This is a genomic window from Microbacterium sp. 4NA327F11 (assembly GCF_005503465.1).
In the GTDB taxonomy this organism is placed as follows: domain Bacteria; phylum Actinomycetota; class Actinomycetes; order Actinomycetales; family Microbacteriaceae; genus Microbacterium; species Microbacterium ginsengisoli.
Window position 1 is genome coordinate 1 of record NZ_SCOB01000016.1, and the last position, 55991, is coordinate 55991.

Annotated in this window: 59 protein-coding genes (1 of these 59 running past the window's edge); 18 read left to right on the forward strand and 41 right to left on the reverse strand. The window is 69.0% G+C overall.

What is annotated here, in order from left to right; all coding sequences use genetic code 11:
- Positions 1–82: 82 nt before the first annotated feature.
- From FFS51_RS10785 to FFS51_RS10835, 11 genes are all read right to left on the reverse strand, one after another.
- Entirely contained in the window at positions 83–781 is a 699-nt protein-coding gene (locus FFS51_RS10785) for a hypothetical protein (protein ID WP_137878344.1), read from the reverse strand.
- Positions 771–1565, reverse strand: a complete 795-nt coding sequence (locus FFS51_RS10790; protein WP_056207341.1) for a TIGR03943 family putative permease subunit — start codon at positions 1563–1565, stop codon at positions 771–773. The genes FFS51_RS10785 and FFS51_RS10790 overlap by 11 nt, the downstream gene beginning before the upstream one ends.
- Before the next feature lie 25 nt (positions 1566–1590).
- Positions 1591–2610, reverse strand: a complete 1020-nt coding sequence (locus FFS51_RS10795; RefSeq protein ID WP_045247029.1) for a permease — start codon at positions 2608–2610, stop codon at positions 1591–1593.
- Between the two features lie 10 nt (positions 2611–2620).
- The gene (locus FFS51_RS10800) at positions 2621–3034 is read right to left on the reverse strand and encodes a Fur family transcriptional regulator (protein ID WP_045247030.1); all 414 of its coding nucleotides are present in this window, start codon (positions 3032–3034) and stop codon (positions 2621–2623) included.
- Between the two features lie 62 nt (positions 3035–3096).
- A complete protein-coding gene (locus FFS51_RS10805) occupies positions 3097–3957 on the reverse strand; it encodes a metal ABC transporter permease (RefSeq protein WP_045247031.1) in 861 nt (286 codons plus the stop codon).
- Complete coding sequence (locus FFS51_RS10810; protein ID WP_056207342.1) at positions 3954–4769, reverse strand: metal ABC transporter ATP-binding protein; 816 nt, start codon at positions 4767–4769, stop codon at positions 3954–3956. Before FFS51_RS10810 ends, FFS51_RS10805 begins: the two co-directional genes overlap by 4 nt.
- On the reverse strand, positions 4766–5731 hold the full coding sequence (locus FFS51_RS10815; RefSeq protein WP_056207344.1) for a metal ABC transporter solute-binding protein, Zn/Mn family: 966 nt from the start codon (positions 5729–5731) through the stop codon (positions 4766–4768). The genes FFS51_RS10810 and FFS51_RS10815 overlap by 4 nt, the downstream gene beginning before the upstream one ends.
- 87 nt (positions 5732–5818) lie before the next feature.
- Positions 5819–7126, reverse strand: a complete 1308-nt coding sequence (locus FFS51_RS10820) for a dihydrolipoamide acetyltransferase family protein (protein WP_056207347.1) — start codon at positions 7124–7126, stop codon at positions 5819–5821.
- Between the two features lie 24 nt (positions 7127–7150).
- Positions 7151–8134: an alpha-ketoacid dehydrogenase subunit beta gene (locus tag FFS51_RS10825; RefSeq protein ID WP_056518790.1), complete on the reverse strand. Its 984-nt coding sequence runs from the start codon at positions 8132–8134 to the stop codon at positions 7151–7153.
- Positions 8131–9279 (reverse strand): thiamine pyrophosphate-dependent enzyme, encoded by a 1149-nt coding sequence (locus tag FFS51_RS10830; protein WP_045247040.1) that lies wholly within the window; start codon positions 9277–9279, stop codon positions 8131–8133. Before FFS51_RS10830 ends, FFS51_RS10825 begins: the two co-directional genes overlap by 4 nt.
- Positions 9280–9284: 5 nt before the next feature.
- A complete protein-coding gene (locus tag FFS51_RS10835) occupies positions 9285–10388 on the reverse strand; it encodes a histidinol-phosphate transaminase (protein WP_056518793.1) in 1104 nt (367 codons plus the stop codon).
- Between the two features lie 84 nt (positions 10389–10472).
- Between FFS51_RS10835 and FFS51_RS10840 the strand changes: the two genes are divergently transcribed.
- Positions 10473–10862: a phage holin family protein gene (locus tag FFS51_RS10840; protein WP_045247042.1), complete on the forward strand. Its 390-nt coding sequence runs from the start codon at positions 10473–10475 to the stop codon at positions 10860–10862.
- Here FFS51_RS10840 and FFS51_RS10845 read toward each other — a convergent pair.
- Both FFS51_RS10845 and FFS51_RS10850 read right to left on the reverse strand, forming a co-directional pair.
- Complete coding sequence (locus tag FFS51_RS10845) at positions 10840–12231, reverse strand: hypothetical protein (protein WP_056518795.1); 1392 nt, start codon at positions 12229–12231, stop codon at positions 10840–10842. The genes FFS51_RS10840 and FFS51_RS10845 overlap by 23 nt on opposite strands.
- Positions 12228–12491 carry a hypothetical protein gene (locus tag FFS51_RS10850; protein ID WP_056207351.1) on the reverse strand — a complete coding sequence of 88 codons (264 nt, stop codon included), beginning with the start codon at positions 12489–12491 and terminating at the stop codon, positions 12228–12230. Before FFS51_RS10850 ends, FFS51_RS10845 begins: the two co-directional genes overlap by 4 nt.
- 114 nt (positions 12492–12605) lie before the next feature.
- On the opposite strand from FFS51_RS10850, the gene FFS51_RS10855 reads away from it, so the two are divergent.
- On the forward strand, positions 12606–13109 hold the full coding sequence (locus tag FFS51_RS10855) for a low molecular weight protein-tyrosine-phosphatase (protein WP_045247045.1): 504 nt from the start codon (positions 12606–12608) through the stop codon (positions 13107–13109).
- A complete protein-coding gene (gene purB, locus FFS51_RS10860) occupies positions 13106–14515 on the forward strand; it encodes an adenylosuccinate lyase (RefSeq protein WP_056518797.1) in 1410 nt (469 codons plus the stop codon). Before FFS51_RS10855 ends, purB begins: the two co-directional genes overlap by 4 nt.
- Positions 14516–14538: 23 nt before the next feature.
- Here purB and FFS51_RS10865 read toward each other — a convergent pair whose 3' ends face one another.
- The 3 genes from FFS51_RS10865 to FFS51_RS10875 all read right to left on the reverse strand — a co-directional run bounded on the left by FFS51_RS10865 (position 14539) and on the right by FFS51_RS10875 (position 16682).
- A complete protein-coding gene (locus FFS51_RS10865) occupies positions 14539–14868 on the reverse strand; it encodes a hypothetical protein (protein ID WP_056207353.1) in 330 nt (109 codons plus the stop codon).
- Positions 14865–15527 carry a hypothetical protein gene (locus FFS51_RS10870; RefSeq protein ID WP_056518799.1) on the reverse strand — a complete coding sequence of 221 codons (663 nt, stop codon included), beginning with the start codon at positions 15525–15527 and terminating at the stop codon, positions 14865–14867. The genes FFS51_RS10865 and FFS51_RS10870 overlap by 4 nt, the downstream gene beginning before the upstream one ends.
- A gap of 69 nt (positions 15528–15596) precedes the next feature.
- Positions 15597–16682: an alkene reductase gene (locus tag FFS51_RS10875; RefSeq protein WP_056518801.1), complete on the reverse strand. Its 1086-nt coding sequence runs from the start codon at positions 16680–16682 to the stop codon at positions 15597–15599.
- A 120-nt stretch (positions 16683–16802) separates the two neighbouring features.
- Between FFS51_RS10875 and FFS51_RS10880 the strand changes: the two genes are divergently transcribed.
- On the forward strand, positions 16803–17168 hold the full coding sequence (locus tag FFS51_RS10880) for a VOC family protein (RefSeq protein WP_056207356.1): 366 nt from the start codon (positions 16803–16805) through the stop codon (positions 17166–17168).
- A gap of 2 nt (positions 17169–17170) precedes the next feature.
- On the opposite strand, the gene FFS51_RS10885 is transcribed toward FFS51_RS10880, so the two are convergent.
- Positions 17171–17962, reverse strand: a complete 792-nt coding sequence (locus FFS51_RS10885) for a dienelactone hydrolase family protein (protein ID WP_056518839.1) — start codon at positions 17960–17962, stop codon at positions 17171–17173.
- A 1-nt stretch (position 17963) separates the two neighbouring features.
- Entirely contained in the window at positions 17964–19124 is a 1161-nt protein-coding gene (locus FFS51_RS10890) for an AI-2E family transporter (protein ID WP_162237840.1), read from the reverse strand.
- Between the two features lie 53 nt (positions 19125–19177).
- Between FFS51_RS10890 and FFS51_RS10895 the strand changes: the two genes are divergently transcribed.
- Positions 19178–20167 (forward strand): hypothetical protein, encoded by a 990-nt coding sequence (locus FFS51_RS10895; RefSeq protein WP_056207361.1) that lies wholly within the window; start codon positions 19178–19180, stop codon positions 20165–20167.
- Positions 20168–20209: 42 nt separating this feature from the next.
- Entirely contained in the window at positions 20210–20632 is a 423-nt protein-coding gene (locus FFS51_RS10900; RefSeq protein WP_056207363.1) for a VOC family protein, read from the forward strand.
- 13 nt (positions 20633–20645) lie between these two features.
- Here the strand turns inward: FFS51_RS10900 and FFS51_RS10905 are convergent, their stop codons facing one another.
- Genes FFS51_RS10905 through FFS51_RS10915 form a run of 3 tightly spaced genes read right to left on the reverse strand, consistent with a single transcriptional unit; the run spans position 20646 to position 23884 of the window.
- Positions 20646–21791 carry a glycerate kinase gene (locus FFS51_RS10905; RefSeq protein WP_056207365.1) on the reverse strand — a complete coding sequence of 382 codons (1146 nt, stop codon included), beginning with the start codon at positions 21789–21791 and terminating at the stop codon, positions 20646–20648.
- Positions 21792–21820: 29 nt separating this feature from the next.
- Positions 21821–22165 (reverse strand): nuclear transport factor 2 family protein, encoded by a 345-nt coding sequence (locus tag FFS51_RS10910; protein WP_056207367.1) that lies wholly within the window; start codon positions 22163–22165, stop codon positions 21821–21823.
- A 39-nt stretch (positions 22166–22204) separates the two neighbouring features.
- Positions 22205–23884 carry an FAD-dependent oxidoreductase gene (locus FFS51_RS10915; RefSeq protein WP_137878345.1) on the reverse strand — a complete coding sequence of 560 codons (1680 nt, stop codon included), beginning with the start codon at positions 23882–23884 and terminating at the stop codon, positions 22205–22207.
- Between the two features lie 67 nt (positions 23885–23951).
- Between FFS51_RS10915 and FFS51_RS10920 the strand changes: the two genes are divergently transcribed.
- Positions 23952–24512, forward strand: coding sequence for a helix-turn-helix domain-containing protein (locus tag FFS51_RS10920; RefSeq protein ID WP_045247057.1), 561 nt, complete (start codon positions 23952–23954; stop codon positions 24510–24512).
- A gap of 5 nt (positions 24513–24517) precedes the next feature.
- On the opposite strand, the gene FFS51_RS10925 is transcribed toward FFS51_RS10920, so the two are convergent.
- The 3 genes from FFS51_RS10925 to FFS51_RS10935 are packed head-to-tail and all read right to left on the reverse strand — an operon-like array spanning position 24518 to position 27105.
- Positions 24518–25237 carry an FAD-binding oxidoreductase gene (locus FFS51_RS10925; RefSeq protein ID WP_048809201.1) on the reverse strand — a complete coding sequence of 240 codons (720 nt, stop codon included), beginning with the start codon at positions 25235–25237 and terminating at the stop codon, positions 24518–24520.
- On the reverse strand, positions 25234–25827 hold the full coding sequence (locus FFS51_RS10930; RefSeq protein WP_137878346.1) for a sulfite oxidase-like oxidoreductase: 594 nt from the start codon (positions 25825–25827) through the stop codon (positions 25234–25236). Before FFS51_RS10930 ends, FFS51_RS10925 begins: the two co-directional genes overlap by 4 nt.
- A gap of 36 nt (positions 25828–25863) precedes the next feature.
- A complete protein-coding gene (locus tag FFS51_RS10935; RefSeq protein ID WP_045247058.1) occupies positions 25864–27105 on the reverse strand; it encodes an MFS transporter in 1242 nt (413 codons plus the stop codon).
- A gap of 81 nt (positions 27106–27186) precedes the next feature.
- On the opposite strand from FFS51_RS10935, the gene FFS51_RS10940 reads away from it, so the two are divergent.
- Both FFS51_RS10940 and FFS51_RS10945 read left to right on the forward strand, forming a co-directional pair.
- Complete coding sequence (locus FFS51_RS10940; RefSeq protein ID WP_045247059.1) at positions 27187–27525, forward strand: ArsR/SmtB family transcription factor; 339 nt, start codon at positions 27187–27189, stop codon at positions 27523–27525.
- A 52-nt stretch (positions 27526–27577) separates the two neighbouring features.
- Positions 27578–28480: a patatin-like phospholipase family protein gene (locus FFS51_RS10945; RefSeq protein WP_045247060.1), complete on the forward strand. Its 903-nt coding sequence runs from the start codon at positions 27578–27580 to the stop codon at positions 28478–28480.
- 412 nt (positions 28481–28892) lie between these two features.
- Here the strand turns inward: FFS51_RS10945 and FFS51_RS10950 are convergent, their stop codons facing one another.
- The 13 genes from FFS51_RS10950 to phtC all read right to left on the reverse strand — a co-directional run bounded on the left by FFS51_RS10950 (position 28893) and on the right by phtC (position 43521).
- Positions 28893–29816 (reverse strand): ribokinase, encoded by a 924-nt coding sequence (locus FFS51_RS10950; RefSeq protein WP_212742812.1) that lies wholly within the window; start codon positions 29814–29816, stop codon positions 28893–28895.
- A 111-nt stretch (positions 29817–29927) separates the two neighbouring features.
- Positions 29928–30932, reverse strand: coding sequence for a nucleoside hydrolase (locus tag FFS51_RS10955; protein WP_137878347.1), 1005 nt, complete (start codon positions 30930–30932; stop codon positions 29928–29930).
- Positions 30929–31783, reverse strand: a complete 855-nt coding sequence (locus FFS51_RS10960) for a carbohydrate ABC transporter permease (protein WP_137878348.1) — start codon at positions 31781–31783, stop codon at positions 30929–30931. The genes FFS51_RS10955 and FFS51_RS10960 overlap by 4 nt, the downstream gene beginning before the upstream one ends.
- 1 nt (position 31784) lies before the next feature.
- A complete protein-coding gene (locus FFS51_RS10965; RefSeq protein WP_171006163.1) occupies positions 31785–32441 on the reverse strand; it encodes a carbohydrate ABC transporter permease in 657 nt (218 codons plus the stop codon).
- 278 nt (positions 32442–32719) lie between these two features.
- Positions 32720–34012: an ABC transporter substrate-binding protein gene (locus FFS51_RS10970; RefSeq protein ID WP_137878350.1), complete on the reverse strand. Its 1293-nt coding sequence runs from the start codon at positions 34010–34012 to the stop codon at positions 32720–32722.
- Positions 34009–35094 carry a LacI family DNA-binding transcriptional regulator gene (locus FFS51_RS10975; RefSeq protein WP_137878351.1) on the reverse strand — a complete coding sequence of 362 codons (1086 nt, stop codon included), beginning with the start codon at positions 35092–35094 and terminating at the stop codon, positions 34009–34011. The genes FFS51_RS10970 and FFS51_RS10975 overlap by 4 nt, the downstream gene beginning before the upstream one ends.
- Positions 35095–35444: 350 nt before the next feature.
- A complete protein-coding gene (locus tag FFS51_RS10980; protein ID WP_137878352.1) occupies positions 35445–36236 on the reverse strand; it encodes an SDR family NAD(P)-dependent oxidoreductase in 792 nt (263 codons plus the stop codon).
- On the reverse strand, positions 36233–36523 hold the full coding sequence (locus FFS51_RS10985; RefSeq protein ID WP_137878353.1) for a hypothetical protein: 291 nt from the start codon (positions 36521–36523) through the stop codon (positions 36233–36235). The genes FFS51_RS10980 and FFS51_RS10985 overlap by 4 nt, the downstream gene beginning before the upstream one ends.
- A complete protein-coding gene (locus tag FFS51_RS10990; RefSeq protein WP_212742813.1) occupies positions 36520–38505 on the reverse strand; it encodes a hydantoinase B/oxoprolinase family protein in 1986 nt (661 codons plus the stop codon). Before FFS51_RS10990 ends, FFS51_RS10985 begins: the two co-directional genes overlap by 4 nt.
- 11 nt (positions 38506–38516) lie before the next feature.
- On the reverse strand, positions 38517–40616 hold the full coding sequence (locus FFS51_RS10995) for a hydantoinase/oxoprolinase family protein (RefSeq protein WP_137878355.1): 2100 nt from the start codon (positions 40614–40616) through the stop codon (positions 38517–38519).
- 134 nt (positions 40617–40750) lie between these two features.
- Entirely contained in the window at positions 40751–41296 is a 546-nt protein-coding gene (locus FFS51_RS11000) for a putative antibiotic biosynthesis monooxygenase (RefSeq protein ID WP_137878356.1), read from the reverse strand.
- A 16-nt stretch (positions 41297–41312) separates the two neighbouring features.
- Complete coding sequence (locus FFS51_RS11005; RefSeq protein WP_137878357.1) at positions 41313–42779, reverse strand: aldehyde dehydrogenase family protein; 1467 nt, start codon at positions 42777–42779, stop codon at positions 41313–41315.
- Between the two features lie 13 nt (positions 42780–42792).
- The gene (phtC, locus tag FFS51_RS11010; protein ID WP_137878358.1) at positions 42793–43521 is read right to left on the reverse strand and encodes a 3,4-dihydroxyphthalate decarboxylase; all 729 of its coding nucleotides are present in this window, start codon (positions 43519–43521) and stop codon (positions 42793–42795) included.
- Between the two features lie 125 nt (positions 43522–43646).
- Here phtC and FFS51_RS11015 point away from each other — a divergent pair, with 125 nt between their 5' ends.
- The 9 genes from FFS51_RS11015 to FFS51_RS11055 all read left to right on the forward strand — a co-directional run bounded on the left by FFS51_RS11015 (position 43647) and on the right by FFS51_RS11055 (position 50848).
- Complete coding sequence (locus FFS51_RS11015; protein ID WP_137878359.1) at positions 43647–45086, forward strand: aromatic ring-hydroxylating dioxygenase subunit alpha; 1440 nt, start codon at positions 43647–43649, stop codon at positions 45084–45086.
- Positions 45083–45670 carry a 3-phenylpropionate/cinnamic acid dioxygenase subunit beta gene (locus FFS51_RS11020; protein WP_212742814.1) on the forward strand — a complete coding sequence of 196 codons (588 nt, stop codon included), beginning with the start codon at positions 45083–45085 and terminating at the stop codon, positions 45668–45670. Before FFS51_RS11015 ends, FFS51_RS11020 begins: the two co-directional genes overlap by 4 nt.
- Positions 45667–45975, forward strand: a complete 309-nt coding sequence (locus FFS51_RS11025) for a hypothetical protein (protein WP_137878360.1) — start codon at positions 45667–45669, stop codon at positions 45973–45975. Before FFS51_RS11020 ends, FFS51_RS11025 begins: the two co-directional genes overlap by 4 nt.
- Positions 45976–46002: 27 nt before the next feature.
- Positions 46003–46200: a ferredoxin gene (locus FFS51_RS11030; protein ID WP_137878361.1), complete on the forward strand. Its 198-nt coding sequence runs from the start codon at positions 46003–46005 to the stop codon at positions 46198–46200.
- Positions 46197–47432 carry an NAD(P)/FAD-dependent oxidoreductase gene (locus FFS51_RS11035; protein ID WP_137878362.1) on the forward strand — a complete coding sequence of 412 codons (1236 nt, stop codon included), beginning with the start codon at positions 46197–46199 and terminating at the stop codon, positions 47430–47432. The genes FFS51_RS11030 and FFS51_RS11035 overlap by 4 nt, the downstream gene beginning before the upstream one ends.
- Positions 47433–47479: 47 nt before the next feature.
- On the forward strand, positions 47480–48268 hold the full coding sequence (locus FFS51_RS11040) for an IclR family transcriptional regulator (protein ID WP_137878363.1): 789 nt from the start codon (positions 47480–47482) through the stop codon (positions 48266–48268).
- 43 nt (positions 48269–48311) lie between these two features.
- Positions 48312–49145: an aldo/keto reductase gene (locus FFS51_RS11045; protein ID WP_137878364.1), complete on the forward strand. Its 834-nt coding sequence runs from the start codon at positions 48312–48314 to the stop codon at positions 49143–49145.
- A 357-nt stretch (positions 49146–49502) separates the two neighbouring features.
- The gene (locus FFS51_RS11050) at positions 49503–49964 is read left to right on the forward strand and encodes a zinc ABC transporter ATPase (protein ID WP_137878365.1); all 462 of its coding nucleotides are present in this window, start codon (positions 49503–49505) and stop codon (positions 49962–49964) included.
- Between the two features lie 83 nt (positions 49965–50047).
- On the forward strand, positions 50048–50848 hold the full coding sequence (locus FFS51_RS11055) for a metallophosphoesterase (protein ID WP_171006164.1): 801 nt from the start codon (positions 50048–50050) through the stop codon (positions 50846–50848).
- 175 nt (positions 50849–51023) lie between these two features.
- Here FFS51_RS11055 and FFS51_RS11060 read toward each other — a convergent pair whose 3' ends face one another.
- The 4 genes in view from FFS51_RS11060 to FFS51_RS11075 are tightly spaced (each overlapping or abutting the next) and all read right to left on the reverse strand, a layout consistent with a single transcriptional unit that may run on beyond the window.
- Complete coding sequence (locus tag FFS51_RS11060) at positions 51024–51299, reverse strand: antitoxin Xre/MbcA/ParS toxin-binding domain-containing protein (protein WP_137878367.1); 276 nt, start codon at positions 51297–51299, stop codon at positions 51024–51026.
- Positions 51296–53716: a TniQ family protein gene (locus FFS51_RS11065; protein ID WP_137878368.1), complete on the reverse strand. Its 2421-nt coding sequence runs from the start codon at positions 53714–53716 to the stop codon at positions 51296–51298. The genes FFS51_RS11060 and FFS51_RS11065 overlap by 4 nt, the downstream gene beginning before the upstream one ends.
- The gene (locus FFS51_RS11070) at positions 53716–54900 is read right to left on the reverse strand and encodes an AAA family ATPase (RefSeq protein ID WP_137878369.1); all 1185 of its coding nucleotides are present in this window, start codon (positions 54898–54900) and stop codon (positions 53716–53718) included. Before FFS51_RS11070 ends, FFS51_RS11065 begins: the two co-directional genes overlap by 1 nt.
- Positions 54897–55991: the 3' portion of a TnsB C-terminal domain-containing protein gene (locus FFS51_RS11075; RefSeq protein ID WP_212742815.1), read on the reverse strand. It continues 840 nt past the right edge of the window; only the last 1095 of its 1935 coding nucleotides appear in the window; its start codon lies off the right edge, out of view; it ends in the stop codon at positions 54897–54899. The genes FFS51_RS11070 and FFS51_RS11075 overlap by 4 nt, the downstream gene beginning before the upstream one ends.

Here is a 55991-nt window from a genome sequence, read left to right on the forward strand (position 1 = left end):
GCGTTAGCGTGAGACACGAAGACCTCCGTGGTCAGGATGCGAGTGTGGTAACCCACATCCTGCCCGGAGGTCTTCGCCTACCTCACCCGTTCACAACCTCCCGGGGAAGTACACCTAGATCGCGGATGTCACCCGCGCCCGGCAGCGGAAGGGTGCGCGCGTTCGCGCCGTCGAGGTCGGTGACGATGAGCTCGGGCTTGTCGTCGGCGGTGCGCACCGACATCACGAGGTGCTGGCTCGTCGCCCGGAAGTCCTCGATGTGAGGGTTCTCGAAGACGGGGACCGCCTGGGCACCGTCGAGCCCGGTGCGGAAGATCGTGTCGGTGCCGCTGCCGCGCTTGAGCATGAAGACCGACAGCGCGGGCGTGTGGAAGCTCTCGCTGAGCGTCGTCACCGGACCTCCGCCGATGCCGACCACCCCGTGGACGGTGACGGTGTACTGCGTGTCGTCGTAGAGGGCGTTCGAGAAGCGCACGCCGATGTCGCGCTCCGACGTCTGCACGGTGAACGACGCGGCAGGCGTGACGGTGACCTGCGAGGTCTCCACCTTCTGCAGCGACTGCGAGGTGGTGAGGATGACGCGGGCACCGCCGGCCTCGACAGCCGCCTGCGGATCGACCGACACCGCCGTCACACGCGGACCCTGCACGCTCGACACCGCCGCGCCCGCGAGCGCGACGACGCCGAGCACCGCGATCACGGCGGCGAATCCGATGCCGAACGCACGCCGGCGACGGCGACTGCGACCCGAACGGGTGCGGAGTGCCGGGTCAGTACTCATACGGATCCTGCGGCTGGGCGATCGGTGTGACGCTCGAGGCGACGATCTCGAGCTTTCCGGTGTCGGACGCCGCGCGTACCGTGCCCTTCACATCGACCCACTGGCCGGTGTTCGGTGTCGAGTCCGCCCCCGCGATCGTCAGGCTCGCGGTCTGCGCATCGATGACGCAGTGTGTGATGACCAGCCGTGTCAGATCGAACGCCCCGCCGTTCTGCGCGGGGGTCACGAAGCCGATCAGCGACACGGTGCGACCCTCGAACACCTCGGTGCTCGTCGCGGTCGCGAACACGCTGGCCCAGTCGCCGACCCCGAAGGTTGCCGTGTCGCCCGTGCTGGCGAGGGTGATCGTGTCGGATCCCGCGAACAGGGGCGCAGCGCCCACGTTGCGCGACTGCGCGAGCTCGGCGCTGAGGGATGCCGGGGGCACGACGACGATCGCGACCGCCACCGCAGTCGCGATGGCCCCGCCGATCGCGGTCGCGCCGAGCCCCACCCACGCGCGCACCCCGCGGCGGGGCGCGTGCTCGTGGTCGTGCGGGTGGTCGTGGTCGTACGCGTGGTCGTGGTCGTGATGCGCGGCATCCGCCACCGCACCGTGGTCGTGACCGTGGTCGGCCTCGGCCCCGAGGGGCAGCGCGAAGCTGAGCACTGCGCCGATGAGCACGACGAACGCCATGGGCACCGCGAACCAGTACGACGACGGGTTGATGTAGAGGGCGAGCTGGCCGGTGAGCCAGAGCACGATCGTCGCGACCGCGAGGAGGGAGGCGATGCCCGCGCCCATCCACCGGGAGAAGAGAGCCGACGACCTACGCAACGAGGTTCACCACCAGACCCAGCACGAACGCGAACAGCACGACGACGACGACCGTGCCCGCGAGTACGCGTGCCGTGAACGTCGTGCGCATGAGGGCGATCATCTTGACGTCGACGAGCGGACCGACCAGCAGGAAGGCGACGATCGCGCCCGGGGTGAACGTCGACGCGAAGGACAGGGCGAAGAACGCGTCCACGTTCGAGCAGATCGAGACGATCATCGCGAGGATCATCATCGCCACGATCGAGAGCACCGGGTTCGAGCCGATGGCGAGAAGCGCCTCGCGCGGCACCAGAACCTGCACCGCCCCGGCGAGCGCCGAGCCGATCACCAAAGCCGGCATGACCGCGCGCAGCTCCACGAGGAACTGCGCCAGCGAGCGGCGCCAGCGCCCGCCCGACTCGGTCTCGACGATCTCGCAGGTCGCCCGGAACCGATCGGTCAGCAGCGCGTCGGGGTCGGGGTGGCGGCTGTAGAGCCAGCCGATGAGGTTCGCGACGACGAATCCGCCGAGCAGGCGAGCTACGAGGATGCCGTCGTCGAACCCGAATGCCTGGTTCGTGGTGATGATGACGATCGGGTTCACGATCGGGGCGGCGACGAGGAAGGTGAGCGTCTCCGACACCGCGAACCCGCGCATCAGCAGCCCCCGCGCGAACGGCACGTTGCCGCACTCGCACACGGGGATCAGCATGCCGAGCAGCGACAGCACCGCCCGGCGGGCCCAGGCGCGGCGCGGCATCCATCTCTCGATCGCTCCGGGCGGCACCCACACCTGCACGACGATCGACAGCAGCACACCGAGCGCCACGAAGGGCAGCGACTCGATCAGCACGCTGATCGCGAGGGTCAGGCCGTCCTGCGCGCGGGTCGGGAGGGAGATGTCGAGCGCGCCCGGAACCAGCAGGTTGACGGCGAAGACGACACCGACCACGATCGCGCCGATGAGCAGGGCGCCGGCGATGCGTCCGGGCGCGCGACGGGGCTCCGGTGCCGGGGTCGACCGGCGCACCCGGGCGCGTTCAGCCGTTGTCACGCTCGTGGGCCCGGAGGGCGGTGCAGTCGGCGCAGAGACCGAAGATGTCGACGACGTGCTCGGCCTCGGTGAAGCCGTGGGCCGCGGCGGTGCGACGGGCCCACTCCTCGACGTCGGTCGCCGCGATCTCGACGGCCTTGCCGCAGCGGCGGCAGATCAGGTGGTGGTGGTGTCCCGTCGTCGCGCACGCGCGGTAGAGGCTCTCGCCCTCGGGGCTCTGCAGCGAATCGGCCTCGCCGTGGGCGGCGAGGGTGGAGAGGGCGCGGTAGACGGTGGCGAGACCGATGCCGGTGTTCTGCTCACGCAGGCGCGCGTGCAGATCCTGTGCGCTGATGAACCCGGGAGCGTCGGACAGCTCTTCGCGCACGCGATCGCGCTGCCACGTGTTCCGCTGCACCATGGCGGCGAGTCTACCCACGAGGAACGCGGGGTCAGCCGGGGCATCCGGCTTTCCCGGCGTCCTCAGAGGGCGCGGGTCTGACGCTCCCTCGCCGCACCGACGATGCGGCAGACGAGGTAGATGAGGAACGAGATGGTCGTGATGTAGGGGCTCACCGGCAGAGTGCCCATCACGGCGAGCAGGATGCCGCCCACCGCCGAGGCCACGCCGAACGCGGCGGCGAGCACCGGCACCGCGAGCGGACCCGTGGCCACCCGCATCGCCGCCGCGGCCGGGGTGACCAGCAGCGCGAGCACGAGCAGCGCGCCGATGATGTGCACCGCGACAGCGACGACGAGGCCCAGCAGCAGCATGAAGCCGAACGACACCCACGTCGACGGCACACCGCGGGCTGCTGCCGACTGGGGGTCGAGGGAGTCGAAGCGCAGCGGCCGCCACATGAGCAGCAGCGCCACGAGCACGACGGTGCTGATGACGGCGAGGGCCGTCAGCTGCGCCGACTGCACGGAGACGATCTGTCCGGTGAGAAGGCTGAAGCGGTTGGCGCTGCGGCCGTTGTAGAGCGACAGGAACAGGATCCCGAGGCCCAGGCCGAACGGCATGAGCACCCCGATGATCGAGTTGCGGTCGCGGGCGCGCACCCCGAGCCATCCGATCAGGCCCGCGGCGATGAGCGAGCCGATGATCGATCCGGTGACGATGTCGAAGCCGAACAGCAGGGCCGCCGCCGCTCCGGCGAACGAGAGCTCCGAGATGCCGTGCACCGCGAAGGCCATGTCGCGCTGCATGACGAACACACCGATGAGGCCCCCCACGAGGCCGAGGAGCGCTCCCGCCCAGACGGAGTTCTGCACCAGGGCGAGGATCGCGCCGTACTGCGAGATGCCGCCGAAGAGGGCGTTGCCGATCGCGTCGCCGTTCATCCGTGCTCCTCGCCGTGATGGTGAGGGGATGCCTCGGCATCCGGCGCGCCCACGACGACCAGCCGGTCGCCGGCGCGCAGCACGTAGACCGGGGCGCCGTAGAGCTCCGAGAGCACCGCCGAGTCGAGGACGTCCGCGGGTCGCCCGAGCGTGAAACGGCCGCCGGCGAGGTAGAGGATGCGATCGACCGAGTCGAGCACCGGGTTGATGTCGTGGGTGACGAAGAGCACCGCGGCATCCTTCTCGCGACGATGCCGGTCGATGAGGGAGACGATCGCCTGCTGGTTGGCGAGATCGAGGCTCGTGAGGGGCTCGTCGCACAGCAGCAGCTTCGGGTCGTCGGCGAGCGCCTGGCCGACGCGCAGGCGCTGCTGCTCGCCGCCCGACAGGAGTCCCACCGGGCGGTCGGCGAAGGCGGCGGCGCCGACCTCGCCGAGAAGCGCGTCGATGCGGGCGCGGTCGCCGCGCCGCGGGATCGGCAGGCCGAAGCGGTGGCCGTCGACGCCGAGTCCGACGAGGTCGCGCGCGCGCAGCGACGTCTCACGCGGGAGCGGCCGCTGCTGGGGGATGTAGCCGACGCGCCGGTTGCCCGGGCGCGTCACGCGCCGGCCGAGCGCGGTGACCGATCCCTCGCTCAGCCGCTCGAGGCCGAGGATCGCGCGCAGCAGTGTGGTCTTCCCGGAACCGCTCGGCCCGAGCACGGCGACGAGCTCACCGGGGGCGAGCTCGAGGTCGAGGCCGCTCCACAGCTCTCGGGTGCCGCGGCGGAGCGCGGCACCCGAGATGCGAAGCGGCGAGGGGGCCGGGGTCACTTGCCCAGCGCGTCGGCCAGCTGGGTCACGTTCTGCTGCATCCACTGTGCATAAGTCTGGCCTGCCGGGAGGATCTCGGAGAACTTCAGCACGGGGACGTTCGCAGCCTTCGCCGCGTCCTCGACCTGGGTCGTCTCTGCTCCGGCGGCCTGCGCGTTGACGATGACGACCTTCGCGCTGCCGTCGGAGATGAGGGCGAGCGCCTGCAGCAGGGTCGCCGGCGGGACATCCTGGCCGCCCTCGACGGCCTCACTGAACGCGACCGGAGTGACGTTGTCCAAGCCGGCGGTGTCGGTGAGGTAGAGCGGCAGGGGCTCGGTGACGAACACTCCCACCCCCGCGTGAGCGGCGGCAATGGTGGCGATGCTCTGCTCGATCGTGTCCATCTGGGTGCCGAACGCCTGCGCGTTCGCGGTGAACGTCGCCGCCTGGGAAGGGTCGAGCGCGCCGAGCTCGGTCGCGATCTTGGCGGCCACCGTCTTCATGACGGCGGGGTCGTAGAAGACGTGCTCGTTGAAGCCCTCGAGGTGGTCGTGGGCGTGATCGGCGTCGTCCTTGTGCTCGGCGGTGTTGCCGTCGGCCGGGTACTCGGGCGAGAGGGTCGCGGCGGTGATCATCGGCGCCGTGGAGCCGGTGGCCTGCACGAGCTGGTCGAGGAAGGGGTCGTAGCCGCCGCCGTTCTCGATGAGCAGCTGCGCGTTCTTGACGGTGAGCTGGTCGGCGGCGCTCGCCTCGAAGTCGTGCGGGTCCTGCGACTCGTTGGCGATGATCGAGGTCACCTGCACGGCCGACCCGCCGACGGTCTGCGCGATGTCGCCGTAGACGTTCGTCGAGGCGACGACCTGGATGGTGCCGCCCGACGACGACGGTGAGGATGCCGCCGCCCCCGTGCAGCCCGACAGTGTCAGGGCTGCCGCGGCGGCGAGCAGGGGCAGGGCGAGGAGGGTCCGGGGGGATCGCATGCGGACAGCTTATGCTTAGTGATAATCGTTCTCAAAATCGCGCCGCGGGGGACGCTGCAGCACCGGCCCCCGGCCGTGCTGCCACGGCTACTCGACCAGCAGCGCGGGCTCCTCGAGCACGGCGGCGACGTCGGCGATGAACCGGCTCATGCCGTCCCCGTCGATTACCCGGTGGTCGAACGACCCGGCGACGGTGGTCACCCAGCGGGGGCGCACCTCGCCGTCGACGACCCACGGCTTCTGCCGGATCGTGCCGAGCGCGACGATGCCGGACTCGCCCGGATTGATGATCGGGGTGCCGGCGTCCATCCCGAACACGCCGATGTTCGTGATCGTGATGGTGCCGCCCTGCTGGTCGGCCGGTGCGGTACGACCCTCACGGGCGGTCAGCGTGAGCTTCTCGAGCGCGCGGGCGAGATCGCGCATGCTGAGGTCCTGCGCGTCCTTGATGTTCGGCACGAGGAGGCCCCGCGGAGTCGCCGCGGCGATGCCGAGGTTCACGTAGTGGCGCACCGAGATCTGGGCGCCGTCGTCGCCCTCGACCCACGCGGCGTTCACCATCGGCGTGCGGCGCACCGCCCAGATCACCGCGCGCGCCATGATCAGCAGCGGCGAGACCTTGATGTCGGCGAAGTCGGGCGAGGCCTTCAGGCGCTTGACGAGCTCCATCGTGCGGGTGGCGTCGACATCCGTCCACACCGACACGTGCGGCGCCGAGTAGGCGCTCGACGTCATCGCACTCGCGGTCGCCTTGCGCACGCCGCGCACGGGGATCGACTCGACGCGCACGTCGTCGACCTCGGATGCCGCGGCCGCGACGGCGATCGTCTCCTCGCGCACCTCCGGCCACTCCGGCGTCTCGATGTTGCGGAACACGCTCGCCTGCGAGGCATGCGCGACGACGTCCTCACGGGTGACCTCGCCCGCCGGGCCGCTCGGCACGACCGAGGCGAGGTCGACACCGAGGTCACGCGCGAGCTTGCGGATCGGGGGCTTCGCGACCACACCGACCGATGCGGCGACGGGCTTCTCGGCGGGCTTGCGCCGACGCGAGTGCACCTGCTCCGCCGAGCCGTAGCCGACGAGCACCGACCCGGAGCCCTCGCCCGGATCGGCGGCCGGCGCGGCGGGTGACGCGGGGGCCGCGGCATCCTGCCCGCCCGAGATCGTGATGATCGCCGCGCCGACGTCGACGGTCGCACCCTCGGCCACGAGCAGCTCGCCGACGGTGCCCGCGAAGGGCGACGGCAGCTCGACGAGCGACTTGGCCGTCTCGATCTCGACGAGCACGTCGTTGACGTCGACGGTGTCGCCGGGGGCCACGCGCCACGAGACGATCTCGGCCTCGGTGAGGCCTTCGCCGACGTCCGGGAGGTGGAAGGTCTGGTCGCTCATCCGGGTTCCTTTCGCGGTGCGGTCTCAGTAGGCGAGGCTGCGGTCGACGGCCTCGAGGATGCGGTCGGGGTCGGGCAGGTACACGCCCTCGAGCTTCGCGGGCGGGAAGGGGGTGTCGAAGCCCGACACCCGGATCACCGGCGCCTCCAGCGCGTAGAACGCCTTCTCCGCGACCGTGGCCGCCACCTCGCTGCCGACGCTCACGAAGCCGGGAGCCTCCTGCGCGTAGACCATGCGACCGGTGCGGCGCACGGATTCGAGCACGGGTCCGTAGTCGATCGGCGACAGCGACCGCACGTCGACGACCTCGCAGCTCGTGCCCTCGCTCTCTGCGAGCGCTGCGGCCTGCAGCAGCACCGAGACCATGGCGCCGTGACCGACAAGCGTGACGTCGGTGCCGCGGCGCACGATGCGCGACGCGTGCAGCGGCAGAGCGGATGCCTCGAGGTCGACCTCGCCCTTGTGCCAGTAGCGGCTCTTCGGCTCGAGGAAGACGACCGGGTCGTTGGAGGCGATGGCCTCCTGGATCATCCAGTACGCGTCGTTCGCGGTCGACGGGCTCACGACCCGCAGACCCGGCGTGTGCGTGAAGTAGGTCTCCGGGCTCTCCTGATGGTGCTCGACCGCGCCGATGTGGCCGCCGTAGGGGATGCGGATCACGATCGGCATCGAGAGCACGCCCTCGTGGCGGTTGGTCATCTTGGCGAGCTGCGACGTGATCTGGTCGAACGCGGGGAACACGAACCCGTCGAACTGGATCTCGCACACGGGCCGGAAGCCGGCCATGGCGAGGCCGATCGCGGTGCCGAGGATGCCAGACTCGGCCAGCGGCGTGTCGATCACCCGGCGGTCGCCGAACTCGGCCTGCAGGCCCTCGGTCACCCGGAACACTCCGCCGAGCGGTCCGATGTCCTCACCCATCAGCAGTACCCGCGGGTCATCCGCGAGAGCCTTGCGCAGGCCCGCGTTCAGCGCCTTGCCGAACGGCAGCGTGGTCGTGTCGCTCATGCGTCGCCTCCGTCGAGGGATGCCTCGTAGTCGGCGAGCCAGCGCGCCTGCTCGGCCATCAGCGGGTGATCATCGGTGTAGACGTGGGCGAACATGCTGGGCGCCTCGGGTGCGGTCAGGGTGACGGCGCGCGTGCGCACGTCATCGGCGTGCGCGGCGGCGCCCTCGTCGACCTCGTCGAAGAAGGCGGCGGATGCCCCGCGGCCCTCGAGGTAGGTGCGCAGGCGCGCGATCGGGTCGCGCAGCGCCCAGCCCTCCTCCTCCGAACCGGTGCGGTACTTCGTGGGGTCGTCGCTCGTGGTGTGCGCACCGCGACGGTAGGTCACCGCCTCGATGGCCGACGGGCCCTCGCCCGCCCGGGCGGCCTCGAGCGCGTGGCGGGTGACGGCGTAGCTGATGAGCACGTCGTTGCCGTCGATGCGGTGGCTCGGCATGCCGTAGCCGTAGCCGCGGCGCGAGAGCGCCGTGCGCGACTGCACCGCGACCGGCACCGAGATCGCCCACTGGTTGTTCTGCAGGAAGAAGACCTGCGGGGTGCGGTAGCTCGCAGCGAAGACCATCGCCTCGTGCACGTCGCCCTGGCTGGACGCGCCGTCGCCGTAGTAGACGATGACTGCCTCGTCGCGCTCGGGGTCGCCGGTGCCGGTGCGGCCGTCGAACACGAGGCCCATGCCGTAGCCGGTGGCGTGCAGGGTCTGCGAACCGAGCACGAGCGTGTAGAGGCGCGTGTTTCCGTTGGCCGGGTCGAGGGGGTTCCAGCCGCCGTGGGAGACGCCGCGCATGAGGCGGATGATGCCGACCGGGTCCACACCGCGGATCGTGGCGACGATGTGCTCGCGGTAGGAGGGGAAGATGTGGTCCTGCGGTCGTGCCGCGCGGATCGAGCCGACCTGTGCGGCCTCCTGGCCGAAGCTCGGCGGCCAGAGGGCGAGCTGGCCCTGCCGCTGCAGGTTGGTCGCCTGCCGGTCGAACGCGCGCGAGGTCACCATGTCGCGGTAGAAGGTCTCGAGGTCGGTCTCGGTGAGCGCCTCGACGAGTGGCAGGAAGGGTTCTGCCGACGGCGTCGGGGCGTACGAGCCGTCGGCGGCCAGCACGCTGATGATCTCGGGGTCGGCGGGCGGGGCCACGTCGTCGAGCGGAGTCACGGTGTCTACGCTAACGCGAGCGCCGGATGCCCCTTCGCGAGAGTATCTACAACGGATGCCGCGATCTGCAGGACCTTCTCGACAGTCTCGGCCTCGCCGATCGAGATGCGCAGGCCGTCGTCCCCGTAGGGACGCACGATGATGCCGCCCTCGTCGAAGGTCGCGGCGATGCGCTGGCTGTCGGCGCGGGTGTCGAGCCAGACGAAGTTGCCCTGCGTCTCGGGCACCCGCCAGCCCTGGGCACGCAAGCCGTCGACGAGGGCCGCGCGCCGGTCGGTGAGCTCGCGCACGCGGTCGAGCAGCTCGGCTTCGGCGTCCAGGCTGACGAGCGCCGCCGACTCGGCCGCAGCCGTCACCGACAGCGGGATGGCGGTGGAGCGGGCGAGGTCGAGCACGCGCTGGTGGCCGACGGCGTAGCCGACACGCAGACCCGCGAGGCCGTACGCCTTGGAGAAGGTGCGCAGGGCGACGACGTTGGGACGGATGACACCGAGCTCGCGCAGCCCGTCGACGGCCTCGGGGTCGGTGACGAACTCGGCGTACGCCTCGTCGAGGATGACGAGCACATCGGCGGGGATCCGCGCGAGGAACTGCTCGAACTCGGTCTGCGTGACGATCGGCCCGGTGGGGTTGTTCGGGCTGCAGACGATGATCAGTCGCGTGCGATCGGTAACCGCAGCCGCCATCGCGCCGAGGTCGTGGCGACCGTCGGCGAGCAGGGGCACCTCGACGGCGGTCGCGCCGGCGATCTTCACGTGCCCGGGATAGGCCTCGAACGAGCGCCACGCGTAGATGATCTCGTCGCCGGGACCGGATGTCGCTAGCACCAGCTGCAGCAGGATCGACACACTGCCGGCAGCGATGTGCACCTCCTCGGCGGTGACCCCGAAACGCTCGGCGAGACGTGCGCGCAGGAGGGCGGCCGAGGCATCCGGGTAGCGGTTCACTCCCGTGGCACCCTGCAGTGCGGCGACGACGCTCGGCAGCGGCTCGAACGGATTCTCGTTGCTCGAGAGCTTGAACGCATCGGCGCCGGCCTGGCGTCCCTGGCGGTACGGGGGGAGCGCCGCGATGTCGGCGCGGGCGCGGATCGGGAGCGAATCGGTCACGTGCCGAGTCTAGGAGCGGGCGCACCGCGGCATCCGCGTCCGGAGCGCTTCCGGCCCGAGGATGCCGCGTGGGAGACTGCGCGCATGGGATTCCTCATCCGCGCCGTCGTGAACGCCTTCGCCATCTGGGTCGTGACCCTGATTCCCGTGTTGGGTGTCGTCGTGATCCCGTTCGCACCCGGCGAGACGCTGCAGCTGGTGATCACACTGCTGGCGGTCGCGGCGATCTTCGCGATCGTGAACTCGATCGTCGGCACGATCGTGAAGATCCTGACCTTCCCCCTCTACGTGCTCACGCTCGGCCTCTTCTCGCTCATCGTGAACGGCTTCCTGCTGTGGCTCACCGCGTGGATCACGGGGCTGTGGAACTGGGGCCTTCGCATCGACGGCTTCTGGTGGGGAGTGGTGGCGGCGATCGTGATCTCGCTCATCAACTGGATCGCCGGCATCATCATCCGGCCCCGCCGCCGCTGACGTCCCCGCCCGTTCGGCTGCCCAGCGGCCTCTGGAGCGACGGGTCGAGACCCGGCGTGGGCGTCGGCGCGGGTGTGGGTACCGCCTCGGCCGAGTAGGCGAAGGTCTCGACGCTGACAGCCGCGTCGTAGACGGCGAGCCGCTGCTCGAGGGCGGCGAGCCGCGGATCACCCGAGGCATCCGCCCGCCGTGCCGTCTCGAGATACGCGCCGCCGTCGTGGGCCGGCATCGTGACGTCGTGCGGGCCGGTGGCGGGGTCGACGACCCGACCGATCGTGACGCCACCGTCCGCGCCGAGAGCGGCCGCGCTCGGCGGAGCGGCGAGGGCGGCGATCGGGTCGTCGTCGTGCCGCACATCGACGACGAGGGTGGCCGGATCGACGTCGACGGCGACGGGGGACCCGAACGTCGCGAGCACGGGCACGTCGTACTCCCCGGATGCCGCGAGGTGGGCGGCGACCATCGCGCCCTGCGAGTAACCCGTGACCTGCACTGTGTCGCCGCGCTGCGCACCCGCGGCTTCGAGCGCCTGTGCGACGGCGGCCGACGAGGTCGACGCGTCACCCCGATACAGCGCGAGGTTCGCGGTGTTGTCCCACGTCGATGACCCGTCGGTGCCGGCGATGTACGCGGCGTACGCCCGGCTGCCGTCGGACATCGTGTAGCGCTCGATACGCACCCGCGCCTCTCCCGTGGGCACGCGCGCGTAGAGGTCGGCCAGCCCGGCGGGGCGGCCGGTCGCAGCGCCCACGGGCTGGGGCAGGAGGGTGACAGCGGGCACGGAGCCGCCCAGACGCGCGCCGCGCGCGACGCGGCCGGGCGCATCGGCACCCCGCAGTGCGCCGCGCGCACCGAGCACGAGCGCGAGAGCGCCGATGCCGAGGGCGCCGGTGAGGCCGACGATCGGCACACCCCACGCGGAGAGCTGGCGCCACACCTCGTCGGAGTGGCCGGTCGCGGCCAGCTCGGAGGCATCGGCGATGTCTGACGCTGCCGGCCATCGCGCCCTGAGTCCGTCGATCGACACGTCGATCTCGGCCACACGACCGTGGTCGCCCGAGGTCTCGGCGAGGGCCCGCTCGGCGCGCAGCTCGACGAGCTCGTACGCGGCCGCTGTGTTCTCGAGCGCGTCGGCGAGGTAGGCGACATCGGCCACCAGCACACCGGTTCCGCTCACGAGCGTCGATGTCGCCACCTCGAATCGGCCGCCGTGAGGGAACACCGCGAAGCTCAGTTCACGCACCCGCCGAGCCGCCTCTCCCGCGGCCGACGCGAGCGGGGCGAGGGCGCGCACCCGCTCGGCCGCGGCGCGCAGGGTCGCGGTGTCGACGGCGACGGCGCCGCCGGAGCGGATGTCGACGTCGCTCACGGCGCCCCCACGCCCGCCAGCAGCGTCGCCTGCACCCAGCGCGCATCATCGGCCGCGACCCGTGCGCGGCGGCGCGTGCGGTCGGCGAGGGAGCACGTGGCATCCCATCGGGTCGCGAAGGCGAGCATCGCCTCGGACTGCCACTGCAGTTCGGGGGCGATGCGGGCGGCGGCGACCGACAGGTCGCCCACCAGTTCGGCGAGGTGGTCGAACGCGGCGATCAGGGCGGCGACCTCGACGGGGGTGGCAGCGGCTGGCATACGGCCACGCTCGCGCACGACATCCCGCACGAGGCAGGTGAGAGCACGACCGGGGGACAAACCGGGCGGTCCCGCCCCTGGGCAGGAGGCCGTGCACGGGGCCAGAATGGAGCAATGCCCTCGTCCGCACCGTTCCGCGTCGTGTTCGTGTGCACCGGCAACATCTGCCGTTCCCCGATGGCCGAGGTCGTGTTCCGCACGCTCGCCCAGCAGGCCGGCCTCGGCGACCGCGTCGCCTCGTCGAGCTCGGGCACCGGCGACTGGCACGTCGGCGAGCGCGCCGACCCCCGCACGCTCGACGCCCTCGAGCGCCGCGGGTACGACGGCAGCCGGCACCGCGCGCGCCAGTTCTCGTTCGCCGACTTCGACTCGAGCGACCTCGTCGTCGTGCTCGACCGCGCCCACGAGCGCATCCTGCGGGGCTGGTCGCGGGACGACAACGACGCAGACAAGATCGCGCTGCTGCGCTCGTTCGACGCGGAGGCGGGCGACCATCTGGACGTGCCCGACCCGTACTACGCCGGCCCCGACAAGTTCGACGGCGTGCTCACTATGATTGAGAAGGCCTGCCGGGCGCTCTTCCGGCAGCTCGAGCCCGCCCTCCGTTCCGCGGGCTGACCTTCTCCCGACAGGAGTCCTCCGTGTCGTCGTCGTTCCCCGTGCAGCCCCTCAGCCCCCTCGACGGCCGGTACCGCGCCGCGGTCGCCGAGCTCGGCGAGTACCTCTCCGAGGCGGGCCTCAACCGCGCCCGCGTCGAGGTGGAGGTCGAGTGGCTGATCGCCCTGACCAACGAGAGCGCGTTCGGCACCTCCCCGCTCGACGAGGTCGCCCAGGACCGACTGCGCCTGCTGTACCTCGACTACGGCCAGGCCGAGATCGACTGGCTCGCCGAGCGCGAGGCCGTCACCCGCCATGACGTGAAGGCCGTCGAGTACCTCGTGCGCGACCGGCTCGCGCAGCTCGGTCTCGACCGGCTCGCCGAGCTCACCCACTTCGCCTGCACGAGCGAGGACATCAACTCCACTGCGTACGCACTCACGGTCAAGCGTGCCGTGCACGACGTGTGGCTGCCGAAGCTGCGCGCGGTGATCGGCGCCCTGTCGGCCCTCGCCGAGAAGCATCGGGATGCCGCGATGCTCGCCCGCACCCATGGGCAGCCCGCGACCCCCACCACCATGGGCAAAGAGCTCGCGGTGTTCGTCTGGCGTCTCCAGCGGGTCGAACGGCAGATCGCGGCATCCGAGTTCCTCGCGAAGTTCTCGGGCGCGACCGGCACCTGGTCGGCGCACCTGGCCGCCGCCCCCGACGTCAACTGGCGTCTGGTCGCGAGCCGCTTCATCGAGCACCTCGGGCTCGGGTTCAACCCGCTCACCACCCAGATCGAGTCGCACGACTGGCAGGTCGAGCTGTACGACCGCGTGCGCCATGCCGGGGGCATCCTTCACAATCTCGCGACCGACATCTGGACCTACATCTCGCTCGGCTACTTCGCGCAGATCCCCGTCGCGGGCGCGACGGGATCGTCGACGATGCCGCACAAGATCAACCCGATCCGCTTCGAGAACGCCGAGGCCAACCTCGAGATCTCCGCGGGCATCCTGCAGACGCTCGGACAGACGCTCGTCACGAGCCGCCTGCAGCGCGACCTGACCGACTCGACCACGCAGCGCAACATCGGCGTCGCGTTCGGCCACTCGCTGCTCGCGCTCGACAACCTGCTGCGCGGTCTCGGCGAGATCTCGCTGCGCGACGACGTGCTGCTGGCCGACCTCGACGGCAACTGGGAGGTGCTCGCCGAGGCCATCCAGACCGTCGTGCGGGCGGAGGTCACCGCAGGCAATTCGACGATCACCGACCCCTACGCGCTGCTGAAGGACCTCACGCGCGGGCGGCGGGTCGGGGCATCCGATCTCGCCGACTTCGTCTCGCAGCTCGACATCTCGGATGCCGCGAAGCAGCGCCTGCTGACGCTGACGCCGGCGACGTACACGGGCATCGCGTCGGAGCTCGTCGACCTGATCTGACGGCGACGGGCGAGCAGCGGCGGCTACGGAGCGTCGGCGCCCGAGTCCGCGTCGTTCTTCTCGGCCTTCTGGGCGTCCTTGGTGAGCAGCACCGGGCCGTCGATGGCCTTCGTGACCTGCGCGGGATCGACCACGAGCACGAGCAGCGCGATGACGACGAGCGTCACGACGAACGTGATGCCTGCGGCGATGAGTCCGATCACCAGGGCGTGCTGGCCCTGACCCGAGAAGCGGTCCTGGAAGAAGCCCATCGAGATCAGCACGACGACGCCCGCGAACACGGCGGCGGCGAGGGCGAGCCCGAGCAGCTGGACGGGCTTGAACAGGTCGCGGCGGGTGGGCTTGTCGGTCATGCGCGGTCCTTCGACGGGTCTGCGGTCGCGAGCGCATCGGCGGGCGCGGTGGGGCGTCGCGGCGAGAGGCCGGCGATCGCGAGGTAGACGGCGATGATGGCGGCGTATCCGCCGAACACGCCGACGCCGATGGCGGTACCCGTGAGGGTGAACGACTGGTTCGCCTCGGCGATGTAGTACGGCAGCACGTACTGCGGGCTGATGAACAGCATCCCCACCGCCAGCAGCACCGTGATGGCCCCGACGATCAGGCCGTCACGGGCATCGGATGCCGCCGCTGTGCCTCGTGCGCTGCGGCGCACCGCGCGCCAGCCCGCGATGCCCTCGATGAGCCCGGTGACGAGCGCCCAGACGATGACGAGGACGAACAGCAGCACGGTCGAGCGGATCACGGCGACACCCGCGACCATGCCGGCGACGAGGGTGAGGACGCCGAGCACGAGGGGAAGTGTGCGCTGGCCGCGGGGGTACACGAGCCAGGCCGAGAGCAGGAACACGAGGGCGGTCGTGATCGCGAATCCGCTGAACACCGACAGTCCGACCGAGGCGGAGTGGTCGGCAGAGAACGTGATCATCGCCGCCGCGATCGCCGCGAACACGGCGCGCGCCAACTGCAGGTGGCGCACCTCGAAGGCGCGGGCGGTGGGAGCGTCGGGCACGGGGAAACCTCGGAAAGCGGCAGAGTCGATCAAGTCTACGTCTCGCCGGCTGTGAACCGAGGGGTCCGGTCAGCCCCCGACGGTCGTGAGGGCGGGGTAGTCGGTGTAGCCGCGGGCGTCCGGCCCATAGACGCTCGCCTGGTCGACCGCGTTCTCGTCGGCACCCTCCCGCCAGCGGGCAACGAGGTCGGGGTTCGCGATCAGCGCGCGTCCGACGGCGACGGCGTCCGCGACTCCGGAGGAGACGAGGGTTTCGGCCTCGTCCCGGGTCGTCGGGCTCGCGACTCCGGAGTTGGCGACCACCACGCCGCCGAACCGTCGACGCAGATCCTGCACGAGCGATCCGTCGAGGTCGGGGTGCAGCACGCTGAGGTACGCGAGACCGAGCGGGGCGACCCCGTCGACGAGGGCCTCATAGGTCGCGCGGACGTCCGCGGCATCCTTCTCCCAGACGTCCTGGATGTTGCGCTCCGGCGAGATGCGCAGGCCCACCCGAGCCGCACCGACCTCGGCGGCCACGGCGCGGGTGACCTCGATCACGAAGCGGGCGCGGGCGGCGGGGCTGCCGCCATAGCCGTCGGTGCGCACGTTGGACGCCGGCGAAAGGAACTGGTGCAGCAGGTAGCCGTTGGCGGAATGCACCTCGACCCCGTCGAGTCCGGCGGCGATCGCACGGCGGGCGGCGAGCACGAACTCGTCGCGCACGATCTCCAGCTCCGCGCCGTCGAGGGCGTGCGGCACGGGATAGGGCTTCTTGGATCCGCCGGGCACCCGCACCTCGCCCTCGATGGCGATCGCCGACGGCGCCACGATGCGCGCCGTTCCGGTGATCTCCGGGTGCGAGACGCGGCCGCCGTTCATGAGCTGGGCGAACACGTGTCCGCCGGCGGCGTGCACCGCGTCGGCGACGAGCGCCCAGCCGGCCGCCTGCTCCTCGGAGGCGATGCCGGGCTGCCCGGGGTACGCCTTCGACTCGGCACTCGGGAAGGTGCCCTCGGTGATGAGCAGACCCGCCGTCGCACGCTGGGCGTAGTACTCGGCGATGAGCGGCGTGGCGACGGCGTCCGTCCCGGCGCGCAGGCGGGTCATCGGCGCCATCACCAGCCGGTTCGGGAGTTCCAGGAGGCCGACGGTGACGGGGGTGAGCAGCTGCACGGGCGGGTCCAATCGATCGGGGATGCCGCCGGACACAACCCGTCGCGGAGGTTGCCTATTCCGTCGGGCGGCGCGGCGCGGCATCCTGGTGTGCACCGCACGTTCACGAGAGGGGTCCCGATGCTCGTGCAGGTCGCCCAGCATGCCGAAGATCTGGCGCGCGCCACCGCCTGGTACTCGACGCTGCTCGCGCGCGAGCCCGTCGCGGCGTTCGATCCGCCGGGGCTCGTGTTCTTCGACCTCGACGGGGTGCGACTGCTCGTCGACCGCGCGGCGCCGTCAGCGCTGATCTACCTGCGTGTCGACGACATCGACGAGGCCGTGGCGCGGGCGCGCGATGCCGGCACCGAGGTGGTCACGCCGCCGCATCCGATCTTCTCCCACCACGACGACAGCCTCGGTCCCGCAGGCTCCGACGAGTGGCAGGCGTTCGTGCGCGACTCGGAGGGGAACCTCGTCGGGCTCGTCGAGCAGCGACTCGGCTGAGCTCACGCGGCGAGCCGCTGCCGCAGGAAGTCGACGACCGCGGCCCGGGCCGCATGGGTCGGATGCCCCGCCTCGCCCGCGTGCGGATCGGTGAGCACCGAGTGGGCCGAGGTCGGGATGCCATCGGGGTTGCCCGCTGAGGAGTCGATCTCGAACGCGCGCCAGCCCTCGCCGAGCGCCCGCTCGAACGCGGCGAAGCGGGACGCCGGCACGCTGCGGTCGGCGGTGAAGCGCAGACCCAGGGCGCACAGTCCCTCATCGCGCACGCGGGTGGCAAGGGTCGCCTCGGCGGCCTCGGTGAGTCCGGTGGCGTGCGCGCCGGCGCCGAAGGCGGGCGGCAGGGCGGGCTGCGACAGCACCGGCGCGATGACGGCCGGCTCGACGGCGGCGGCGAGCGCGAAGCCGCCCGAGAAGCACATGCCGATCATGCCGACGCCGGCACCGCCCGACTCGGTGTGCAGGTCGCGCGCGAGCGCGCGGAGGTAGGACGTGACCGGCCGATCGGCCCGGCGGGCGAACGCCGCGAACTCGCGCGACACGCACATGCGCAGGGCGGAGGCCGCGAGGTAGCCGCCGGTCGCGGGACGACCCGGAGTGCCGATGATCGAGGGCACCGCGACGCGGAACCCCGCCTCGACGAGCAGGTCGGCGAGGCCGATCACCTCGGGGGTCGCACCGGGGATCTCGGGGACCAGAACGACGCCGGGACCGGTGCCGCGTCGGAACACCCGGTGGGTGAGGCCCGCGGCGGTGAAGTCTGCGGCATCCCATCTCTCGTCGAAGCCGTCGCTCACATCACTCCCTCGGTCGTCGCCGTCGCTCGCGCGCCGCGCCGGGATCGTGTCCCGCTCCGGTGAGCTCATCCGGGTCGGTGCGGTAGGCGGCCACGATCATGGCGTTCGCGGTCGCGATGAACGGCACCGCGAAGAAGGCGCCTGCGATGCCCGCGAGGGCGGCGCCCGTCGCGACGCCGAGCACGACGCCCAGCGGATGCACCTTGACCGCGCTTCCGGTGAGCAAGGGGTGCAGCACGTGGCTCTCGACCTGCTGCACGAGGATCACGATGCCGAGCATGATCACCGCGTGCACCCAGCCGTTGAACAGCAGTGCGATGCCGACGGCGACGATGCCGCCGACGATCGCTCCGACGACCGGCACGAACGCGCCGAGGAACACGATCACCGCGATCGGGATCGCCAGCGGCACCCCGAGGATCGCGGCTCCCACGCCGATGCCGATCGCATCGGTGCCCGCGACGACCAGCTGCACGCGGATGAAGCTCGTGAGGGTGCGCCACCCGGCGTGACCGGCGGCGGTGAGGCGGGGGCGCGCCGCACGCGGCCACACGCGGACGAACCAGCGCCACATGCGGGGTCCGTCGATCAAGGCGAACAGCGTCACGAAGATCACGATGAAGATGCCCTCGATCGCGTGCACGATGCCGAGCCCTGCGGCGGCGAAGCCGGTGCCGATGTCGCTGGCGTGGGTCTGGATGTAGGTGACGATGTCCGAGATCCACGTGTCGAGCTGCTGATCGGTGATGCCGAACGGCTGGGTGGCGAGGAAGTCCTTCGCGGAGGCCACGACGGTGGTGATCTGGTGCTCGATCTTCGGCAGCTCGTAGCGGATCTGGATGGCCACGATGAAGGAGAGCAGCCCCAGCGCGGCGAAGACCGCGATCCACGAGGTGATGATCGCGAGCCACTTGGGCCAGTGATGCCGCTGCAGGAAGCTCGAGAAGGGGACGAGCAACGCCGAGAGCACGAGACCGATGAGGAACGGGATGACCACCTCGGACAGATGCACCGCCACCAGGAGCACCACCGCGAGCGCCGCGATGATCACCAGCAGGCGCCAGGCGAACGCCGCCCCGATCTTCAGGCCTGCCGGCACCGGGTCGGGTGCGGCGGGGGCCGGGGAGGCCGGCGGGGAGGCACGCCGCGAGAAGAGCGTCATGGGGTCGAACATACGCCTGTCGGGATGTCGCGGCCTCCCGCTACCGTGACCACATGTCCCCCCGCGACGACGTGATGTCCTGGCTGCTCGATTCCGACCCGGCCTTGCGCTGGCAGGTCGAGCGCGACCTCGTCGGCGCGCCCGAGGCGGTGTGGCAGGCGACGCGCGCGCGGGTGCCCCGCGAGGGCATGGGTGCCGCGCTCCTCGCCCGGCAGGACGCCGACGGCCAGTGGGCGGGCGGTGCGTTCTTCCCCGCCGACTTCACCGAGGAGCAGCGCGCCGACGGGCAGCCCTGGACGGCGACCACCTGGAGCCTGAAGCAGCTGCGCGAGTGGGGGGTGGCGGCATCCGTCCTCGACGGCACGGCGGAGAAGCTGCGCACGCACGCGCGGTGGGAGTACGACGATCTGCCGTACTGGGACGGCGAGGTCGACTGCTGCATCAACGGCTACACCCTCGCCGCCGGGGCGTGGCTCGGGGTGGACGTCTCGGGCATCGCCCGGTGGTTCGTCGAGCACCGTCAGCCCGACGGCGGCTGGAACTGCGAGTGGGTCGAGGGATCGACGCGGTCCTCGTTCCCCTCGACCCTCAATGCACTCGAGGGTGTGCTCGCCTACGAGCGGGCCGGGCTCGGCTTCCCCGAACTGACTGCCGCCCGCCACGGTGCCGAGCAGTACCTGCTCGAGCGGCGGGCGCTCTACGGTCTGCGCAGCGGCGAGCCGGTGGTGCCGTATGTGCACCATCTGGCGTACCCGTTCCGGCATGTCTACAGCGCACTGCACGCGGCCGACTACTTCCGTGCAGCCGCCCTGTTCGACGGGGTCGCCCCCGACCCGCGGCTCGCCGACGCGATCGCGTCGATCCGGTCGAAGCGGGGCGACGACGGGCGCTGGGTGCAGGAGCATCGACACCCCGGCGCCGTCTGGTTCGACGTCGACGTGCCCGAGGGCGAGGCGTCGCCGTGGCTCACGTTCCTGTCGCTGCGGGTGCTCGAGTGGTGGGATGCCGCATCCGCCCTTGCCCCTCGAGGAGCGGGCGCCTAGCGTCGGAACCGTCCACGACCGTCACCCCGTTCGGAGGCTCACATGACCACGCGTCTCATCCCCTACATCCAGTTCGCCGGCGCCGCCCGCGAGGCGATGACCTTCTATCAGGAGGTGTTCGGCGGAGAGCTGACCATCTCGACGTTCGGCGATTTCGGCATGCCCGGAGCCGACCCTTCTCACGTGATGCACTCGGAGCTCAAGGCCGACGGCTTCGATCTGATGGGCGCCGACGGTCTCGAGCCCGACCAGGTCGTGGGTGAGACCCGCATCTCGGCCGCGTTCATGAGCGACGAGGTCGAGCGCGTGCTCGGCTGGTTCGCGCGGTTCAGCGACGGCGGCACGGTGCGCCAGCCGCTCGAGAAGCAGGTGTGGGGCGACATGTACGGCGAGGTGACCGACCGGTTCGGCGTGCGCTGGATGTTCAACGTCGCCCTCCCTGGCGACGACGCCCCGCTCGCCTGACGTCGCCCACGGCTCAGAGCACGAGAGTCGCGGCGGCGCGCCTCCCGGCCTCGCGCACCCACAACGCCGCCTCGGCGCGCGCGGCCTCTCCCGACCCGGCGAGGTCGGTGAGCGAGTAGGCGGCGCGAAAGCCCGCGGTGGTCGGGTCGGCGACGAGTCGCCCGGCGACGAGCAACGCGGAGACCCCGCGATCGGCCGCCATCCCGGCGACAATCGCGGGGGCCTTTCCCGCGGCCGTCTGTCCGTCGAACGAGCCCTCGCCCGTCACCACGACGTCGGCGCGGTCGAGGTCGGCGGGGAGTCCGATCGTGCGGGCGACCTGTCCGGCACCGGAGGCGGCCGTGGCGCCCCAGGCGCGCAGCGCGAACCCCACCCCGCCCGCGGCTCCCGCGCCCGCCGCGTCGGGGTCGCCGGGCAGCAGCCCGCCGAGCCGGGCGAGTGCGGCGTCGACACGGGCGATGGCCTCGCCGTCGAGCCCCTTCTGGGGTCCGAAGACGGATGCCGCGCCGCGCTCTCCGAGCAGCGGGTTGCTCACATCCGACAGCACGACCGCCCCGCAGGTCGGCAGCGGGCGCAGGCCCGACAGGTCGAGATGCGCCAGATCGAGCAGCCCTCGTGCGCCGTGCGCGATCGGGGAGCCCGCGGCATCCGTGAACCGGGCGCCGAGCGCGGTCAGCATGCCGGTGCCGCCGTCGGTGGATGCGCTGCCGCCCACCGCGAGCAGCAGGCGCGACACCCCCGCGTCGAGCGCGGCGGCGATCGCCTCGCCGAAGCCGACCGACTGCGCATCCCACGGGAGGCGGCGCGATCCGAGCAGTTCGAGCCCGGAGGTGGCGGCGAGCTCGACCACGGCGATGCCGTGCGGAGCGTCGGGCGTGGGCGGGAGCCGCAGCCACGCGGACTCGACCCGCGCACCGTCGGGCCCGGTCACCGCGACCGGCTCGCGCACCGATCCGGGCACGGCGCGCGCGATCGCGTCGAGGGTTCCCTCGCCGCCGTCGGCCATCGGTCGGGAGATGAGATGGTCACCGGGCCGCGCCGAGCGCCACCCGGCGATGAACGCGTCGGCGACAGCGGGGGCCGACAGGGTCTCTTTGAAGCTGTCGGGGGCGACGACCACGGTGAGCGCGGTCGCGGTCACCTCGTCGTGAACGGACATGAGAGCACCGTCGCACACCAGGTTCGGCGTCAGCCGAGAAGTGTTCCCTGGTGGAAGCGCAGCGCGGGTCTGCCCGTCGAGACGTCCCAGATCGACGACCGCCGGCTGGGGCGCTCCCCGCCGATGCGGTACGTCACGAGCACGTGGGTATCGCCGAGCGCCGCGACCTGCCACTCGTCGGTCGGCGGGATCTCCCGAGCGTCCGGTTCGGCGGCGAGCGCTGCGACGATCTCGTCGCGCGTCCACAGCGCGCCGGACGCACCGATCTCGGTGAACGACGGATGCAGCAGCGCGGCCAGGGCGATCGGGTCGCGGCGCACGAGCGGGTCGAGAAGCGACAGTTCGAGCGCCCGGAGGGTCGCGGCATCCGTCATGGGGTCAGTGTGCCACCGGCGCGTCGGGTGCGCCCGGTCTCAGTGGCGACGAGCGAGCACGATGCTGTCGTGGAAGGTGCGCAGCTCGCCGTCGCGGGCGAGCGATTCGCGCTGCCGCTCCTCCGCGATGAGCACGGTCCATTCGGCCGGGTCGAGCGCGAGGGCCGCGACATCTTCGGCCGGAGTGGGGAACCAGCGCGGCGCGGGCGCGGTGGGGTCAGAGTGGCCGCCGCCGTGGCCGTGGTCGTGCGGGGCACCGCCCTCGCGATCGTGGCCGGGTGCGGGGTGGTTGCCGTCATGGCCGTGGTCGTGACCGTGCCCGGCACCCGGGCTCCCCGGCGGCGGCGCGGCATGGGAGGTGATCAGCAGGTGTCCGCCGGGCGCGACCCGCTCAGCCGCGGCCCGCAGGATCTCCTCCCGTGGCAGGTCGACGGGCGAGTGCAGAAAGCTCGCCGTCACGAGGTCGAAGGTCTCGTCGACGTCGAGCGCCGCGAGATCGCCGGCGACGAAACGAGCGGATGCCGCATCCGCCCCCGCGTCCGCCGCGGCGGCGCGAGCGCGCTCGATCGCCGTGACCGAGATGTCGATGCCCGTGGCGCGCCACCCGTGCGCGGCGAGCCAGAGCACGTCGCCGCCCTCCCCGCAGCCGAGGTCGAGGGCGGAGCCCGCGGGGAGCGTGGCCGCGATGTCGGCCAGCACGGCGTTCACGCGGCCCGACCAGACCTGCGTGCTCGCGGCGTAGCGGGGCTCCCAGAAGTCGGCGGGGGCGATCTCGGGCCACCCGTCGCGGTCGGCGTGCACCCGCGCGACATCCTCGTCGACGAGTGCGGCGTTCACCGCGGCTCCCGCCGTCGCCCCCGCGGCCATGCTCATCGGCACGTTCGCCATGGGGGTGACGACGTTGCCGGCGGCCCAGATACGCGGATGCGCGGTGCGGCCCGTCGCATCGACCTCGATCACCGAGCCTGTGGGGCTGTCGACACGCGGCAGGTCGAGACCGGCGAGCACGTCGTCGTGGGGGGTCAGGTCGCCGCCCGTGAAGACGGCGTCGAGAGCGAGCATCGTGCCGTCGGCGAGGCGCGCACCCGTGACATCCGGCCCGTCGCCCACGATCTCGACGACGCGCTGGGGCACGAGACGGATGCCACGCGCGCGCAGTCGCAGATCGTCGTCGATCGAGAGCGGTCCGAGGTCTGCGGTGAACAGGGTGACGTCGGCGCTCCACTGCCGCACGAGCTGCGCCTGATGCAGGGAGAGCGGCGAGGTCGCGAGCACGCCGAGGCGGCGGGAGCGCACCTCCCAGCCGTGGCAGTAGGGGCAGTGCAGCACGCCGGCGCCCCACCGTTCGGCGAGCCCCGCCACGGCGGGCAGCACATCGCTCGCTCCGGTGGCGACGAGGAGTGCGCGTGCCGTGCGGCGCGCCCCGTCGTCGGTGACGACCGTGATGTCGTCGTCGGTCGCCTCGACCGCGACCGCGACCGCCCGCGCCTCGATGACGCCGACGCCGTAGCCGGATGCCTCATCCCGCCCTCTCGCGAGCAGGTCGGCCGGGGGCGTCCCGTCGTGCCCGAGCACGCCGTGCACGTGGGAGGCGGTGCGATTGCGGGGCTTGCCGGCGTCGATCACGAGCGTGCGGCGACGGGCGCGGCCGAGCAGCTGCGCGGCGCTGAGCCCGGCGATGCCGCCGCCGAGGATGATCACGTCGAGATCGGGATGCATGTCGACAAGTCGACGACACCGCGGGACAATCATGCAAGTTCGTTTGCGAGATCAGCAAGGAGCGTCGATGGATGCCGCGATCGCCCAGGTCGGCCCGAGGGTGCGCGCCGCGCGGCACGCGCGCGACTGGACACTCGATGACCTCGCCCGCCGCGCGGGGCTGTCGGTCAGCACTCTCTCGCGCCTCGAATCCGGCAAGCGCGGGGCGAGTCTCGAGCTGCTGCTGCCGGTGACGCGGGCCCTCGGCATCCGCATCGACGACCTGCTGCCGCCGCACGATCGGGATCCGCGGGTGCGGCGACCCGTGATCCGCCGCGACGGCCTGATCATCGCGCCGCTCACGCACGAGAGCGCGCCGGTGCAGACCCTGCGCATCACGTACCCGGCCGACAGGCCCCTGCCCGAACCTCGCGTGCACGACGGGTTCGAGTGGCTCTATGTGCTCTCGGGGCGGCTGCGGCTGCGGCTCGGCGACCAGGATCTCGAGCTCGCTCCGGGCGAGGCGGCCGAGTTCGACACCCGCACCCCGCACGCGATGGGTGCGGCAGGCGGCGCGCCCGCCGAGGTGCTGAGCATCTTCAACGGCGATGGCGAGCGCATGCACACCCGCGTGCGCACCTCCGGCTGAGCCGGTCAGGCGCCGCCGAAGCGCTCGGTGCGCACCCTCAGCGGCGGGTGGCCGAGATCGACGAGCATGCCGGCCACGGCCTCGACGAACGGGGTCGGACCGCACACGAACACGAGCGGCCGGACGGACGGCGAGAGGGTGGATGCGGCCAGCCCCGCGGCATCCACCCGACCGACCCGACCCGCCCAGGTCTCGGGAGCGGAGCGGGTGTAGATCCAGTCGACGTCGATGCCCCGGGCGGCGAGCGCCGCGATCTCGTCGCGGTAGAGCGCGTCGGCGGGCGACCGCACCGAGGTGAGCAGACGCATCGGCGCGGCCGACGACGACGCGGCGCGGGCGCGCGCCATCGACAGCAGGGGCACCACACCCGATCCCCCGGCGATGAGCTGCACCGGTGAGGGGTCGGTGTCGTGCCAGACGAAGTAGCCGCCGAGCGGACCCTTCACCTCGACGGTGTCACCCGGGCGGGCGTCGCGCACGAAGTAGGGCGAGACCTCTCCATCCGGGACCTCGTCGATCGCGAGCTCGATCGTGGTCGACGAGCCGCTGTCCGCGAGCGAGTACGAGCGCTCGGCCCGATAGCCGTCCTCGGCCGTAAGCCGCACGTCGAGATGCTGACCCGGCAGGCTCCCCGCCCACCCCGGCACGTCGAGGGTGAGCACCACCGCGTGCGAGGCGGTCGGCCGCACCGACGTGATCGTGGCGGGCAACCAGTCCGAGGTCACGCGTAGCGCTCTTCACGCCACGGATCGCCGTGACGGTGGTAGCCGTTCTGCTCCCAGAAGCCCGGGGCATCCTTCTTCTGCATCACAAGCCCGCGAACCCACTTGGCGCTCTTCCAGAAGTAGAGGTGCGGCACGAGCAGTCGCGCCGGGCCCCCGTGCACCGGTTCGAGGGCACGACCGTCGAACTCATGCGCGATCCAGGCCTGTCCGCCGAGAAGGTCGGCCATCGGCACGTTCGTCGTGTACCCGCCGTAGCAGTGCACCATGGCGTACGCGAAGTCGCTGTCGACGGCGGCCATGATCGTGTCGAGCGACACACCGCGCCAGCTGGTGCCGAGCTTCGACCAGCGAGTGACGCAGTGGATGTCGGTGTGCACCTCCTCCTGCGGCAGAGCGAGGAAGTCGCTCCAGGTCCAGGTGGTCGTGAAGCCCTTCTCGGTGCGCACACTGAAGCGCCACTCATCGAGGTCGACGCGGGGCGTGGGCCCGGCCGAGAGCACCGGGAAGTCGTCGGTGAGGTACTGGCCCGGCGGCACCGCCGGATCGGGGGCGCGGCGGCGGCCGGTGAAACCTCGGGTGATGTTCGCCATGACGGCCCTCCGTCGGGGTGCGGAGCTCGGTGGGCTCTATCCTCCCAGAGCGGGGGATGCCGCGGGCTCGACGCGCGCATCGGGGCGACGCAGCCGCAGCACGGCGGCGAGCGCGGCGAACACCGCGACCCCGACGCCGTAGCCGTAGGTGACGGCGCTGAGTCCGAGCACCTGCACCAGGAACCCTGCCGCGACGACGGGGAGCGCCATCGCGAGGTAGGACACCATGAAGATCACGGCGAACACGTCGGCGCGTGCGGTCGCGGGGATGTGCGGCGCGAGCGAGCGGATGACCCCGAAGAACGCGGTGCCGAAGCCCGAGCCGGCCACGGCGACCGCGACGAAGTAGCCGACCAGCGATGAGGTCGAGAGGGCCACGAGGGTGAGCAGGGTGCCGACGGCGAGCGCCGACGTGCCGTATATCGTGACGACCCGCGCGCTGCGGCGCCGGATGAGGAAGGCGGAGAGCGCGCCGGAGCCGGCCAGCAGCGAGACGGCGAATCCCTGCCACAGGTGAGCCGAGACCCCGAGCTCTGCGTGCACGATGCTGGGGCCGAGGGAGAGGAACAGGCCGCCCGTGGCCCAGCCCGCGAAGATCGCCGGAACGCTGTTGAGGAACAAAGCGCGCATCGAGCGGGGCACGCCGATGCGGATGCGGAACGACGCGAGCACTCCCGGCAGGCGCGGGGCGGTCTCGGGGGCGAGCCAGACGAGGGCGGCGAGCACGAGGTAGAGCGCCGTGAGCGGCGCGAACACCGCGGTGAAGGCGTCGGGTGTGACATCCAGAAGGATGCCGGGGATGACCGCGCCGACCGCGAGTCCCGCCATCGGCGCGACGGCGTTCCACACGGCGGCCGACCCCGGGCGCGACGCCGGTTCGAGGTCGATGACCGCGGCCGAGAGCGCGGAGAGGAGGAGTCCGCTCGCGATCCCCTGCACGATGCGCGCCGCGATGAGGAGCGCGATCGAGTGGGCGTTCCAGAAGAGGAAGACGCTGGCGGCGAGGAGCACCAGGCCCGCACTGATCGCGGGGCGGCGGCCGACGTAGTCCGAGATCGATCCGGCGAGCAGCAGGGTCGCGAGGAGTGCGAGGGCGTAGACCGCGAACACGACCGTGGTCGTGGCGGCGTCGAATCCGATGCGCACGGCGAGCACCGAGTAGAAGGGCGAGGGTGCGCTGGCGCCCGCCATCATCGCGGTCACGCTCAGGATCGCGAGCGCGAAGCCGTAGGTGAACCGGCGGCTCGCCCGAGCGATCGACGTCGGGGATATCGACATCCTTGCTCCTTCAGGGTTCGAAAGATTTCGAATAGTAGGAGGCTACTCCCGTTTTCAGGATCGTCCAACTATTGTCGAACCATGACCGGCTCCGCGGACCTCCCGCACCCTGATCGCTCCGAGATCACCCTGACCGGGGTGCTCTTCGCCCTCAGCGACCCTGACCGGCTCGACATCGCCCGCCAGCTCGTCGATGGACCGCTCGACATGGCCGCCTGCCATCTCAGCGACCCGACGATCCCGAAGTCGACGAAGTCGCACCTCATGAAGGTGCTGCGCGAGGCCGGTGTCATCCGCAACGACCCTCAGGGCCGTGGTCGCCGGCTCACCCTGCGCGACGACGACCTCAACGCGCTCTTCCCCGGTGTGCTCGACGCCGTACTCGGTGCCGCGCGGGTCGTGCCCGAGGCTCGGGTCTAGCGAACGCCCCATCGAGCTCGGATCGACCCGCCACGGAAGCGATACTGAGCGGGTGACCTCCCCCAGCCCCGGCACTCGCCCCGCCACGCGCGCAGTCGTGTTCGGTGGGGGTGGGTCGACGGGCAACGCGTGGTCGATCGGCGTCGTGCACGCGCTGGCAGCGCACCGGGTCGATGTGACGTCGGCGCACCTCACGATCGGCACCTCGGCGGGCGCCACCGTCGCGGCGCAGCTGTGCGCCGCCTCCGCCGCCGAGCTCTTCGCGCGCGCCCTCGCGCCCCTCCCGACGAATCGGGCGCCGTCGCCTCCTGCTCGACGGCCGCCCGGCGCGGTGTCAGCGCAACTGGATCGCACGGCGCGCCTGATCGCGGAGGCGGCCGATCCGACCGACCTGCGACGCCGCCTCGGAATCGCCGCGATCGAGCTCGACGTCACCGGGCCGGCCGACTGGCGCGACGCGTGGCACGCCACGGTGAGGGAGCGAGTGGGGGACGCCTCCTGGCCCGATCGCGAGCTGCGCGTGACGGCGGTCGACGCTGACAGCGGCGAACCCGTGGTCTTCGACCCGCACAGTGGAATCTCCCTCGTCGACGCCGTCGCCGCCAGCTGCGCCAGTGGACGCGCGTACCGCATCGGCGACCGTCGCTACATCGACGGCGGATACCGGCGCAGCTCGGAGAACGCCGACCTCGCCGCCGGGTATGACCGCGTGCTCGTGCTCTCGCCCTTCGGCGGTCGGGTGCGCACACCGGCCGCGTGGCGACAGGGCCTCGCCCACCAGGTCGACGAACTGCGGGAGTCCGGCAGCATCGTCGAGACGCTCCTGCCGGACTCCGACGTCGAGCACCTGTTCGGTGCGAATGCGATGGATGCCGCCTCCCGCCCTGCGGCCGCACGATCGGGGTTCGCGACGGTCGAACGCCGCATCGACGAGCTCCGGGCGTTCTGGGGGTAGCTCCTGTAGGTTCCAGCTCGAGATGGCATGAAACCCCACGATTCCACGGTAGTTGGCAACGGATTCAGGGCCAGGATTCCACGCGATATGGCACATTCCTACGCATGGCAAAGAGGATCCTGTGTAGCTCTCAAGCGACTGTCGGTGATCGCAAGACGCATGCCCGGCACCTATCACCCGGCAGGATCGCTACAGTGCACGCAGTCGAATCCACCGGTCCATCGTCCGGCAGCTGAACGCAGACCGAATCGCCCATGTACTGGGCGCGTCCTGTGAAGACGGAGTGCGCCCAGTGCCCGCCCTGCAGCCCGCTGCACTGGCCAAGGCGGCCGCCACACTATCGATCGTGGTCGCTGGAGGTGCCAACAACGCGACCGGTGTCGAACTCGGTAGAGCGATACGAAACTCACTCTCAGCGATCAGAGCGCGGAGTCGCCACAATCCGTGCGGCTGAACGACTCGCGAGTCTTGCCGCAGTTGCTAGGTCCTTACCAGCGCTAAGGTGTCCGGCGAGGGTTCCTGCGAAGGCGTCGCCGGCACCGGTCGTGTCGACGACCTGCACCGGGTCGGCAGGCACGAGGATTAGTTCGGATATGTCGCCTACATAGGAACCTTGGGCCCCATTGGTTACGACTACCGATAACGCGTGGGAAGTGAGTTCGTCGGCAAGTTCCCTGAATGTGGCACCGGTGGGCGTTCGCAGTAGCGCCGACGCTTCGGCGGCGTTGACGATGAGGGGATCCGCCGATCGCAGAAGGCTACGAATCGTTTGCGTTGGGGATGCATTGATCAGTCGGTCGAGTGGGCTCGGGTTCAGTATCCAGCGTGCGTTGTTCTGCTTGGCCCAGTGCGCTGTGGCGATGGCCGACTCGAGAGGTACCTCAAGTTGAGAAATGACGATTCGCGGGCGGAGGACTGCGAGGGCGGCAGTCGTATCGTCCGCGGTGAGGCTCTCGTTCGCGCCGGGGATCACCGTGATGCTGTTCTCTGCCCCATCGAACACATGCACGATGGCCACCCCTGAAGCCTCTCGAACGGAGTGGAGGAACCTCGTGTCGACGTGCACTTGATTCAGCGCGCGCCGCAGCTGATCACCTGCCGGGTCGTTCCCGACGGCCCCGACAAGAGCGGTCCGGACGATCGCTGCGGCAGCGACGGCTTGGTTCAGTCCCTTGCCCCCGGGGTAGGTAGATAGTCGCTTCCCCAGGACCGTCTCGCCCGGAGCTGGTGGTCGACGAACATGAACGACGTAGTCGAGGTTCGCGGATCCGACGACTGCCACGTCGGTGCTAGGCAAGCCTTCGATGAGAAACCTCCTATTGGATTGAGTCAACACTCGAAATGTCGAGTGGCTGCGCAAGGGCCTGGCATGGCTGGTGGGTCAGATCGACCGACGGCACTCTACGGGGTCAGCCGCGCCGGCGCTTGTGCACAGCCCCGTCGGCGTTCAGCGCACACGGAAACCTGCGAGGGTGTCGACGAGGAGTCCGGCGAATCTCGCTCGGTCGACGCTTTCCGCGACATGCGCGGACCCGATATGGGGCAGTACTTGGGACCCTCCGCCGAAGATGGTTCCTTGCGGGTCCCAACGGATCGGTCGTCCGCGCGCCACCGGATCGGCCAGGACGACGTCCACGGATGCGGTCTTCCAGGTGACCAGGCTCGGGTCGATGAGGCTGGCGATGACGAGGGGGTCATGCAGGTAGCAGCCGCCGAGCCCGAACCGGGAATCGGTATACCTCATCCAGGGCGAGGTCGTGGCCTTGAGGAATGCCTGCAGCGGGTCGTCCTCATCGAGCAGCTCGAGCTGCTGATGGGTGAGCAACGTCGTCGATGTGACATCGAAGGGGATCAGGGACAGGTCTGCCCCTGATGTCATGACGATGTGCGCGGCGTCCGGGTCGTATCCGAAGTTGAGCTCTTGCGGCAAGCTGTCCTGAAGGAACGCTCCGCCCATGACGGCGATGTGTTTGACGGCGCGAACGAATCCCGGATCGCGGCGGATCGCGGCGGCGATGTTGGTCAGAGGCCCCAATGCTGCGATCGTGATCTGACCCGGTGATGCCTTCACCGTGTCCACGAGGAAATCGACAGCCGTTCGAGTCGTTGTGTGCCCGGTGGGTGCGAGGAAGATGGAGCCGCCGTACTCGCTCTTCCAGGCCGTCGCGTCGCGCCTGTCGTCGAGCAGCGGCCTCCAGACCGTGTCGTCCCCGCCGGGAGGGTCGTCAGCGCCGACGAAGATCGGCGTATGCGTCTTCGCAAGAGATACGAGCTCCGCCGCGGATGCATAGCCGAGTTCCCGTGGCGTGTTCCCTGCGACGATCGTTATTCCGTCCACGTGCACGTCAGGGTGTGCGAGCGCAAGGGCTAGCGCGAGCCCGTCGTCCACGTCGGAGAACGGGACCCCGCTGCCCGGATCGCAGTCGATGATGAGATGGTGACGAAGGGTCATTCTTTCGTTCCGCTGGAGGCGAGGGAGTTGGTGAACTGCCGCTGGAAGACGAGAAGGAGAATCAGGGGCAGGGCGGCGGTAAGCAGTGCGCCGGCGAACATAGCGCCGAAGTCGATCTCCGCCTCACCGGCCAGGTCGGCGATCGCGATCGGGGCGACTTTCATCGTGGGGCTGGGGGCGATGATCAACGGCCAGAGGAACGACTGCCATTGAAAGACGAACAGGATCAGTCCCGCCCCCACGAGCGACGGGCGCGACAGCGGCAGGTAGATCGTCCAGAACACTCTGAGCCACGACGCGCCGTCGATGCGGGCGGCTTCGGACAATGACGGAGGTATCCCGAGAAAGAACTGTCGTAGGAGAAAGATCGCGAGCCCGTTGCCGATGCCCGGCAGGATCAGGCCCGCGTAGGTGTTCGCAAGACCCAGGTCACGGAACATCGAGGACAGCGGGATGGCAACCGCTTCGAACGGGATCAGGAAGCTCAATACCAGTGCCACGAACAGCGCGTTCTTGAGCGGAAAGTCGAACACTGCGAGCCCGAATGCTGCGAGCGACGCCACAGTCAGCCCGATCACGACAGTCACGGTCGTGACTATCACGCTGTTGAGTAGCGCGGGCAGAAAGGTACCCGACAAGAGAGTGGCATAGTTCTCGAGCGTGAGTTCTTTCGGCCAGAACGTGTGGACGGAGAGCGGGCTGAGGTACTGGAAGATCTCGCTTCCGGGGCGGAAGGACGAGATGAACGTATAGAAGAGGGGCAGCAGCGACACCGCGACGATGGGGAGCACAGCCAGCAGCAGCCACCGGCCGTATCGCCGTTCTCTGGCCGTCGAGACATCGAGGGTCATATCAGTCCTTCCCTGGGAGGAGGCGGAATTGGATGCCGACCACCACGACGACGATGAGCACCAGGATCGTGGTGGCAGCGGATGCTGCGGGCAGATCGCCGATCTGGTAGGCGCGTTCAAAGATCGTGTTCATGATGAGGTTGGTGGAACCCTCGGGGCCTCCTCGAGTGAGCTGCCGGACCGGCGCGAACACGAGGAAGTTCGCGACCGTGTCGGCCACGAGCACGAACAGAAGCGGGCGGCGCAGCCCTGGCAGCGTGATATTCGTGAATCTCCGCCATGGACCGGCGCCGTCCAGTTGGGCCGCCTCGTACAGCGTCTCGGGAATGTCTTTGATGCCCGCGACGAGGAACGTCATCCAGTATCCGACGCCGACCCAGCTGCAGATGATAACGATGGACCACAGCGCCATGTCCGGGCTGGTGAGCCACGGGACGGCCGGAAGACCGAGTGCGACGAGCACACTGTTGAACGGGCCGTCGGGTCGGAAGAGCACGCCCCAGATGATCGCGGAGACGATCTGCGGGACCGCGACGGGAAGCAAGATGAACGTGCGCCAGAGGCCGACCAGGGGGACTGTCTGCGTCAGGAGCACGGCGAGAAGCAGCGCCAGGGCGATCTGGAGCGGGTTGATGACGACGGAAAAGAGGAGGGTCACCTTCAGCGATCCGATGAAGGTCGGATCACTGAAAAGCCGTTCGAATGTTCCGAAGCTGACATCCCCGCTTCGGCTAGTGAAGGAGCCGACCAGCGCCTCCACGGCAGGCCAGAGGCGGAGCAAGACGACTCCGACGACCGCGGGCGCCAGAAAGGCCAGGGCGGTCAGCGCGGACCGGCGTGTTCGGGTCCGTGAACGGGATGTGACGGTCCGGGTGACGGACATGTGCTGCTCTCCTCAGAGGGGTGGGGTCGGCTCAGCGGCCGACCCCACCCAATTCACCGGTACTGGGCGAGTTGGGATTCGAGTTGCTGTTGCGCTGAATCGAGGATGCCGCTCACGTCGCCACCGTTGCGGATGTCGGAAAACGCCTTGTTCATGACCGTTTCGAACTCCACGTATCCGATGCTGGAGGGACGATGCAGGGCGTGCTTTTCCGAGTCGACAGGGAAGAGGGAATCCATCGCCTTGGCAGGCTCGGGCGCGATCGCTTCCAGGCCGGCGATGAAGTCCGGATAGACGTCCTGGTTCACCGGGGGCAACGTGTAGATCTGGCTGATGAGGTTCCCGCCGTCCGTGGACATCGAGAGGAAGCGGCCGAACTCCTCCGCGGCGTCCTTATGTTCGCTGTAGGCGCTCACCCCGACTGCCCAGCTGTCCGTGGGTGTGTAGATCTCGCCGCCTGCGAAGTACGGCAGAGGGGCGACGCCCCACCCGTCAGCCAGCGGAGAGTCCTGGAACTGCTTGACTCTGGACGATGACGCCACGAAGTAGGCGATCTGACCGGTTGTGAACATCTCCGGCATCTGCGTCGCGTCCACTCCGATCGGCGCGAGACCACTCGTGTGAATCTGCTGATACCACTTCCCCCACTTCTTCCAGTCGTCCGAGTTGACGTCGGGGGTGAGATTGCCTTCCCCGCCGAGCCCGCTTGTCGCCCCGAAGGACTCGATGAGCGGCTGCAGCTGGTAGTAGCGGTCGACCTGCTCGAATCCGAGCCCGTACGCGGCTCCTGCCTCTTTGGCGCGCTGTGCGTCCGCGAGGACCTGTTCCCATGTCAGTCGTGACGAATCGTCGCTGGACGGCGGGGTGATGCCGGCCTGCTCCAGCAGCGCCTTGTTGTAGAGCAGGAATCCGTCTGAGGACCAGAGCGGGTACGAGTACTGCTTGCCCTCCCACGTCACCGACTGGACGCCAGGCTCGGAAAGGCTCACCGGGGGATCTGCGAAGTCGCTGCTCACGTCCAGCAGATATCCGTCGGTGACCATGGCGGGCAGACGGGGCGGGTCGACTGCGATCACATCGATCGAGGTGTCTCCGGAGCCGAGGCGGGCCTGCGTCTGGGAGACCAGCTGGTCAAAGGGCACCGACTCGGAGGACACGGTGATGTTGGGGTGGGCGTCTTCGAAGGCCGCGATCGCGTCGTCGAATCCTTCCCCGAAGATGTGCAGGAACGTGATGGTCACGTCGCCGCCCTCCGAGGAGTCGGGTGTTCCGCTGGCGGTGCACGCGGTGACGAGCGTGGCCGTGGCGAATACTGCCGCCGCCGCGGCCCATCGAGTTGTCTTCATTCGTAGCTCCTTTGCTGTGTGTTGACTGCGGTGTGTGCTTCCAGGTCTCCTCCAGGGTGAGGAGGGCTGTGTGCGGGGTCGGCTTCACGAGCCGACCCGCTCGACCGGCCCAGGATGAGCCGGTGCGGGATGGTGACACGGCTGGGGGCTGTGTGCCGGGAGCCGGTGACCATGTCCATGGTCTGCCGGGCGATCTGGTCGACCGGCTGCAGCACCGAGGTGAGCGGCGGCCGCGTGTACCGGCCGTCGTCGGTGCCGTCCAGGGAGACCATCGCCACGTCGGCGGGCACCCTGACCGACCGGTCCAGCAGAGCCGCGAGAAGGCCGATCGCTTGCTGGTCGCTGGAGACGAACACCGCATCGGGCCGATCCGGCAGCTGACTGATCGTCGATCCGATCTCGTAGCCGCTCTGCTTGGAGAACTCACCCGAGAAGTTCCACGCGGGGACTTCTTCGATGCCATGGTCTTGCAACGCGGCTCGGAACCCGGCGAGCCTCTGCGCCGCAACACCGAGTCCGTGCGGTCCTCCGACGAACCCGACGCGGCGGTGTCCGGCCTCGATCAAAAACTCGGTACCGTGTCGGGCCGCCGCGTAGTTGTCGATGCATACCGAAGAGAACTCCGGACTGCTGTTGCCACGGTCGAGCATCACGACAGGCACCCCATAGCGTGTCGCCGCTTCCAGGTGCGGCGAGTCGTCCACGCCGACCACGATGAGCGCACGAACACGCTGCTCCAGGAAGGTGGCGAGCAGTCGCTGTTCACGGTCTTTGTCCCCGCCCGAGTCGCCCAGCAGCAACGTCAGGCCATGCCGCATCGCCTCGTCCTGGAGTGCGTGCGCCAGTGACGCGAAGAACGGGTTGGAAATGTCCGGGAGCAGGAGACCACAGGCGAATGTTCGTGAGCCCGCCAGTGCTTGCGCGCTGCGATTGGGAACGTACCCCAGTTCCTCGATGGCTCGTTGCACGCGCTGGCGGGTGGCAGGAGCGACGGATCTCGGGCCGTCATTGACGACGTAGCTGACGACCGCCACCGAGGTGCCCGCACGTGCGGCGACGTCGGCGCGGGTGACAAACGTCATTTCCGTGCACTCCGCGTGTCGTGGGCAGGTTGCGTCGACCAGTGCGCGGCGCACTGCCTAGAGGTGGCATCCGCTGGGACAATCGTCGCCACCGCCTCCGACGAGCGGGGAAGCATCCTCATCGACTGCATTCCAATCTGCAACATGACGCATCTACGCGCGTAGCACTTCTCAGAGATTAGTTCTGTTGAGCAGATAAAGCAAGCCCATGATGCTGTCGTCGGTGGAGATAGTGGGCCGGGCCGGTCATACCGGATTCCAACGATCAGCAACAGAGAGACCGTCGTCGCCTTGCTTCTAGAGCGTGGCAACGACGGTCTTTCCTGGCTTTTTCCCAGCCCGATCTCCGATCAGGCGTGCAGCATTCCCCCGTTGACGTGGAGGGTCTGGCCCGTGATGAATCCGCTCGCATCGGAGAGGAGGAAGAGCACCGCGCCGACCATGTCCTCGGGATGCGCCTCCCGGTGCAGCGATTGACGTTCGAGCATGGCGGTCTTCTGCGCAGGGGACACGGTCGCGCGTTCGACTTCGGTGTAGGTGGGGCCGGGCGCGACGGTGTTGACCCGGATGCCGTCTGCGCCGAGCTCGTGCGACATGGCGAAGCTCAACGCTGCGACGCCGCCCTTGCTTGCGACGTAGTGGAGGTACCCGCCGCGGCCGAGCCAGACCGCGTCCGAGGAGATGTTGACGATCGACGCTGCCGGCGAGGCTCTAAGACTGTTCAGCAAGGCGGTGGTGAGAAGCCACGGTCCGCGCAGATTGATCGCCATGAGCCGATCCCACTCCTCGACGGGGATCTCCCAGAACGGCCGCATCGTGATCGTGGAGAACACTGCGGCGTTGTTGACCAGACCATCGACCCTGCCGTAGCGCTGGGACACGAACCGGCCCAGCGCCTGGCAGCTGCCGGCATCGCTGACATCGAGGGGGTGGAAGACCGCCTCCCCGCCGGCGGCGAGGATCTCCTGTTCGACGGAGCGCCCCGTGGTCTCGTTGACGTCGGCGATCACGGCGATTCCCCCGTCCGCCGCGATCTCGCGGGCATACGCGCGCCCGATTCCCTGCCCGCCGCCGGTGATGACGACGACGCGGTCGGCGAGCGAGCGGGCCGCCGACGGCCTCGGGCTCCCGGCGTCGCTCACAGGCCGGCTCCGACCCGGCTTGACCGGAAGGATGCTTCGTCTGCGGGGACGATCTCGAACTTCAGCTGCACCAGACAGGATGGGCAGAACGCGCGGCGCAGGAGGATCCGCCGGGTGGCGAAGTTGGTGGCCGCGGCTCTCACCCCCGGGCCGGCTTCGCTCGGTTCGGACTCGCGTACGACCGCGTCCCTGATCGGATCGTGGTCGTCTCCCAGGATCGTGCCGCAGTGGCGGCATGTCACGATGGCGCCGTCCAGGAGCAGGTTGTCGTCGATTCTCGTGGTCATCGCGCCACCCCCTCCTCTATTCCGGCCCTGTCGTGTCGCAGGCGGTTGCGTGTCTCGTTGGTGGCGATGTGGTCGACGGTCGCGTGACCGTCCAGCACGACGCCGTACACCTGGGCGGCGGCGGCCGGGCTGACCTTGCGGGCGAGGACGTCGGCGGCGACAAGTTCCGGCTCTCGGAGCAGCGGGTCTCCGTATCCTCCTCCGCCCTGCCAGTGGGTGAAGTACACGTCGGTGGGGCCGAGATCGGTCTCGTGATGGGTCGGGACGAGCTGCTCGTCTCCTCCGAGCTCGTCGATGGATCGGGGGATCCTGCCCTGCGCGAAGAGATCCTGCACGAGGCTGTTGCGGACGAGGACGTCGTACTGGGTGCCGGCCGGCATCCCGCCGCTGATCCCGGTTGCCAGGGGGAGGGCCTTGCCCGGGGCGGACACCACGAGGTGGACTCCGCCGATCGGGCTGTCCCAGGGGATGAAGCAGCTGGAGGCGCCGACACCGCCGCGGTGGCGGCCGGGACCGCCCGAGTCTGCTTCCTCTCGTCGCCAGAGATAGAGCATGGGGAAGGCGAACTCGTTCATCTCCGAGTCGGCGATGCGTCCCATCGGGATGCAGGCCAGCCCGCCGGTGTCGACGCCGTCGGAGTCGGTGCGTGCGCCGAGGCCGCCGGCCATGGAGTCGCACAGCATGGTCACGAAGCCGCCGCCGCGCTGGTCGACGCCGGCGAGCAGCGCGAAGTCCCAGGTTCCGCAGCACACGCTCATCAGCCGTTGACGGTGCTCGACGTGCGTGTCCAGCAGGCCGGCCAGGCATTCGGTGACGACGTTCTGGGTCGCCCATGCGGATGCCACCGATGCTTTCCCGATGCCGGCGGGGAAGGTGCAGTTGTTGATCGTGCCGGGTTCGCTGATGATGTCCAGGCAGCGGTAGATCCCGCCGGGCGCCCAGGGGATGTCTCCGCACAGGGTGGTGAGGAGGATCGGCATGATCCCCCCGCGCAGGCCCGCATAGGTGCAGTTGATGAGGCCCTCCACCTGCGGGTCCGTGCCGGTGAAGTCGAACGTGAGCCGGTCGCCGGTCTTGGAGAGGGTGAGCACGATCTTGTAGACGCCGTCGTCTCCGGCCCGGGCGGAGTCCTGGTGGGCTACCGCGGACCAGGTGCCATCGGGGATCTCGAGCAGCTTGGCGCGCAGCCGCCGTTCGGCGTCGTCCATGGTGCGGCGCATCACGGCCTTGACCGTGTCGGCGCCGTACCGTGCGATGAGCGCCCGAAGGCGTTCGTGCGCGACGTTGTTGGCGCCGATCTTCGCTCGAAGGTCCAGGGCGACGAGTTTGGGGACGCGGGATCGACGCAGGTAGACGTCCTCCACGTCCTTGCGGATCACTCCGCCGTCCACGATCTTCACCGGCGGGGTGGGTACGGACTCCCAGAACACGTCGGTCGCGCCGACCGACCAGCTGCCCGGGGACACTCCGCCGAGGTCGACCTGATGGGCGACCGCGCCCGTCCAGGCGAACAGCTCACCCTCATGGAACAGCGGGGCGAACAGGCTCACATCGCTCTGATGCAGCCCGCCGCCCACCCAGGGGTCGTTGCACAGGAACATGTCGCCGGGGGCGATACCGGGCGAGTCCACCCGGTTGCGCAGCGTCCAGTTCGCCGCCATGTCCAGGGATGCGGCCAGCTCGGTGTTGTACAGGCCCACCTGGACCACATCGCCGACCTCGTCCATGATGGCGGCGTCGAAGTCGTTGCAGTCGGTGACCACGACGGATCCGGACATCTTCTTCAGCGCCTCCCCCATCTCCTCGGTGATGGAGGTGAGGCGGTGTCTGATGACCTCGTACGTCAACGGGTCGAGTCCTTCGACGAGGTCGGGTGCCACGGAATGGAGGGCGATCTTGCCGGCGAGCAGGCGGCGGGTCTCGTCCGCGGTGACGGGTTGGTTGGCGAATTCCTCGGAACCCGCGACGGGGATGATCGGCACGATGTGCTCCCTCAGTTCGATGCGTAGTGGATGACGAGGTTTCCGAGCCGGTCCACGACCGCCCGGCATCCTCGGGGAATAGCGACCGTGGTGGTCGGCGCTTCGACGACGGCAGGCCCTGGGATCTCGTGATCGCGGGCCAGTGCGGTGTAGTCGTAGATCGCCGCCTCCTCCCATCCGGTCAGCGGGTCGAGCAGCACCTGGCGGTGGCTGCCGGGTGCGGGCGGCTCCGGTGAGCGGCTCGCCTCGTTCAGCCGCGGCCGGATGGGGAGGACTCCGATCGCCCGGGTGCGGTAGGTGATCAGCTGCAGACCCGCGTCAGCGAAGCCCGCGCCCTTCCCGTACAGCCGTTCGTACTGGTCGCCGAACTGCGCGGCCAGCCGGTCCATCCCCGGCAGATCCGGCACCTCCTCCAGCACCGGTGTGGTCACCTCGGCGAGCTGCATCGTGTAGCGCATATCCACCTCGCGGTTGTGGATCACACTCGCGAACTTGAGCTCCTGGGCCGCGAGCCGGGCGTCCAGTTCACGGTCCAGCTCCTCGAACACCCCGGTGAACTCGTCCGCGGCCGGGGGGAAGTTTGACGGCTGCGACATCTCGGCGGTGAGCGCGATGTCCGACGCCGCCAAGCCGTACGCAGAGAACACGGCCGCTGCAGTCCCGAGAGGGACGACGACCTGCTGCACCTCGAGATCGGCGGCGTAGGCGGCGCAGTGCATAGGGCCCGCGCCGCCGAACGCGTAGAGCACGAAGTCCCGCGGGTCGCGGCCGGAGGTGACGACGACTTTCCGCACCAGGTCGGCGGTCTGCGCGTTCTGGATCGCGTAGACGGCGGCGGCCGCGCTCTCCACCGACATCCCCAGCGGCTCCGCGATCTTCACCCGGATCGCCTCCTCCGCGAGGTGACGGTGCAGCTTCTTCTTGCCGCCCAGGAAGTTGTCGGGGTTGACGATCCCGAGCACGAGGTCCACATCGGTGACGGTCGGCTCTGTGCCGCCCTCGCCATAGCAGGCCGGTCCAGGCCGGGCGCCGGCGCTGCGGGGGCCGACGTGAAGGTTCCCGCCGGCATCGACCCAGGCGATCGCACCCCCACCAGCGCCGATGGTGTGCACATCGACCATGGGCACGTTCACCTGGTACTGGTTCAGGACGGTGCTGGTCGAGGAGACCGGTTCCCCGTCGACCACCAGCCCGGTCAGGAACGTCGTGCCGCCCATGTCGGTAGAAATCACGTTACGGTGACCGAGTTCATCCGCCAGCCGAGTGCAGCCGACGACTCCCCCGGTCAGCACGGAACCGATCGTGGTGATCGCGCGTGCCGGAGCGTCCTCCGCGGTGACACATCCTCCGCTGCCCTGCATCACCAGCAGGCTGCCGCGCAGCCCCCGGTCCCGCAACGACGCCTCGAGCGGCTCCAGGTAGGCGCGCAGTCGCGGCCCGACCTGGGTGTTCATGATCGTCGTGACGCTCCGCGAGAACTCGCGGATGCGCGGGCTGACATCGCTCGAGAGGGCGACGTAGCGGCCCGGGGCCTCCTCCTGGATGATCTCCCGCGCCCGCTGCTCATGGACGGGATTGAGGAAAGACCACAGGAAAGAGACCGCGAAGGCCTCCACGCCCTCTGCCAGCAACGCACGGACCGACTCTCGGGTCGCGGCCTCGTCCAGCCGGACCACGACGGTGCCCTTGTAGTCCACACGTTCGTCGATCTCGTGGATGAGGTGCGGTGGCACCAGCGGCTGCGGCTTGTTGGTGCGGACCATGTCCTGGATCTTGTCCGCGCCCAGGCCCGCGTATCGACCCTCCAGGTTCATGATCGTGATCGAGTCCGCATGACCGGCGGTGGTGAGGAACCCGACCCTGGCGACATCGCCGGTCACGAGCGCGTTGAGAGTCGTGGTTGTGCCGTGCACGATGTAGTCGGTCTGCTCGAGCAGCGACCTCGTGGGGATGCCCAGCGAGTCGGCGAGGTCGTCGACGACCTGGAGGAACCCGTGAGCGAAATCCGGGGGGGTCGACGGGGTCTTGGCTGCGGCGACCCGTCCGCTCTCGTCGGCGACGAAGGCGTCGGTGAATGTGCCACCGATGTCGATTCCGATTACATACGTCATAAGGCCTCCATTGGACTTGCGTCATCGTTGATCGACGGCCCGGGAAGCCATCGGTCAACACTCAACCACGAAGGTGTTTCCTTTGTCCATAGTCATTTTCTGCACAGTAGAGTCGTGATTGGGCGCGTGCCCGGCTAGTGGCGCCTGATGCGGATGCGGAAGGCCCGGTGTACCAGTGGCAGGGTGATCCAGATCACTGCGGCGACGGTGGCGAGTGTCGAGATCGCTGTGGGTAGCGGCCAGGGCAGTGCCGCCAGCCACGGCAGCAGGACAGCACCGGAGAGCAGGGCGAGCGGGAACAGTGCCAGCCACACCATGAGCGCTGTCCGCCACTTGGGAACGATGCGACCGGGCTCCCCCGCAAGTCCCGCCTCGAGTTCTTGCAGGCTGATCGCGACGGGGCGGCCCGCGGTGAGGGGGGAGCCCTCTTCGAGTCGCCGGTGCCGTTGCTCGCTCTTCTCCCACGCGAGCAGGTTCATCGCCGAACGGAACCGCACTCCGACAATGAACGTGGCGCCGTCGGGGTCAGGCGCTGTCCGCACGCTCGAGCCGAGGTAGCCGGTGAACCGGGATGCGTCGGAGCACAGGGCGTCCGCCCACTGCAACAGGTCGTCCTCCCTGCCCGGCAGGGCACGCCGGGAGATGTACACCAGCACGGGCAGCGCGAGCGGTTCCCCCATCGCTGAACGTCTCTAGCTAGATCACGACGGTGGTCGCTTTGACCTCGGTGTAGGAGAGGAGCTCGTCGATGGACTCCTCCCGCCCGACGCCCGACGCCTTCGTCCCCCCGAACGGCAAGCCCCAATAGTGTCGGCTGCCCCCGTTGACGACGACGTACCCCGCCTCCACCCGGTGAGCCACGGTGAGCGCGCGGGTGATGTCCGAGGTCCAGACCGTGGCGGTCAGTCCGTACTCGACGCCATTGGCGATCCGAATCGCTTCTTCCTCGGTGTCGAACACGATCACGGACAGGACCGGGCCGAATATCTCATTCTGTTCGACCAAGGAACCCGGCGTCACTCCTGCCAGCACCGTGGGTGCCAGGTACCACCCGCCGGCAGCAAGCCCTTCAGGGCGGCTTCCGCCTGCGACGATGCGGGCGCCCTCCGCGACGGCGGTGCGGATGGCGTGCTCGGACTTGTCGAGCTGGGCCTCGGACACGAGGGGCCCCATCTCGGTGAGCTCGTCGAGCGGGTGTCCGACGCGGATGGCGGAGACGAGCTCGGCCACGCGGGCGGTGACCGGTTCCGCGATCGATCTGTGCACGAGGAGCCTGCTGGTGGACCCACAACTCTGTCCCGCCGTCCAGGTGAAGTTCATCCCGCTCACCGCGCCCTGGGCCGCCTTCTCCAGGTCGGCGTCAGCAAAGACGATCTGGGCGTTCTTGCCGCCGAGCTCCAGCGAGACGTGCTTGACACCCGTCTCGGATGCGTCCCGCTGGATCGCCTGCCCGGTGGTGGTGGAGCCGATGAACCCGATTCGGCGCACATCGGGGTGCCGAACGATCGCCCGACCCGCTACCGCTCCTCGACCGCTGATCGTGATCAGCAGGTTCGTGGGCAGCACCTCGGTTGCCAGTTCCGCAAGCCGCAGCGAGGACAGCGGAGTCTGGTCCGGGGCCTTCAGGATGACGGCGTTGCCGGCCATCAACGGCGCGGCGATCTTGGATAGGGCGAAGAAGATCGGGTGGTTGAATGCGCCGATCCGCGCCACCACACCGTAGGGTTCGTGTGTGGTGTAGTGCAGGTTCTCGCTCAGCGGTACGGTCCGCCCGCCCAGTTGCAGCGCCATGTCCGCGAAGATGTCGATCAGTTCGAGTCCCGCCTCCACGTCCCGGCGCATCATGGAGAGGGTGAATCCTCCGTCCATCGCGTCCAGGATCGCCAGTTCCTCGGCATGCCGGCGAACGTGGTCGGCGAATGCTCGAAGCGTGGCGGCCCGCTGCCGCGGCGGTGTAGCCGCCCACGCGGGCTGGGCCGCCTGGGCGGCGCGGACTGCCCGGTCGACGTCGGCTTCTGAGCAGTCCGGGACCGTGGTGAGCATCCGGCCGGATGCCGGGTTCTCCACCTGGTACCGCGCGTCGACGGCGAGGTGCTCACCGTCGACGAGGACGTGCCACTCCCGTTGGCTGATGGCGCCCTGGCCGCGGGGATCGGGGTTCATGGGGACTCCTGTCTCACGGGCTCAATCGTGCCTCGTGTTCGAGTGCGGCGAGGTGATACCGCCACACGGCCTCGTCGTTGAATGCCGATCCCAGATCGGGCAAGTCGTCGCGGTCGCCGTCATCGATGTCGGAAGGAACCGCCCCCGTCGACAGGACGCTGAGGTGCATTCGGGCGAGGGCATCGACGTTGAGGGCTCGGATCACGGCCTGTTGGATTGTTGCCCCGGCGGCGGTGAGCCCGTGTCCGGACAGCAGCACCACCGGGGAGTGGCCCATGCTGGCGAGCATCGCGTCCGCCCGCGCACGGGTGCGGATGAGCGCGGAGCTCGGATGCACCGGGATCCCCGCGGTTGCCAACTGCATGGCCGGGATGTTGTAGGCGCCAACGATCGGGCGCAACGGGACGCCCGTGAGCGTCATTGCGACAACCGCAGGCGGATGCGCGTGCACCACGGAACGGGTCTCGGGCGAGGCCGCGATCACGGCAAGATGCAGCGGGAGTTCGTTCGGCACCGACCACCCGTCGGGCAGATCGTGCGAACCATCAAGGCCGACCTCGTGCACATCCTCCGCAGTGGTGAACGCAAGACCGCGTTCCTTGGGCCCGCGGCAGCGCACGAGCACAGCATCCTCGCCGACTCTCACGCTGACGTGCCCAAGCACGTCGGAGACGAGCCCGCGATAGGCGAGCACCCGGCAGGCGTTGGCGACCGCCGTTCGCTCGTCCGTCCAGCTCTGCACACTTCGACGCTAGCAGAATCCATCTCTGTCTGCCAGAATCCAACTTGAGGTTGGATCGGAAACGGTCTACGTTCTCTGCGAGACAGATAGTTCTTCTTTCAACGACGATCTGAGGCGACGGCCCGATGACCACCGAATCCACCATCTTCGACGAAGTGCGGGAAGGGATGATCCCCGCACACATCTACAACGACCGGGACGTGTTCGAGCTCGAGAAGAGGAACCTGTTCAGCCGGGCCTGGCTGTTCGTTGCGCACGAGTCGGAGATTCCGCAGCCCGGTGACTACGTGGTCCGCAAGGTGCTCGACGACTCGTTCATCGTGGTTCGCGACGAGAAGGGTGAGATCAAAGCGCACTTCAACATGTGCCTGCATCGCGGAATGCAAGTCTGCCGGGCCGAGATCGGAAACGCGTCCCACTTCCGGTGCCCGTATCACGGCTGGTCATACCGCAACGATGGACGGATCATCGGGCTCCCTTTCCATCAGGAGGCGTACGGCGGGGAAGAGGGATTCAGCCGCAAAGGCGCCAGGCTCCTGCCTGCTCCGAGCCTGGACAGCTACAACGGGCTGATCTTCATCAGCATGGACCCCTACGCTCCCCCGCTGCGGGAGTATCTGGGCGATTTCACCTTCTACCTCGACTACTACACCCGGCAGTCACCCTCCGGCATCGAGTTGCGCGGACCGCAACGGTGGCGGGTGAACGCGAACTGGAAGATCGGCGCCGAGAACTTCGCCGGCGACATGTACCACACCCCGCAGACGCACACGTCGGTGGTGGAGATCGGGCTGTTCCGCGAGCCGAAGGCCGAGAAACGCAAGGACGGCAACACCTACTGGGCCGGCAACGGCGGGGGCACGACCTACAAGCTGCCCCCGGGCACTCTCGAGGAGAAGCTGCGATACGTCGGCTACCCGCAGGAGATGATCGACCGGATGAAGACCGTCTGGTCGCAGGAGCAGATGGATGTCATCGGCGAGAACGGGTTCATGATCTCTGCGGCCTCCGCGTTCCCGAACATGAGCTTCGTGCACAACTGGCCGAAGGTCGAGGACGGCGACGATGTGCTGCCGTTCATCTCCATCCGGCTGTGGCAGCCGATCAGCGAGAACGAGACCGAGGTGCTCTCCTGGTTCGCCGTCGACGCCGAGGCTCCCGAGGAGTTCAAGGAGCTCAGCTACAAGGCCTACCTGATGTGCTTCGGCTCCACCGGCATGTTCGAGCAGGACGACGTCGAGAACTGGGTGTCCCTCACCAACACCGCGAAAGGCTCCATGGCACGGCGGCTCCTCCTGAACGGACGCATGGGCATGCTCAAGGACGGCACCCCCGTGGTGGAGCCGCTGACCGCCGAAGAATTCGCCGGACCCGGGGAAGCTCACGTCGGCTACGGGGAGTACAACCAGCGCCACCTCCTCAACCGGTGGGCGGACTACCTCGAGAACGAGCCCGCCGAGCCGACCCGCCCGGTCGTCGTCGGTCTCATCCGCAAGACACCGTCCGTGCTCGCCGCTGAGAACGCTCTTGCCGCCGCAGGCGTGCAGAAGGAGGCGTCCGCGTGAGCCTCATCGGAGCCGACCTCTCCTCCCAGTCGGTGCTCGGCGCGCATGCCACCCCGGCACGCAAGGCCGGCGTGTCGCTCGGATTCGGTGACCCCCGGCACCTCGACGCCTCGCGCTGGCTCATCGAAGAGGCCTACACGCTCGACGATCAGAGATACGAGGACTGGCTCGAGACCCTGACTGAGGACATCCACTACCTGATGCCGGTGCGGGTCACGACCGCTCTCGGCGCGGGCTATTCGACCAGTCCGGGGATGGCGCACTGGGACGAGAACAAGTACTCCCTCAGCAGGCGCGTGGCGCGTTTCCTCACAGAGCACGCGTGGACCGAGGATCCCCCTTCGCGTCTGCGTCACTACGTCACGAATATCCGCACCTTCGACACGGATGTCACCGGCGAGTTGATCGCCGATTCGGCCGTGCTGCTGTTCCGCAGCCGTGGCGACACCAACCCGGCATCGCTCGTGTCTGCGCAGCGCGAAGACGTGCTCCGCCGCGTCGGAGACACCTACCAGCTGGCCCGCCGGGTGATCCTGGTCGACGAGTCAGTGCTACATACCCAGAATCTGGCGATCTTCCTGTGACCCTCGAATGGGAAGGCGAGGACATCGACCGGGACAACGCCCGGCGCGCCGCCCTCGAACATGATCGGCTGGTCGAACGCACCGTCGGGGTGCCGCTGACGATTGCGAACGAGTTCAGTGAGATCCGCGTCTCACACGTGGAGACCCGCAACGGGTCCCGTCTGCTGATCGAGTCCCCCAAATCGGGCCAGTGGATCGCCGTGGACCCGCTCGAGCTGGAAGCGCTCACCTGGCAGACCACCCAGACCTTCTCGGCGATGATCGCCTCACCGTTCGAACCTATGTTCCCGGACAGCCGGGGCTGACGTCCACCCACAAGACAAGGAGTGCCCGTGCCTGTCGTCAAAGCCGACCTCGGCGCCTGCCAGGGATATGCCAACTGCGTCGTCGGAGCCTCCGACTACTTCGACATCGACGACGACGGGCTCGTCGTGCTGCTACGCGTGGACGTGCCCGAAGACGACCGCAAACGCGTGGAGGAAGCCGCCCGCAGCTGCCCGGTCTCGGCTCTGATGGTCGTGGACGAATGAACCGTGCCCTCATCGTCGGAGCCTCCGTCGGCGGTGTGAAAACCGCCCAGGCGCTGCGCGCGGCCGGGCACACCGGGCAGATCGTGATCGTGGAGGCAGAAGCGGTCGCCCACCCCTACGACCGGCCGCCGCTATCCAAGGGCTACCTGGCTCCCGATGCGGCACTCGCGCAGATCGCCCTCACCACCGCAGACGAGCTTGCCGCCATAGATGTTCAGGTCCGGTACGGCGCGGCCGCCACCGCCCTCGACCCCACGAGGAAGCTCGTCACCCTCGAGGACGGCGAACAACTCGGCTACGATTCCCTCGTCATCGCCACAGGCGCCCGCGCCCGCCGCTCTCCGTGGGGGGAGGGCCCGGGCATGCACGTGCTGCGGACCAGCGCGGATGCCGAAGCCCTCCGCGCAGAACTGCTCCCCGCCCGCAGACTCCTCATCGTCGGGGCTGGGTTCATCGGCGCCGAGATCGCCGCCACAGCGACGAAGGCCGGCGTGACAGTGACCATGGTCGACCCCCTGCCGGCCCCGATGTCACGCGTGCTGAACGACGACGTCGGACAGATCTTCGGCGACAAACACAACACGGAGGGGGTCGACCTGATCCTCGGACATTCCGTGTCATCCGTGGAGCGGGCCGATGGCGGCGGGTTCCACGTAGCCCTGACAGACGGCACCCGCCTGGACGTCGACGCTGTACTTGTGGGCATCGGGGCCGTCGTCAACACCGAGTGGCTGGAAGGGTCCGGGCTCGTGCTGGACAACGGTGTCCTCTGCACCCCCGGGCTCGCCGCTGTCGGAGTGGATGACATCTACGCAGTCGGAGACGTCTGCCGTTGGACAGACGCAACACGGGGCGAGACCATCCGCCTCGAACATTGGACCAATGCCACCGACCAGGCGCCGATCGTCGCCCACAACATCGTCAACCCCACCGCGCAGCGCGCATACGAGGCGATCGAGTACGTCTGGAGCGATCAATACGACTGGAAAATCCAGGTCGTCGGCCGCACCGGCGCGACCGACCACGAACTCATCGGCGCCCCCGAGGACGGACGCTTCGCGGTGACCTACACAGCCGACGGCCGAAAGCTCACCGGCGCGGTGATCGTCAACTGGCCCCGAGCGCTCGTGACCTGCCGCAGGGCAATCGCCGACGGGACGGACATCGCCTCCGTCCGCGACTCGCTCGCCCGCCTCGCCGCCACATCCGCCGACGCTCGCGCGCGCGCATAAGCCCATGCATCTAGTCGTGGTCCAGGTTACCCGGTACGGTTTCTGTTGTGCAGAAACGCAAGAGCCACTCCTCCGATCCAACCAGCCCGCCGCAGTATCCGATCGAATCCGTCGACAACGCCCTGAAACTCATCCTCCTGCTCGGCGAACGTCCCGAGATCAGGTTGACCGACGCAAGCGCGCATCTCGGTGTCGCGTCATCCACCGCTCACCGCATCCTCGCCATGCTCGTCTGGCGCGGGTTCATGCGACAGGATCGCGCGTCCAAGGCCTACCTGCCCGGGCCGGCTCTCACCACGATCGCGTTCTCCGTGTTCAAGAGGATGGACCTTCAGCGCCTCGCGGAGCCCATCCTCAACGAGGTCAGCTCCGCACTCGGCGAGACCAGCCACCTGGGAGTGCTCGAGGGCAGTCGTCTGCGGTTCCTTGCGGTGTCGGAACCGGACATCGCAGTGAGAGTCGCCTCGCGACTGGGCAAAATCATGCCCGCCCACGCCACGTCGACAGGAAAAGCACTGCTGGCAGAGCTGACCACAGACCAACTGCACACCCTCTACCCGAACCAAGAGCTCGAACCCGTCACCTCCCACTCGGTCCGATCCCGCGCCGAACTCGAGGCCCAGCTCGAACAAGTGCGCCAGGCGGGATACGCAGTGAACCGAGAAGAGAGCGAAGATGGCGTCGGCTCCGTCGCAGTCGCCGTCCCGACGGCATCCGGGCTAAAGATCGCGATCAACGCCTCCGCGCCCATTCACCGACTACCGGCACGAAAGACCAAAGACTTCGCCCGCACCCTTCAGACCGCAGCGCAACGGCTCGCCGAGGTGCTCGGCTGAACGACCAGGGTGCCCGATTCACCACACAGTTCGGAGCACCCTGATGACCCCCCCACCGATCACCCTGCTGCACGGCGTCGACATCCCGCGGATCGGGCTCGGCACGTGGCCGTTCGTGGGCGAGGAGTGCCAGCAAATCGTACGCACCGCACTCGACCTCGGATACCGCCTCATCGACACGTCACACAAGTACGACAACGAAGATGCCGTGGGGGAGGCCATCCGCCGCTCCGGAATCCCCCGCGATGAGTTGTTCGTGACCAGCAAGTTCAACAAGGAGAACCACAGTGTCGACGGCGTGAGAACCGCCTACGAGGAGAGCCTCAGACGCACCGGCCTGGACTACCTCGACCTGTTCCTCATCCATTGGCCGGTACCAGCGCTCAACCGGTACGTGGACGCATGGGAGGGTCTGGTTGCCCTGCTCGAGGCGGGATCGGTGCGTGCTATCGGGGTGTCGAACTTCAAACCGGCACACCTTGACCGGATCATCGCGGCAACCGGCTACGTCCCCGATGTCAACCAGATCCAGTTGAGCATCGACATCGCCAGAACACTCCCCCGTACTGCCCACGACAACCTGGGAATCACCACCGAAGCGTGGAGCCCCCTCGGACGAGGCGCAACACTCCGCGACAACGAGCAGGTCACCGCGATCGCCCACCACCTGGGCCGCTCACCCGCCCAGGTACTGCTGAGATGGCACGTCCAGATGGGGATCGTGCCCATCCCACGCTCGTCCAATAGTCAACAGCTCGCCCAGAACCTCGACCTCTTCGACTTCGAACTCTCCCCCGCCCAGATGAGCGTTCTCGACACCCTCGACCGCGGAGAAGACGCCGCACGCGACTCCGACGATCCATCCAACGGGCACTGACTCGCCTGAAGTGAAGCCAAGAGAGTCGGTGAGCGGGAGCCCACTCCGTTTCCAAGCTCCGGTTTTTCCAGCGCATCAGTTTCTCGCCAGCCGACGACGCCGACAGCGCGAATTCGCGCCCTCAGCGGTGAGCTCACGGATGCCCTAGCCGACTTCGTCACCGTGCGCGTGAGGCATCTGGCACGAGGGCTACCCGATGTCGACCGCTGAACTCATCGTAGGGACAACCAGTAACGCTCGACCCGGACAAGGTCAGAATCCCACCTCCTAGCGGGACCAACGCGCCTACCGCGAACGGTGCAGACACCGCCCTACGCGGGTGCGAGACTAGTGGGTTCCGCATCGAAGGGGGATGCTGTGTCAGATGATGAGGCCAATGACGACTGGGAGCAGGTCGTCCTGCACATGATCGCGCGGAGCACCGAGTCCGCACCCACCGAGCCCGGCGTCTACCGGATGCCATGCGGGAACTGCTATGTCGACTTCTTCCACGCCTCCGACGGCACCGAACGGTGGCTCGTCCCCGGTGATGAGCGCAGCTACACCCGCGACACCGTCGCCACCGCCCGCCACGGCGATCACCCGTGGGAGCGGATGTACACCCTCGCCCACGCTGCCGCCGAGATTCGCCGCCGCGCGATGAACGGCGGCGCATCCGTTCAGGTGCTGATCGAAGAGTTGGCCGAAATCGCAGATGCGGAGGATGCGGCGGAGGAAATGGAGATCGCCCGCATCGTGCGGGGACGGCCCGCCGACAGTGCAGAGATCCCGCTCGCCGATCTCGCCCGGAAGTTCGGGATAGATCTCGACGAACTCTAGCGATATCTACCGAGGTCTATCGAAACGCTAGACACCGCTAGATTCTGCAATACAACGAGCATCCGAGGGGCAGGTGCGAGGACGTGAGTGAGTATCCGTGGTTCGAGTTCGACCAGGTGGACTTCGTCACCGCGGACACTCACTTCAGCCACGCTCGGATCAGCGGACTCGCCGAACGTCCGTTCACCAGGGTCGACGAGATGAACACTGAACTCATCCGCCGGTGGAACGAAACCGTCGGCCCGTCAGATGTGGTGCTGCATCTCGGGGATGTCGCGCTCGGACCGATCGAAGAATCGATCGCCCTCAGCGCGCAGCTGCACGGTCGCCGGTACCTTGTGCCCGGAAACCATGACCGGGTGTCGCCGGCGACGCAGTCGAAGAAGGCGATCGAACGGTTCGCGCCGCTCTACGAGGCAGCCGGATGGACGATTCTGCCGGAAGTCATAGAAGGCATCCGGCGCGGGTACCGGATCCTTGCCTCCCACTACCCGTACAAGGGCGACTCGCAGGAGTCGGACCGGCACACCACACACCGGCCGCGGTGGGACGACGGGATCCCGCTACTGCACGGCCACACCCACGCCCGCGACCACGGACCCAACGGGCACCAGTTCCACGTCGGCGTCGACGCCCACGGCTACGCGCCCATCCCGTTCACCGTCATCGACGCCTGGATCCGCGGGCTGCCGGACGTCGAACCGTGGCTCGATGTCGCGATCCGTGAAGCCCGCCAGACCATCGCAGAGCTCGACGGCAGCGAAACCTCGAACTCCGACGCACTGTTCTACATGATGGGGTATAACGAACTGCGAATCGCGATGGAAGAACTCCTCGGAGCACTCGACTCCACCTACCCCGACTCACCCCCGAACATCACTTGAATGGGGACCACGGCTGGCATCTTCTCGGCGCCGTGGGTGTGAACAGTTCGCCGCCGGCGGGACCGGATTAGAGAGTCGCGGTTCAGGTCGGAAGCGGATCCAGCCGTCGCGCCGTCAATGCACGATCGTCACGTTCGGCCCCGGCGGTGACGTCCATGCCTCTCTATGCGTCACCTCAGCGTGATCCGCCGGCTATTTCCACGTCGATGGCACCCATGACGGTCTCGACGCCGTTCAGGGCAAGTACGTCGATTGGTCGGGCTCCATCGAGATGGGAGTTGGTGCTGGTCAGCCAGACCTCGATGGCGGGGTCGGTCCAGAGCTCGCGCAGCCTTTCCCGGACGGCGGCGATGTCGTGCGCGATGCTCTTCTCGACGATGTCGCGTCCGAGCCGCGCGGCATCGTCGCCGAACAGGGCGCCTCCGCCTGTGGTGCTCTTCTCGCCGGTCATGCTGCTTTCCTTCCCGGTTCGAGGCGGGCGCTCTCGTCCGGCAGTACTCTTTCGAGCTCGCGGGCCAGGCGCGCGCCGAGGTGTGTGAGAGTCATGGGGCGGCCGCGGGCTCCTGCGGTCAGGAGGGGACCGCCGGCGTCGCGGCTGAGCCGTGCTAGTTGCTTGCTGAGGGTGCTTTGGGTTGTCCCGATTTCGGTGGCCGCGGCCCGGATGCTGGTGTGTCGGGCGGCGATCAGGAAGCGACGGGCACGCTCGATCGGGTACCGGCCGATGATGGTGCGGCGCAGGAGCGGCGATGCTCCCGCGAGCGGGTGCGGGTGCAGGGTCGCGGCTTCGCTCGCGCTCCCGGCGGGGCGGATCGGGACCCCCGCGTCCCGCAGTCGGCGACTGATCGTCGGTGTGGTGCATCCGACGAGGGCGGCGATCTGGCCGATGGTGAGCCGTTGGTCGAGGTACTGGTGGCGCAGCCACCGCTCGTCGATCACATGCATGGGCGGCCTGCCACGACGCGTCGAGGTGGATCGGTCAGCGAGCAGCCGGGAGACAGTCTGTCGGGACACCCCGGCCAGTCCGGCGAGCTCGTAAGTGCTGGAACCGGCCTGGTACCGATCAGCGATGCCGTCCGCGCCGACGCTTTCATCGATCCGAGCGCTCGAAGGTCGGGCGGGAGGCCACGATGCCTCGCCGGGGGTGTCCACGGCTGTGTCGATGTCGAACTGTGCGAGCGGTGGCGTCCATGCGAGCGGTTCGTCGATGCCGTGGGCGGCGAGGAACTCATCGCCAACCCGTGCAAGGTCCACGCGCAGTTCCTCGGGGATGCGGCCCACAAGCCTCGTCTGAGACGCGACCGTGACATCGGTCGCGTCCCAGTCTCCTGGCATTGCTCGCAGCGGGTTCCCGGTGATCTGGCGGAACAGGTACGCACGAGCGTGTCGGTGTCGGCGCCCCGCTCCTGGGTGCACATTGTGCCCGCTGCATAGGTCGCGCCACTGCGCTTCGGGCAGCAGAGGGCTGCAGTCGAGCTCGCGGCGGCGCGCGTAGTCGATCGGTGACCCCTGGCTGTCGAGGTAAGCGACGAGGCGGAGAATCACGCCCAGTGCGAGATGTTCATGCTGTCCGCGCCCGAACTCGCGCATCACGTTCGTGACCTGCCGCACCGGCGCATCCGAGTCCAACAGGGCGAGGGCGGCGGCGTGGGTCAGTCGTGTGCCGGCGAACACGACGGCCGCGGCGAGAGCGGATGCGGCGATCTCCCTGTTCATGCGTCCTGGGGCGAGCATGGCGGTCCACTCGTCCCATAACTGGGCGGGCACCTTTCGTGCCCTCTCTCTCGCATCGACATCGGACAGGCCCGCGGACTGGAGAAACCCGGTGGGGCGGCGGGTGCGACCGAACGACGCCGCGATCAGCGACTGCACCTGCGGGGTGCTGAGAGTGTAGGACGTACTGGCAGCGAGGTGGCCACGCATCAGATCGATCGTGTGACCGGAGTCGGCCAGCGCAGTGATGGCGATCGCCGTCCCCGCCGCCGAGGCGGCCGAGGTCGACGACGAGGACCAGGATGTGTCGATGTCTCCCCTGTGCAGATGGTCGAGCAGCTGCGCGCCGAGCACCGTGTCGTCGACCTGGCCGTCGTTCAGCGCGACGCGGGCGGCGCGGGAGAGAAGGCGGACGTCCTCGAGCACACGAACCGCGGGCTGCGGGGCATCCGCGTAGATCCCGAACCTGCCCTCCCCCGTGGACACGACCCGCATCATCGTCCGCTGGGCGTGCAGGACCGCCTCTGACGCGGGGATCCGTTCCGCGTCGACGGTGAGATCGGCGCGGCAACGGCTGGCGATCGGCCCGATCCCCGCACCGGGCACCCTGTTGTGGCATTGGCCGGGTACGGGGATCACGGCGAGCGGATGCCCTACATGGCGTGGATGCTTACCGCATGCGGGGCAGGCGTCGACGAGGATCCGACGATGCCTGTTGCACGCGAACGCGAATGGGAACTGCCACGACATCCGCCACCGCCCACCCGAGTCAGCCAGACACTCCGGGCAGAACCGGCCTGCCGTCCCCGCGGCAGCGCACCGGACGCTGATCCTCCCGTTGCGTGTGCGGCGGATCGCATGCCGCGCGAACCGCATCCTCGTCATCTCCTGGAACTGCGCCGCCGGGATACCCGTCGCCTGCTCCACCCGACCCGCCTGCGCATCGGTCAGCTCGGTCGCCCACGCGTTCGCCATCCACCACGTCGCCGACACCGCCGTCCCATCACGCTGCTCGATCAGGCCCAGCGCGCACCCGACCTCCGCGATCGTCGCCCTGTTCGCGGCCGCCAACGCTTCCACCCACGAATCGAACGGCTCATCCGGAAGCGGCCGCACCCGAAACGGCAGCACGCGGACCTCGTCGGCGATGTCGCTCATCAGGCGGCCGACTTCTTTCCCGCGTGGGGCTGCTGCTTGGGTGCTTCCTTGGCGCGGCGCCGTGCTCGACGTGCGGCCTCCTGCTTGTCGAGGCGCGCTTCGAGTTCGCCGCGCTCCGTCTCCGCGCCCTCATCGATGCGGATGTCGTCGAGCAATGTTCGGTCGATGCTCTCCTGGCCGGTGCGGATAGCGCGGGACGCTCCCCGGCGGATCAGGTCCATGAGCGAGCCGATGTTGCCGGTGGTGCGGGCGAAGAGGTAGCGGGACATATCGACGAGCATCCCGTCGCACCCTTCGGCGAGAACCAGTGCCTGTTCGATGTGCCAGAGCAGGCTGCACCATTCTTCGCGGGTGTGCTTGGTGCGCAGGCTGTAGGGGTCCAGGCTGAACACCGTCCACCGCCGGAATGTCTGCGCCATTGCAGCCTCCCTTCCCACCGCGCCTTCGCCGACTAGACCACGTTCGCGGAGGGCGACGCCGGCGAATAGGAAGGTGGCGCTGTACTCGTTGGACAGCCACTTCAACTGGTTTGCGACCTCCACGCCGTCTCGGGTCCGCATGCTCAGGAAGTGCAGGTCGTCGATGATCACCAGGCGGGTGTCGTGCCGTTCGATGCAGTCCGCGGCAGCGCGAGCCAGGTCACGGCCGGCCATCGAACGGTGCAGGATGCCCGCCGTCGCAGGGTGCGCATAGAACCCGAGGATCATCATGTGCAGGCCCTTGATGGTCAGCCTGCCGGGCACAGTGATGTGGCACACCGGGAGATGCAGGATGTCCTCGTCGGCGTCGAGTTGTTCGCCGATCTCGGCGATCCGCTGCCGGTGGAAGTCCCGCCCGAATGTGTTCACCACCGTGGACTTGCCGAGCGCCGGCGGGGCGTCCAGGGCGGCCGCGGACTTGACCCTGTCGGAGTCCTGCAGGTTACTGTCGAGGATGTCGGCCAGCTGGGTGTGCACGCCGTGGACCTGGCGGGTGCGCAGAAGGATGTTCGCGTGCCACACCCGCCGGTCCGCGTCGTACCGTGCCCGCGCCTCCGGGTCGAGCGCCTCGACCTGGTCCCGAGCGAGGTGTTCGGGGCGCGCTCGGGGCGGGCGCTCGGCGAAATCCTTCCAGCCCTCGTAGGTCGACAGGCTCCGCTGCCGACGCGTTGAAGCCCCTTCGAAAGCACGGGCGGTGGCGGTCATTGGATCATCTCCATCGGCTCGAAGTGATAGTCGGATCGGATAGTGGGTTCGTCGATGTCGTCCTCGTCGTCGTCATCGCCACCCTCTGGCACCTCGACGCGCCGGCGCGGATCCCGCACGGACCCGGTCAGCTCGTCCGTAAGGTCAGGGGACGGGGTCAGTTCCGCGTCGAGAATCCGCTGGATTGATCGAAGCGACCACACTCCGTCCGGGTCGGGCTCCCGGTCATTGAGTCGCGCGGCCGTCCGTGCGCTCATCCGCCGTTCAGACGGGGTGAGCGCGCGGCCGGCGCCCCAGTCCTCGAGCAGCTGGGCGGCGACGTCCTCAACCTGGGAGGGACGCCCCTGTTTGATGGCGATCTTCTTCGCGTACTCGAGCGCGTCGAGGCTGAATGGGGTGTCGAATGCGCCTTTGTGCTCCCACTCGAGGGTGTGCCACGTGTTGTCCTCGGGGTCTCGGAAGTAGATCTGTGAGAGGTCGTCGGGGTTGATCACGAACGGCCAGTCGGTGCCCTTGTCCCGGTGGATCGATCTGGCGCGGTTGCGGTACTTCGCGACGGACTCGCCCGTGTAGCGGAGCTTGTGGATCTCCACCCCGTAGTGGTTGAACTGGCGTTTGACGACCGGGAGCAGCTCGAGGAGGACGCTGCGGTCGACCGGCATCCGCAGTTGTCCTGCGACGGCGAGGCCCTGGTCGTACCGTTCGGCGGGGCTCAGCTTCACACCGGGAAGCATCGGGTCCTCCAGGGAGCCATGAGGACGAAGGTGGTAGACGGTGGCCGCCCATTCGCGGATGATCTGCTCAAGCTGTGGGACGGTGTAGACCGCGTCGCCCTCGATGTCGTCGCCGCGGCTGGCCACGTCCGCGCCCTTGTACCCCGGCAGCTCCTGGAGGAACGTGTCGAGGGTTCGGAAGAATCGTTCCATGGGGCCCTTGTCGGTCGGTTGGTAGACGCGAGCGGGCTGGATCGACATTCCGATGCGGGCGCAGGCGCTCGTGACGTGCTCAGACAGGTAGGGCGCGCCGTGGTCGACGATGATCGTCTCCGGGAGAATGCCCGCGCGAGCGAATCGGGGCATGCCGATGCGGGT

Bases quoted from the DNA above. Each gene is read 5' to 3' on its own strand.
- FFS51_RS10785 (WP_137878344.1), bottom strand. From the start codon at position 781: ATGAGTACTGACCCGGCACTCCGCACCCGTTCGGGTCGCAGTCGCCGT.
- FFS51_RS10790 (WP_056207341.1), bottom strand. From the start codon at position 1,565: ATGGGCGCGGGCATCGCCTCCCTCCTCGCGGTCGCGACGATCGTGCTC.
- FFS51_RS10800 (WP_045247030.1), bottom strand. From the start codon at position 3,034: ATGGTGCAGCGGAACACGTGGCAGCGCGATCGCGTGCGCGAAGAGCTG.
- FFS51_RS10805 (WP_045247031.1), bottom strand. From the start codon at position 3,957: ATGAACGGCGACGCGATCGGCAACGCCCTCTTCGGCGGCATCTCGCAG.
- FFS51_RS10815 (WP_056207344.1), bottom strand. From the start codon at position 5,731: ATGCGATCCCCCCGGACCCTCCTCGCCCTGCCCCTGCTCGCCGCCGCG.
- FFS51_RS10820 (WP_056207347.1), bottom strand. From the start codon at position 7,126: ATGAGCGACCAGACCTTCCACCTCCCGGACGTCGGCGAAGGCCTCACC.
- FFS51_RS10825 (WP_056518790.1), bottom strand. From the start codon at position 8,134: ATGAGCGACACGACCACGCTGCCGTTCGGCAAGGCGCTGAACGCGGGC.
- FFS51_RS10840 (WP_045247042.1), top strand. From the start codon at position 10,473: ATGGGATTCCTCATCCGCGCCGTCGTGAACGCCTTCGCCATCTGGGTC.
- FFS51_RS10850 (WP_056207351.1), bottom strand. From the start codon at position 12,491: ATGCCAGCCGCTGCCACCCCCGTCGAGGTCGCCGCCCTGATCGCCGCG.
- FFS51_RS10855 (WP_045247045.1), top strand. From the start codon at position 12,606: ATGCCCTCGTCCGCACCGTTCCGCGTCGTGTTCGTGTGCACCGGCAAC.
- FFS51_RS10865 (WP_056207353.1), bottom strand. From the start codon at position 14,868: ATGACCGACAAGCCCACCCGCCGCGACCTGTTCAAGCCCGTCCAGCTG.
- FFS51_RS10880 (WP_056207356.1), top strand. From the start codon at position 16,803: ATGCTCGTGCAGGTCGCCCAGCATGCCGAAGATCTGGCGCGCGCCACC.
- FFS51_RS10890 (WP_162237840.1), bottom strand. From the start codon at position 19,124: ATGACGCTCTTCTCGCGGCGTGCCTCCCCGCCGGCCTCCCCGGCCCCC.
- FFS51_RS10895 (WP_056207361.1), top strand. From the start codon at position 19,178: ATGTCCCCCCGCGACGACGTGATGTCCTGGCTGCTCGATTCCGACCCG.
- FFS51_RS10900 (WP_056207363.1), top strand. From the start codon at position 20,210: ATGACCACGCGTCTCATCCCCTACATCCAGTTCGCCGGCGCCGCCCGC.
- FFS51_RS10905 (WP_056207365.1), bottom strand. From the start codon at position 21,791: ATGTCCGTTCACGACGAGGTGACCGCGACCGCGCTCACCGTGGTCGTC.
- FFS51_RS10910 (WP_056207367.1), bottom strand. From the start codon at position 22,165: ATGACGGATGCCGCGACCCTCCGGGCGCTCGAACTGTCGCTTCTCGAC.
- FFS51_RS10915 (WP_137878345.1), bottom strand. From the start codon at position 23,884: ATGCATCCCGATCTCGACGTGATCATCCTCGGCGGCGGCATCGCCGGG.
- FFS51_RS10920 (WP_045247057.1), top strand. From the start codon at position 23,952: ATGGATGCCGCGATCGCCCAGGTCGGCCCGAGGGTGCGCGCCGCGCGG.
- FFS51_RS10930 (WP_137878346.1), bottom strand. From the start codon at position 25,827: ATGGCGAACATCACCCGAGGTTTCACCGGCCGCCGCCGCGCCCCCGAT.
- FFS51_RS10935 (WP_045247058.1), bottom strand. From the start codon at position 27,105: ATGTCGATATCCCCGACGTCGATCGCTCGGGCGAGCCGCCGGTTCACC.
- FFS51_RS10940 (WP_045247059.1), top strand. From the start codon at position 27,187: ATGACCGGCTCCGCGGACCTCCCGCACCCTGATCGCTCCGAGATCACC.
- FFS51_RS10955 (WP_137878347.1), bottom strand. From the start codon at position 30,932: ATGACCCTTCGTCACCATCTCATCATCGACTGCGATCCGGGCAGCGGG.
- FFS51_RS10960 (WP_137878348.1), bottom strand. From the start codon at position 31,783: ATGACCCTCGATGTCTCGACGGCCAGAGAACGGCGATACGGCCGGTGG.
- FFS51_RS10970 (WP_137878350.1), bottom strand. From the start codon at position 34,012: ATGAAGACAACTCGATGGGCCGCGGCGGCGGCAGTATTCGCCACGGCC.
- FFS51_RS10975 (WP_137878351.1), bottom strand. From the start codon at position 35,094: ATGACGTTTGTCACCCGCGCCGACGTCGCCGCACGTGCGGGCACCTCG.
- FFS51_RS10985 (WP_137878353.1), bottom strand. From the start codon at position 36,523: ATGACCACGAGAATCGACGACAACCTGCTCCTGGACGGCGCCATCGTG.
- FFS51_RS10995 (WP_137878355.1), bottom strand. From the start codon at position 40,616: ATGACGTATGTAATCGGAATCGACATCGGTGGCACATTCACCGACGCC.
- FFS51_RS11000 (WP_137878356.1), bottom strand. From the start codon at position 41,296: ATGGGGGAACCGCTCGCGCTGCCCGTGCTGGTGTACATCTCCCGGCGT.
- FFS51_RS11005 (WP_137878357.1), bottom strand. From the start codon at position 42,779: ATGAACCCCGATCCCCGCGGCCAGGGCGCCATCAGCCAACGGGAGTGG.
- FFS51_RS11015 (WP_137878359.1), top strand. From the start codon at position 43,647: ATGACCACCGAATCCACCATCTTCGACGAAGTGCGGGAAGGGATGATC.
- FFS51_RS11035 (WP_137878362.1), top strand. From the start codon at position 46,197: ATGAACCGTGCCCTCATCGTCGGAGCCTCCGTCGGCGGTGTGAAAACC.
- FFS51_RS11045 (WP_137878364.1), top strand. From the start codon at position 48,312: ATGACCCCCCCACCGATCACCCTGCTGCACGGCGTCGACATCCCGCGG.
- FFS51_RS11060 (WP_137878367.1), bottom strand. From the start codon at position 51,299: ATGACCGGCGAGAAGAGCACCACAGGCGGAGGCGCCCTGTTCGGCGAC.
- FFS51_RS11065 (WP_137878368.1), bottom strand. From the start codon at position 53,716: ATGAGCGACATCGCCGACGAGGTCCGCGTGCTGCCGTTTCGGGTGCGG.
- FFS51_RS11070 (WP_137878369.1), bottom strand. From the start codon at position 54,900: ATGACCGCCACCGCCCGTGCTTTCGAAGGGGCTTCAACGCGTCGGCAG.